The sequence below is a fragment of the Leptolyngbya sp. GB1-A1 genome, from assembly GCF_039962475.1.
Lineage (GTDB): Bacteria > Cyanobacteriota > Cyanobacteriia > Elainellales > Elainellaceae > Leptolyngbya_A.
This window is the reverse complement of sequence record NZ_JAMPLI010000019.1, coordinates 1-57,671: the sequence shown is the minus strand read 5'-3', so window position 1 is coordinate 57,671 and position 57,671 is coordinate 1. Positions and strand designations below refer to the sequence as shown.

Annotated in this window: 37 protein-coding genes (1 of these 37 running past the window's edge); 17 read left to right on the top strand and 20 right to left on the bottom strand. The window is 49.8% G+C overall.

The features are described from left to right. Positions 1-571, bottom strand: the 5' portion of a protein-coding gene (locus NDI45_RS17665; protein ID WP_348248123.1) for a 2OG-Fe dioxygenase family protein. The gene continues 146 nt to the left of window position 1, outside the view; the window shows 571 of its 717 coding nt (coding positions 1-571); the start codon lies at positions 569-571; its stop codon lies beyond the left edge, outside the window. Between the two features lie 536 nt (positions 572-1,107). Continuing rightward, a complete protein-coding gene (locus NDI45_RS17660; protein WP_199296594.1) occupies positions 1,108-1,335 on the bottom strand; it encodes a hypothetical protein in 228 nt (75 codons plus the stop codon). A 151-nt stretch (positions 1,336-1,486) separates the two neighbouring features. Between NDI45_RS17660 and NDI45_RS17655 the strand changes: the two genes are divergently transcribed. The 5 genes from NDI45_RS17655 to NDI45_RS17635 all read left to right on the top strand — a co-directional run bounded on the left by NDI45_RS17655 (position 1,487) and on the right by NDI45_RS17635 (position 11,052). Further along, positions 1,487-2,662 carry an MFS transporter gene (locus NDI45_RS17655; RefSeq protein ID WP_348248122.1) on the top strand — a complete coding sequence of 392 codons (1,176 nt, stop codon included), beginning with the start codon at positions 1,487-1,489 and terminating at the stop codon, positions 2,660-2,662. A gap of 227 nt (positions 2,663-2,889) precedes the next feature. Next, complete coding sequence (locus tag NDI45_RS17650) at positions 2,890-3,183, top strand: helix-turn-helix transcriptional regulator (protein WP_190794643.1); 294 nt, start codon at positions 2,890-2,892, stop codon at positions 3,181-3,183. A 329-nt stretch (positions 3,184-3,512) separates the two neighbouring features. Further along, positions 3,513-3,695, top strand: a complete 183-nt coding sequence (locus NDI45_RS17645; RefSeq protein ID WP_190794642.1) for a hypothetical protein — start codon at positions 3,513-3,515, stop codon at positions 3,693-3,695. A 59-nt stretch (positions 3,696-3,754) separates the two neighbouring features. After that, positions 3,755-7,132 (top strand): GAF domain-containing protein, encoded by a 3,378-nt coding sequence (locus NDI45_RS17640; protein ID WP_348248121.1) that lies wholly within the window; start codon positions 3,755-3,757, stop codon positions 7,130-7,132. Then, entirely contained in the window at positions 7,129-11,052 is a 3,924-nt protein-coding gene (locus tag NDI45_RS17635; RefSeq protein WP_348248120.1) for a PAS domain-containing protein, read from the top strand. The genes NDI45_RS17640 and NDI45_RS17635 overlap by 4 nt, the downstream gene beginning before the upstream one ends. 171 nt (positions 11,053-11,223) lie before the next feature. Here the strand turns inward: NDI45_RS17635 and NDI45_RS17630 are convergent, their stop codons facing one another. Then, the gene (locus tag NDI45_RS17630; protein ID WP_348248119.1) at positions 11,224-15,012 is read right to left on the bottom strand and encodes an NB-ARC domain-containing protein; all 3,789 of its coding nucleotides are present in this window, start codon (positions 15,010-15,012) and stop codon (positions 11,224-11,226) included. A gap of 448 nt (positions 15,013-15,460) precedes the next feature. Here NDI45_RS17630 and NDI45_RS17625 point away from each other — a divergent pair, with 448 nt between their 5' ends. The 4 genes from NDI45_RS17625 (at position 15,461) to NDI45_RS17610 (ending at position 20,011) form a co-directional block, all read left to right on the top strand. Then, positions 15,461-16,630: a calcium-binding protein gene (locus NDI45_RS17625; protein ID WP_190794638.1), complete on the top strand. Its 1,170-nt coding sequence runs from the start codon at positions 15,461-15,463 to the stop codon at positions 16,628-16,630. Positions 16,631-16,762: 132 nt separating this feature from the next. Next, complete coding sequence (locus NDI45_RS17620; RefSeq protein ID WP_348248118.1) at positions 16,763-18,049, top strand: calcium-binding protein; 1,287 nt, start codon at positions 16,763-16,765, stop codon at positions 18,047-18,049. A gap of 75 nt (positions 18,050-18,124) precedes the next feature. Continuing rightward, the gene (locus NDI45_RS17615; protein ID WP_348248117.1) at positions 18,125-19,273 is read left to right on the top strand and encodes an acyl-CoA dehydrogenase family protein; all 1,149 of its coding nucleotides are present in this window, start codon (positions 18,125-18,127) and stop codon (positions 19,271-19,273) included. 411 nt (positions 19,274-19,684) lie between these two features. After that, positions 19,685-20,011 carry a hypothetical protein gene (locus tag NDI45_RS17610; RefSeq protein ID WP_190794635.1) on the top strand — a complete coding sequence of 109 codons (327 nt, stop codon included), beginning with the start codon at positions 19,685-19,687 and terminating at the stop codon, positions 20,009-20,011. A gap of 219 nt (positions 20,012-20,230) precedes the next feature. Here NDI45_RS17610 and NDI45_RS17605 read toward each other — a convergent pair whose 3' ends face one another. Together NDI45_RS17605 and NDI45_RS17600 are read right to left on the bottom strand one after the other, a co-directional pair. Beyond that, complete coding sequence (locus tag NDI45_RS17605) at positions 20,231-24,133, bottom strand: glycerophosphodiester phosphodiesterase family protein (RefSeq protein WP_348248116.1); 3,903 nt, start codon at positions 24,131-24,133, stop codon at positions 20,231-20,233. Positions 24,134-24,933: 800 nt separating this feature from the next. Next, positions 24,934-27,135, bottom strand: a complete 2,202-nt coding sequence (locus NDI45_RS17600; RefSeq protein ID WP_348248115.1) for an esterase-like activity of phytase family protein — start codon at positions 27,133-27,135, stop codon at positions 24,934-24,936. 141 nt (positions 27,136-27,276) lie between these two features. Between NDI45_RS17600 and phnF the strand changes: the two genes are divergently transcribed. The 5 genes from phnF to NDI45_RS17575 all read left to right on the top strand — a co-directional run bounded on the left by phnF (position 27,277) and on the right by NDI45_RS17575 (position 32,214). Beyond that, the gene (phnF, locus tag NDI45_RS17595) at positions 27,277-27,999 is read left to right on the top strand and encodes a phosphonate metabolism transcriptional regulator PhnF (RefSeq protein WP_348248114.1); all 723 of its coding nucleotides are present in this window, start codon (positions 27,277-27,279) and stop codon (positions 27,997-27,999) included. A 356-nt stretch (positions 28,000-28,355) separates the two neighbouring features. After that, complete coding sequence (gene phnC / locus NDI45_RS17590; protein ID WP_348248113.1) at positions 28,356-29,171, top strand: phosphonate ABC transporter ATP-binding protein; 816 nt, start codon at positions 28,356-28,358, stop codon at positions 29,169-29,171. 260 nt (positions 29,172-29,431) lie between these two features. Beyond that, on the top strand, positions 29,432-30,436 hold the full coding sequence (phnD, locus tag NDI45_RS17585; RefSeq protein WP_348248112.1) for a phosphonate ABC transporter substrate-binding protein: 1,005 nt from the start codon (positions 29,432-29,434) through the stop codon (positions 30,434-30,436). 224 nt (positions 30,437-30,660) lie between these two features. Continuing rightward, positions 30,661-31,491: a phosphonate ABC transporter, permease protein PhnE gene (gene phnE / locus NDI45_RS17580; protein WP_348248111.1), complete on the top strand. Its 831-nt coding sequence runs from the start codon at positions 30,661-30,663 to the stop codon at positions 31,489-31,491. A gap of 36 nt (positions 31,492-31,527) precedes the next feature. Continuing rightward, entirely contained in the window at positions 31,528-32,214 is a 687-nt protein-coding gene (locus tag NDI45_RS17575; protein WP_348248110.1) for an O-methyltransferase, read from the top strand. Positions 32,215-32,228: 14 nt separating this feature from the next. On the opposite strand, the gene NDI45_RS17570 is transcribed toward NDI45_RS17575, so the two are convergent. From NDI45_RS17570 to NDI45_RS17505, 14 genes are all read right to left on the bottom strand, one after another. Then, positions 32,229-32,792 carry a phosphonate degradation HD-domain oxygenase gene (locus NDI45_RS17570; protein ID WP_348248109.1) on the bottom strand — a complete coding sequence of 188 codons (564 nt, stop codon included), beginning with the start codon at positions 32,790-32,792 and terminating at the stop codon, positions 32,229-32,231. Positions 32,793-32,853: 61 nt separating this feature from the next. Continuing rightward, entirely contained in the window at positions 32,854-33,381 is a 528-nt protein-coding gene (locus tag NDI45_RS17565; RefSeq protein ID WP_190794113.1) for a hypothetical protein, read from the bottom strand. Continuing rightward, on the bottom strand, positions 33,374-34,009 hold the full coding sequence (locus tag NDI45_RS17560; protein WP_348248108.1) for a methyltransferase domain-containing protein: 636 nt from the start codon (positions 34,007-34,009) through the stop codon (positions 33,374-33,376). The genes NDI45_RS17565 and NDI45_RS17560 overlap by 8 nt, the downstream gene beginning before the upstream one ends. Before the next feature lie 57 nt (positions 34,010-34,066). After that, on the bottom strand, positions 34,067-35,239 hold the full coding sequence (locus tag NDI45_RS17555; RefSeq protein ID WP_348248107.1) for an alpha-D-ribose 1-methylphosphonate 5-triphosphate diphosphatase: 1,173 nt from the start codon (positions 35,237-35,239) through the stop codon (positions 34,067-34,069). Between the two features lie 8 nt (positions 35,240-35,247). Beyond that, positions 35,248-36,384, bottom strand: a complete 1,137-nt coding sequence (gene phnM / locus NDI45_RS17550; RefSeq protein ID WP_348248106.1) for a phosphonate metabolism protein PhnM — start codon at positions 36,382-36,384, stop codon at positions 35,248-35,250. A gap of 3 nt (positions 36,385-36,387) precedes the next feature. Continuing rightward, positions 36,388-37,143 carry a phosphonate C-P lyase system protein PhnL gene (gene phnL, locus NDI45_RS17545; RefSeq protein WP_190794109.1) on the bottom strand — a complete coding sequence of 252 codons (756 nt, stop codon included), beginning with the start codon at positions 37,141-37,143 and terminating at the stop codon, positions 36,388-36,390. Between the two features lie 229 nt (positions 37,144-37,372). Then, entirely contained in the window at positions 37,373-38,143 is a 771-nt protein-coding gene (gene phnK / locus NDI45_RS17540) for a phosphonate C-P lyase system protein PhnK (RefSeq protein ID WP_348248105.1), read from the bottom strand. Between the two features lie 92 nt (positions 38,144-38,235). Next, positions 38,236-39,138 (bottom strand): alpha-D-ribose 1-methylphosphonate 5-phosphate C-P-lyase PhnJ, encoded by a 903-nt coding sequence (locus NDI45_RS17535; protein WP_348248104.1) that lies wholly within the window; start codon positions 39,136-39,138, stop codon positions 38,236-38,238. A 7-nt stretch (positions 39,139-39,145) separates the two neighbouring features. After that, entirely contained in the window at positions 39,146-40,387 is a 1,242-nt protein-coding gene (locus tag NDI45_RS17530; protein WP_348248103.1) for a carbon-phosphorus lyase complex subunit PhnI, read from the bottom strand. 101 nt (positions 40,388-40,488) lie between these two features. After that, positions 40,489-41,061, bottom strand: a complete 573-nt coding sequence (phnH, locus tag NDI45_RS17525; RefSeq protein WP_348248102.1) for a phosphonate C-P lyase system protein PhnH — start codon at positions 41,059-41,061, stop codon at positions 40,489-40,491. Beyond that, positions 41,062-41,517: a phosphonate C-P lyase system protein PhnG gene (phnG, locus tag NDI45_RS17520; RefSeq protein WP_190794488.1), complete on the bottom strand. Its 456-nt coding sequence runs from the start codon at positions 41,515-41,517 to the stop codon at positions 41,062-41,064. Positions 41,518-41,673: 156 nt separating this feature from the next. Further along, complete coding sequence (locus NDI45_RS17515; RefSeq protein WP_190794487.1) at positions 41,674-41,820, bottom strand: hypothetical protein; 147 nt, start codon at positions 41,818-41,820, stop codon at positions 41,674-41,676. 19 nt (positions 41,821-41,839) lie between these two features. After that, positions 41,840-42,151, bottom strand: a complete 312-nt coding sequence (locus NDI45_RS17510; RefSeq protein WP_190794486.1) for a DUF4242 domain-containing protein — start codon at positions 42,149-42,151, stop codon at positions 41,840-41,842. Positions 42,152-42,221: 70 nt separating this feature from the next. Next, entirely contained in the window at positions 42,222-48,698 is a 6,477-nt protein-coding gene (locus NDI45_RS17505; RefSeq protein ID WP_348248101.1) for an AAA family ATPase, read from the bottom strand. A 408-nt stretch (positions 48,699-49,106) separates the two neighbouring features. On the opposite strand from NDI45_RS17505, the gene NDI45_RS17500 reads away from it, so the two are divergent. The 3 genes from NDI45_RS17500 (at position 49,107) to NDI45_RS17490 (ending at position 52,819) form a co-directional block, all read left to right on the top strand. Next, positions 49,107-49,493, top strand: coding sequence for a hypothetical protein (locus tag NDI45_RS17500; protein WP_348248100.1), 387 nt, complete (start codon positions 49,107-49,109; stop codon positions 49,491-49,493). Between the two features lie 288 nt (positions 49,494-49,781). Then, positions 49,782-50,867, top strand: a complete 1,086-nt coding sequence (locus NDI45_RS17495; RefSeq protein WP_190794483.1) for a class I SAM-dependent methyltransferase — start codon at positions 49,782-49,784, stop codon at positions 50,865-50,867. A gap of 596 nt (positions 50,868-51,463) precedes the next feature. Next, positions 51,464-52,819, top strand: a complete 1,356-nt coding sequence (locus NDI45_RS17490) for a calcium-binding protein (protein WP_348248099.1) — start codon at positions 51,464-51,466, stop codon at positions 52,817-52,819. Positions 52,820-53,356: 537 nt separating this feature from the next. On the opposite strand, the gene NDI45_RS17485 is transcribed toward NDI45_RS17490, so the two are convergent. Further along, complete coding sequence (locus NDI45_RS17485) at positions 53,357-57,637, bottom strand: ATP-binding protein (RefSeq protein ID WP_348248098.1); 4,281 nt, start codon at positions 57,635-57,637, stop codon at positions 53,357-53,359. Positions 57,638-57,671 lie beyond the last annotated feature (34 nt).

Sequence of the window (57,671 nt, the reverse complement as noted above, 5' to 3'; positions counted from 1 at the left end):
ATTCTCCCGGATGCAGCACTTTACTAAATACGGGCTGTTTGTCTTGCTTGTTCTGGTAAAGATGAGTTTCACCACCGCGAATATTGTGGCGATCGACCGAGAAAATGCCAACCAGATCCACCCCATCCCGATGAATGCCTTCAGGCGCAGGATTGCCCATCTTTTGAGCCGATGCGACCGTCCGAATCTGATGCACGCCAATCTCTTTGTAGGGCGAGCAAAGCTGGCAGAACTGGTAAAATTCCCAAACTAATCGCTGAAAGACTTCCTGCTGAATCAGTTCATCCTCTAGCTCGGCATACTCTCGAACCACGTCCCCCAGGAGTGGGTTATACTGCCGACTCTGAAATATACGACGATGGGGCTGCTGAATTAAGCGATCGCCGTTCACAATGAAGTGAGAAAGCCGCCGGAACCGATAACCGCCCTCCAGATAGGGGTCAGCAGGCAAATTGGCAAAAGAAGGCTGGAGTGGCTTGACGTCGATCGCCGTTAACATTTCCAGCACATAGCTTGCCAGACAGTTTGCTTCTGGCTTAATAAATTCTTGAGGCTTAGAGAGATTTAACATTGGATTCAACTGCCTTGCTTAAATACAATTGCGGCAGCAAAATGATCTGCCATTGACAAAAGTAGGCGAATACAGTGAATGATTGAAAAATGAATGGAATGATTGAGAAATGAATGAAAAAAAGATAGAACCGATCAAGCTCTAAAGAATTTTTCTCGAAAGGCAACCAATAAGGTTTATAAAGGTTTGTAGCGATCTTGTAGTGGTACCCTAAACAGTTTTGTTTGAATTATTTTGTTCGCATTGAGCCGAACAAGTTGAACGATGCAAGAGGCAACCTTAGCTCTTAATGCCAACTCTTCCTTTGTTGACTCTTCCTTTGTTGACTCTTCCTGATGTCAGCTCTCCCTGATGTTGGCTTTTACTTAAAGAAGAGAGTTTAGCTGTACCAGTCCAATACTGATTATTGTAATTAGATTTCTGTCGATCGTCGATCCCCAATCGGTTAGAGGCCGGTTTTCATCAATTGGTCGTAGTCGGGGTAACGTCAGATTCCAGTGTGACTAAGACAGCCGATTCTGGAAAACGGCATGATTCTAGTTGCCAGAGTTCTTGAGCAGGTCGGCTTCGATCGCTCCCGGTTCGTAGGCTGACCAGTAGCCAAACCAGAATGCGAGTTTGACGAATACAGGCATCACCCCCATTACGCTGGGCGTTTTTTCAATGCCAACCCAGGTTTCACTCAGGCTGGCAACCCAAATTGCCATGTTCACCTCGCGCTTCATAATGAGCGATTCACCCTGGTGAACATGAACAACTTGCACTCATTCTGTGTATAAATTTGATTGATGTAATCGCTGAACGATCTTAGAATAGCGGTTTCATTTTCGTCAAAATGCCGATCGTAGCCTGCTTTCCCGATCGACTCTACTATTCTATCGCTTCCCAGTCTCGTTACCCTCCACGCCTTCCATCATGTTTAACCCAGCCAATCGCACTGTTCTTCTACTTGCTCTTTGTCAGACCCTAGCAATGACAGGCAGTACGATTCTCTTTATCACTTCCGCCCTGATCGGACAATCGATCGCCTCAGACAAATCCCTTGTCACATTGCCACTGGCTCTCCTTCAAATTGCCACCATGATCGGCACGATCCCGGCTTCTCTTTTAATGCAGCGAATTGGTCGGCAAAAGGGATTTATGTTGGGGGTGCTGCTGGGGTTGGCGGGCGCAGGTTTGGGGCTATATGCGATCGTTTCTCGTCAGTTTTTCTTGTACTGCATTGCGACGATCGTGTTTGGCAGCTTCAACAGCTTTGTTGGGTTTTACCGATTTGCGGCTGCCGAAGCGACAAGTGAAGCCAACCGATCGCAGGCGATTTCCTACGTGATTGCGGGAGGCGTCATCGCAGCTGTGGCTGGACCTCAGCTTGCAAACTGGGCAAAAGATTGGCTTCCCAATGCAACCTTTGCTGGCTCCGTTGGAATCCTTATTCTTCTACAAATTGCAGCTTTTATGCTGCTCACGGGGGTCAAGCTGCCCCGCCCCGAACGATCTGAACAGCAAAAGGGACGACCGATCGGGAAAATTATGCGTCAGCCTGTGTTTATGGTGGCGGCAGTGGGCAGTATGTTGGGCTACGGCGTGATGGCGTTTGTGATGACCGCAACTCCCCTGGCAATGGTGGCAGCAAATCATCCATTTCACGATGCGGCAAATGTGATGCAGTGGCACGTTCTGGGAATGTTTGCGCCGTCGTTTTTCACAGGTTCACTGATTGCCCGATTTGGAGTGCTGCAAATGATGGCGACCGGAGCAGTCTTGAGCCTGCTTTGCATTGCCATTAATTTAATCCAGAACGATTTGCTGAGTTTTTCGATCGCCCTCACGCTCCTCGGCATCGGCTGGAATTTCCTGTACATCGGCTCAACTACACTCCTGACCCAGGCATATCAGCCTGAAGAAAAGGCAAAAACCCAGGCAGCCCACGACTTTCTGATGTTTGCCTTTGTCGCAACGGTTACGCTCCTGGCAGGCAGTGTATTTGAGCATCAGGGCTGGAGTGCAGTGAATTGGGGTGGCGTTCCCATGATGCTGCTGGTTTTGGCAGCAGTCTACTGGCTAAAGCGACAGCCGCTCAAACAGGTGTAATTTCTAAAAAACATCCCAATCCCCGATCGTAGGGAATTGAGGTCAAGCCGGGGTCATTCGCTAATTTCAAGATAGACAATTCACCTTTCTTTCTACAACTTCTACAAGACGTAAACCCGATTAATTTAAAAATTCTTCTACCGTAGGGTAGAGACTGGCTACGACCTGGTAGGGAGATAATTCGGCTGTAACATCTGTTATATGCTCCCCATATCTGCTCCCTAATTATGAAAGCTCCCATTCAAACTATTTTGCTGCCGAAAACTTCAATGTTAGAGCAGCCTCAGGTTAGCCAGTTAATTCGAGAACTGCGACAGCTCACGGCTTGGACCCAGGAAGAGCTTGCTGTCGCTTTAGGTGTTGCCTACGGCACGATTAATCGCTGGGAGAACGGACGAGTTCAGCCCTCCATGCTTGCCCTTAAACAAATTTACGCCGTTCTTCAAGACATCAACCAATCTGCAATTCAGGAGGTGCGGGAACAGAGTCAGCAGCTTTTAGAGAAATATTTTGCTGCTTAACTTTAAGAACTCTCTTGCGTAGCGAACTTCTGAGCAGCGTCTATTACTGAGTGCCCAAGATCTGCTTTAAATTTCTCTGGAAGTGTTATCTTTCAGGCGAAAGAAACAGGGTTTGACCGAGCTTTAAGGCACGCCCTTGCAAGAATGTTAGTAAGGATAGAACAATGACCAGTCAGGCGATCGCCTCAACACTGAAAGGTTCTTCTTGCAGTTGGTTCAACCAAAAGCGATTTGTCAGGTTGGAATGCCAGACCTAGATGGTGATAGGTTGCCGCGTCAAGTTCGTAGCCGTGAGGCTTCGCGAAGCAACTTGCGTCCTTTAAATCGACTTGCATCCTTCAAATCGGGGAGGAACAGTTCCAGCGATCGCGTTGACCGCCTATGCTGGAGAAATCGATCAACAGCAAGCCTTTGCGGCTGACTTGCAGCGACACATTACCCAGCTTGGGGAGCCAGAGCCATGGGTGGAAGCGATCGCCTTGGTCGATCCGAAACCTCATCGCCCGACCTGAGCTAAGTAAAACAACCATGCCTCTTCTTGATAGTCCAATTTCTGTCTGCTGACCTTCCCATGACTGAACCCTTCACCACTCCTGCAACCCCCACCCCCCAATCGGTGATACCTCCGGATGAAGCAAAACGATTGGAAGCACTGCGTCGCTACAATATTCTAGACACGCCGCCCGAAGCTGCTTTTGATCGCATCACCTCACTTGCGGCACAGGTGTTTGATGTACCGATCGCCCTGGTTTCATTGATTGACGAGTCGCGGGGATGGTTCAAGTCCTCCTATGGCTTTAAGCTCCAGGAAGTTCAGCGCGATGACACGATTTGCAGTTTGGCACTGTTATCAAATCAGATTCTCGTCATTCCCGATACGCGCCAGGACGATCGCCTTGTTTGCAATCCTTTTGTTCAGAGTGAACCGGGCTTGCGATTTTATGCGGGTGCGCCCTTGATAACCCATGATGGCTTTAATCTGGGAACACTTTGTCTGCTTGATACCAAGCCTCGCGAACCGCTCACGGAAAAGCAGGAGACAATGCTGCTGGACCTTGCAGCAACGGTGATGGATGAACTGGAGCTTCATTTGGCAGTTCGTAAAGTGGCTCAAATCGATGCGGCACTGCTGGAGGTGACTCAGGGGGTTTCTGCAGTGGTGGGGGATGCTTTTTTCTCAGCCCTGGTGCAACATCTGGCGAAAACGTTGGGTTTTGACTATGCCTACATCGGACTGGTCAGCGGCAAGCAGCAGGAAACCATTCGCACGATCGCTGCCTGCACCAAAGAGCAACTGATCGACAATTTTGAATATTTATTAGAAGGAACCCCTTGTTGGGAGGTACTTCAGCAGCGAAAACTATGCTGCCATTCCCACAGCGTTCAAACCTTGTTTCCTGACGCACCGCTTCTAGAACCGCTGGGAATAGAGAGCTACATTGCAGTTCCATTCTTTGATGCAGCAGGCGTTCCGCTCGGCTTGCTGGGCGTGATGGATGGAAAACCGATCGCTAATGTTCAACTGGCAGAATCGCTGCTGACCATCTTTTCGCTCCGAATTACCAGCGAACTAGAGCGACAGCAAATTGAGACAGTCCGACAGGAAACCCAGCAAGATTTAGAACATCTGGTCGAACAGCGAACGATCGAATTGTCTCAGACCAACGAACAGCTTCAGCGAGAAATTACAGAGCGACAGCAGGCACAGCTGGCACTAGAGAAAGAACGGGAAGTTCTCAGGGTGCTGCTGGATACGGTGCAGGCAGGCATTGTCGCCTGTAATGCCGAGGGAGTTTTGACGCTGTTCAATCAGGCAGCGCGAGAATTTCATGGATTGCCCGAAGAGCCCCTACCGCCGGACCAGTGGGCAGTACGCTACAACCTCTATCGACCCGATGGCAAAACGCTGCTGCCCAGAAATGAGATTCCGCTGTTTCGGGCAGTGCAGGGTGAAACGATTCACAATGCTGAAATGGTGATCGCGCCCAAAGGGGGAACCGCACGAACGCTCCTTGCGAGTGGACAGGTCATTATCGATCGCCAGGGCAAGAAACAGGGCGCAGTCGTCGTCATGCACGACATCACCGATCGCAAACAGCAGGAAGCCGAACGCGCCCAACTCCTCCGGCAGCAGGTTCAAGAGCAAACGGCGCGTCTAGAAGCGGAAGCTGATCAGCGCAAAGCTGCATTTCTTTCAGAAGTCAGCACGGTGCTGGCATCTTCTCTGGATTATCAGCAAACCCTACCGCAGGTCGCGAACCTGATCACCCCGTTTTTTGCCGATTGGTGCGCGATCGACTTACTGCAAGACAACTCCGTTCAGCGCGTTGCGGTGGCTCACCGTGACCCAGCAAAAGTGAAATTGGGCTGGCAAATTCATCAGCAGTTTCCCACCCAAATGGATGTTCCCCACGGAGTGGCAAAGGTGCTGCGAACGGGCAAGTTAGAGATGGCGGCTGAAATTCCTGATGCGGCACTGGCGGCTGCCACTCAGAATGCTGAACATTTGCAGATTTTACGCGAACTCGGTTTAAAGTCTTGCATTATCATGCCCCTGATTGCACGAGGACAAATTTTAGGCACAGTTTCTTTTATTACCGCAGAATCCGATCGCCGTTACCAGGAGGCAGATTTGGTTCTGGCAGAAGACATTGCCTATCGGGTGGCGATCGCCATTGATAATGCGAATCTCTATGAGGCAGAGCGCACGGCGAGAAGCACAGCGGAGGCAGCAAATCGCGTCAAGGATGAATTTCTTGCCATTTTGTCCCATGAGCTGCGAACGCCTCTTAATCCCATTATGGGTTGGACGAAGCTGCTGCGGAGCGGTAAATTAGATGCGGCTAAAACGGCTCACGCTCTGGAGACGATCGAGCGCAACGCCCAACTTCAGATCCAATTGATTGAAGACCTGCTCGATGTCTCGCGAATTTTGCAGGACAAACTCAGCTTGAAAATAGCTGCGGTTGATCTCGAATCCATGATCCAGTCTGCGCTGGAAACTGTTCGACTGGCAGCAGAGGCAAAGTCAATTCAGCTGGATACAAAGTTTGATCTGGCGATCGGAGAAGTTTTAGGGGATGCGGTTCGGCTTCAGCAAGTGGTTTGGAATCTGCTCACTAATGCGATTAAATTTACTCCCAGAGGGGGGCGAGTTGAGGTGAAATTATTATTTATTGCTGACAGTTCGTTATCCCTAGAAGGCAAATCACAAACAACAGACGAAGAACAGATCGGTTATGCCCAGATCGAGGTGCAGGATACAGGCAAGGGAATCAGTCCTGACTTTTTACCGCACGTTTTTGAGTATTTCCGGCAAGCTGATTCGTCTACCACGCGCAACTTTGGTGGTTTGGGGCTGGGGCTGGCGATCGTGCGAAATTTAGTGGAATTACACGGCGGGACCATTTCAATCAATAGCCCCGGAGAGGATCAAGGAACAACCTCCACCGTGAGACTACCGCTGAGGAGCAGAGCAAGCAGCAAGACAAAGCCCGAAACTCATTTACCTCCCCTTGCTTTGGACAGTCAGCCTTTGCAGGGAGTTCAGATTTTAGTCGTGGATGATGAACCAGATTCCCGCGCTTTAGCAGTTTCGATTCTGGAAGAAGCAGGCGCAATTCCTACTGCTGCGGGTGATGCGATCGAGGCACTGGCAATCCTTGCCCACAGCAAACCCGATGTGCTAGTCAGCGATATCGGAATGCCAAACATGGATGGCTATACACTGCTGAAGAAAATTAGACAAATGCTGCCAGCACAGATGATTCCAGCAATTGCAATCACCGCTTATGCCGCAGAAATTGACCAGCAACAAGCAATTCGTGCGGGTTTTCAACAGTACATGACAAAGCCGATTGAGCCAGAAGAGTTTGTCAGGGCAATTCGCACACTGTGCAATTCCAAAGAACCCGCAGCATTGGTAAACCGGAGGCAAGAACAGCCATGAGCACGACAGGGGCGACGAGTCTGTCAACAAATGAACAGGACTTTTTAGAATGCTTCGGGGATGGCATGGCTACGCTCGATCGCGAGTGGCGATTGACTTACCTCAATCGTAAACAGGCGGAGTGGTTCGACCTGCCCAAGCAGGAGGTACTGGGCAAAACGATTTGGGAAGTTTGTCCTCAGTGGACTGTTCCTGAGATGCAAGGACAGCTTCAGCAGGCGATGACTCACCAAACCCCGGTTCAGGTTGAGTACTGTTGCCCCAAGCGGCAGGGCTGGTTTGAGCTGCGGGTTTATCCATCCCCGAGCGGAATTACGGTTTTAACGATCGATATTACAGAACGCAAACATAGGGAAGAAGCACTGCGGGAAAGTGAATTGCGGTTTCAGGCATTCATGAACCACTGTCCTGCTTCGGCTTGGATTACCAGCGAATCCGGGCAACTGCTCTACCTCAGTCCGTTTTACTTAGAAACTTTTTCTTGCGACCAGGATGCGGTTGGGAAATACGTCGCTGACCTTTTTCCGCCGGAAACTGCTCAACAATTTTTACAGAATGATCAATACGTTTTTGAGACAGGAGAAGTTCTGCAAACCGTGGAGTATGCTCCTGGTTCTGATGGCAGCGTCAAGAGTTTTTTAGTGAGCAAGTTCCCGATGAAGCATCCATCCGGAGAGAAGCTCCTGGGTGGATTTGCGGTCGATATTACTGAGCAAAAACGCATCGAAGCCGCCCTTCAGGAGCGGGAACAGCACTTGAAGATTGCCCTTCGCACCGCCAAGCTCGGCTCCTGGCAGCATGATTTAATGACCAATACGCTCATCTGTTCTGACCAGTGCAAAGCCAACTTTGGGCTACCGCCCGACGCTGAATTTACCCATGAAATCTTATTCGCTGCGCTGCATCCAGACGATCGCGATCACGTTCAAGCTGCAATTCGGCGATCGATCGAAGAACGGACCGATTACGAAGTGGAAGAACGCTGTTTTCACCCGGATGGTAGCCTGCACTGGCTGATCGCACGGGGCGGATTGATCTGCGATGAGGGTGGAAATCCTATTCGTCTGGTCGGAGTGACGCTTGACATCACAGAGCGCAAACAGTTTGAGGAATCTCTTCAAGAGGCGAATCAAAAAGTTTCTGAGATTCTCGAAAGTATTACCGATGCGTTTATCACATTTGATCAGGACTGGCACTATACCTATGTCAATCAGGAAGCTGCCCGATTATTGGGAAAATTGCCGGAAGAATTGTTAGGCAGACGCTGGCAGGATGTTTTTCCAGATGTCGTGCAACAAAAAACGATCTTTGCTCAGCAGTTTCAGCGAGCGATGGCTGAACGGGTTACAGTCCACTTTGAAGGCTTTTCTGCGGCAGCCAATCGTTGGTTGGAAGCTGCCGTTTTTCCAGCGGCAAACGGAATCGCAGTATTCTTTCGAGACATTGGCGATCGCAAACAAGAAGAACAGCGCAAAGCCCTTCAGTACAGCATTTCTCAAATTCTCGCGGAAGCAACGACCGTAGCGGGTGTTGTTCTAACGCTCTTGCAAACCATCTGCGAGGCATTAGGGTGGCAGGTGGGCATCATTTGGAGCCTTGATCACGCTGACGCTAGTTTGCACTGCATGCATAGCTGGTTTAGTGGAGCTGAACTGGCGGTCAGGGCGAATCCGTTTATCGAAGCCTGTCAGCGTGCCGCGTTTGAGTTTGGGCTTGGACTTCCGGGTCGCATCTGGAAAAGTCGCCAGTCAGCCTGGATTCCTGATTTATCGCGGGACAGTAATTTTCCTAGACTGGCAGCAGCTTCCGACGCAGGATTACAGGCTGGATTTGGCTTCCCAATTTTGCTGGCTGATGATTTTTTTGGAGTGATTGAGTGCTATAGCGATCGGACTCAGGAACCCGACGAAGACTTACTTCAGCTCATGACAGCGATCGGCAGACAAATTGGGCAATTTATGGAGCGTAAGCGGACTGAAGCAGCATTGCGCGAAAGCGAGGAGTTATTCCAGAGCTTTATGAACAATAGCCCGGTTGCTGCATACATTAAAGATGAATCAGGACAGTACGTTTATGTCAATGCGGTGATCGAACGACTGTTTGAACATCCTGCCTCGGAACTGATGGGACGTCGCGATACAGATTGGTTTCCCTCTCAGGCGATCGAGCAGATTCATGCAAATGATGCGGCAGTGTTCGCGCAAAACCAGGCACTCCAGTTTCTTGAAACCGTGCCCTTTGGCGAGCAGGTTCGTCACTTTATGGCATTTAAGTTTCCGCTCCGAGATGCTTCTGGTAAAAGGCTTCTAGGAGGAGTATCAGCAGATATTACCGATCGGGTTCAGGCAGAAGCGTTCCTTCGGCAGCGTGAAGAAGAATTGCGCGTCATTACAAACACGGTTCCGGTATTGATTTCGTTTGTTGATGCGGATCAACGCTACCGCTTTAATAGCCAACGCTATCAGTCTTGGTTGGGACAATCGCCCGCTGAAATTCAGGGTCAATACCTTTGGAACGTGCTGGGTGAAGCAGCGTATACCGCAATCCGTCCTTATGTTGAGCAAGCTCTATCGGGTCAAGCGGTGACGTTTGAAAGTGAGATTTCCTATCAAGACGGCGCAACCCGCTACATCAGTGCCAGCTATATTCCCCAGTTTGACGAGCAGCAAGTCACGGGATTTGTGGCGTTGGTAAGCGATATCAGCGATCGCAGGCAGGCAGAGCAAGAACGTGAACAGCTATTAGCCCGCGAACAAGCAGCACGAGAACAAGCGGAAACGGCAAATCGGCTGAAAGACGAATTTCTCGCCATCCTGTCCCATGAGCTGCGATCGCCCCTCAACCCCATTTTGGGCTGGACAAGGCTTTTGCGATCGCGTGAGTTTGCCCCTGAAGCCCGCGATCGGGCACTGGAAACCATCGAACGAAATGCCAAACTGCAAACTCAACTGATTGAAGACCTGCTAGATGTTTCTCGAATTCTGCGGGGAAAGCTGTTGCTTGATATGCAGCCCGTTAATCTTGCAATGGTGATTGACTCGGCATTAGAAACCGTTCGATTGGCGGCAGAAGCAAAAGGAATCGCCATTCAAAAGCAATTACCAGAAATAACCGTCTGTGTGAGTGGAGATTCGAGCCGTCTACAACAGATTGTCTGGAATTTGATTTCGAATGCGGTCAAATTTACCCCCACTGGTGGACAGGTCAACGCGACGCTAAAACGGCTTGAGAATGAAGCGATCATTCAAGTAAAAGATACAGGAAAAGGCATTGCTGCTGCATTTCTGCCCCATGTGTTTGACTACTTCCGTCAGGAAGACAGTACCACAACTCGTAAATTTGGGGGGTTGGGGTTGGGGCTGGCGATCGTGCGCTACCTGACCGAACTGCATGGCGGCACAGTTGAAGTCGAAAGTGCAGGCGCAAATTTGGGAACCACGTTTACTGTTCGATTGCCGTTACTTGCACACTCAGGCAAGGCGGTCAACTCGCAGCAAAATGGCGACTCAGATTGGACAGAGCGATCGCTTCTGGCAAATCTCCGAATTCTAGCAGTGGATGACGAAGCTGATATGCGAGAGCTCTTAGCCACCATTCTCACGGGCTATGGTGCGGAAGTTGAGGTCGTGAGTTCGGCTCAAGCAGTACTGGCTGCGCTCGATCGCACCGTACCCGACGTTCTCATTAGCGACATTGGAATGCCTGACATCGATGGCTATGCCCTGATACAGCGAATTCGCATGCAACCACCCGAAAAAGGGGGAAATGTTTTAGCTGTTGCCCTGACTGCTTACGCCGGGGAAATCAATGAACAGCAGGCACATCAGGCTGGGTTTCAGCAGCACATTGCGAAGCCCGTGGAACCGGAGGAATTAGGAAAAGCAATTGTCAACTTATTGGCAAGGCAGAGCAATCGCTGAACCGAGACCCGGTTGAGTCACGACGCTGGCACTTACGTAGGCTGACAGCATTAGCAATTTCTTTGTAGGTTTCCCCTTGCCAGAAGCCACTTAAAATCGCAGCTTCAACCGAACTGAACCGCCGCCTTGTTTTGGCAAAAACTAGGCTATTTGCAACTTCAAGCACCTTGTCTACATCCATTCAACAGCTCCTAACTGTTTCAACACGGCTTTTTGCCCGTCACTTAAGCCTGTCGCTCTCCGGATGTTCATGCCTTCATAAAGTCGATCGCTCTTCAAGACTCGCAAACATTCACCAGATTCCACATCCCAGAGGCGAATTGTTTCATCAAAACTGCCGCTGGCAAGCAGCAATCGTCCGGTCGCATCACACCCAAACGCAACTGAAAAGATGATGCCTGTATGACCTTCTAAGACGTTTAAGCATTTTCCAGAATCAACATCCCAGAGGCGAATCGTATTGTCAGCGCTACCGCTAGCAAGGATTTGCGGGCGATTGGAGGTCGGGGGACGGAGGGCAAGCGATCGCACCAGTGCTGTATGCCCTCTCAGGACTTGCAGACATTCACCTGTGGCAATGTCCCACTGCTTAATGCTGTTGTCACTGCCAATGCCGAGCAGCGTTTGCCCATCGGCACAAAACTCTACTTCAAACCCCAATAAATCGTGCTGATCGAAAACCTGCATACAGGTGCCTGCTTCCACCTGCCACAGCCGCACAATTCCATTCTTAGCGATACTGGCTAGCCAGCGTCCGTCGGGGCTAAAGGTGACGTGCCACACCGGAAAGTCATGTCCAACCAGCGTGTGCAGATGAGTTCCGCTATGCAGATCCCAGAGTTTAACCGTAGCATCATTACTGGCACTCGCCAGGATAGATCCATCTGGGCTGATTGCGGTACCAAAGATGCAATTAGCGTGGCAATGCAGCGTGTTGATGCACTGTTGGGTTTGGACATCCCAGAGCTTAACTGTGCCATCGGAACTGCCGCTGACAAAGGTTTTGCCATCGCGGCTAAAGGTCACATCCCACACCCAGTGGGTATGCTCGTTAAAGGTTTTCAGGCAGGTATCCTCCAGAGGGTTCCAGAGCCTAACCAGTAGATCTGTGGCACTGCCGCTGATAATGTGTTGCCCGTCGGGACTAAACGCAACAGACCAGACGCGGCTGAGGTGTCCCTGCCAGGTTTTCAACGCCTGCCCAGTGGTAACGTCCCAAACTTTCTGCATACTATCGGCGCTACCACTTAACAGGGTTTTGCCATCAGGATGAAAGGCGATCGCAGACACACAGGCCCGATGTCCCAGCAATGTCCGGATCGGTTGCTCAGTTTGCAGATCCCATAAGCGAATTGTCCGATCTTGTCCAGCAGTCGCCAGCAGCAAACCATCCGGACTAAAGGACACTGTCCAAACGAGGTCTGTATGTCCCTCAAAGCAGATAGGTTCTCCGGTTGCCAAATGCCATAGTCTCACGGTTTTATCCCAACTGGCACTGGCAACATACTGACCATTGGGGCTAAAGGAGACTGACAACACAGTGTGGCGGTGTCCTTCAAATTGACGCATTTCGCTGAAAGTTGAAAGATCCCAGAGCCGCACAGCACAATCGCCACTTCCACTCACCAACCTTTTGCCATCGGGGCTGAAGGCAACCGAGTGAACAATGTCAGAATGTCCTTCCAGAAATGCCAAACGAATTCCCGTCTCGACATCCCACAGTTCCAAAAATCCCTCTTCTTCACCGATCGCCAGCCATTTACCATCGGGACTGAATCGTACTGCCCAGCTCGTCTTGGCGATTTGAAATGGTTCGCGCAAGAGTTGTCCTGTCTGTACATCCCAGAGCTTGATCAGAGAGTCGTGAGGACTGCCGCTGGCGATCGTTTGACCATCAGGACTAAACGAAAACCCCCAAACAAATTCGTTGTGCGCCTGCCAACTCAGCTTGGGTTGCCCAGAAGCCGTATCCCAGAGGTGAATTCTACCGTCCGAATCGCAGCTTAGCATCAAACGACCATCGGGACTGAAGGCAACATTGACTAAACTGCTGAGGGTTTGAGCAAACACAGATCCCGTAAAATCACACTCGGTGAAATTAACCTGATGCAGTGGGGTATCCGGAAGATACGCCTGCCAGATGGGCAGATGAGAAAAATCCCATCCGTTCAGATCAATGTGGAGGTAATTAAGCAAACTCAGCAGGTTGGTTGCTGCATACCCTGGATAAGTTTCAGGAGTGTTTTTTAATTGTCGCAACTGCTGCTGCAGGTGTTGGCTGAGGGCAACGGTAGAACCAAATGCACTGCATAGCTGAGTTGCGATCGGTTCCAGAATCAGCCGAGTTTGGCTCTCGCGAATATAATCACTGGCGCTGGCTTTGGTGAGAGCATAGTGACTTAACAGGTTGAAAGGCTGTGTTCCCTTAAGTTCGGCAACAGCAGTTTCAATGATGTGTTCTATGACATATTCCATCACCGCTGGCTGTTGGGTAAAACTGGAGGGAATGCGTTCGGCTTTACCGTTCTGCTTTGCATCACCGTTTTGTACACTTTTCCGTTCAATTCGCGTTTGTGCAATAGTTTCTATCAGGCATCGTCGCCCTAATCGTTCCAATACCTCCAACAATCGCGCCTTAGACACCGTAGGGATAACGTCGGCATGAAGCTGATCAATCGTTGTTCCTTCTCGATTGATCGCCAACCAATTCATCACTTGCTGTTCTAACGCTGACAGACGTTCAATTTGCTCATCCAGCAAACGACGCAGCCCGTTAAAAACGATCGTCCCCTGCTCTAAAAATTCTGCAATATCGCCATCAAACAGTTCACGAATAGATGTGGCGACAATCTTCAACGCCAGAGGATTACCCCGGTAATGTTCGATCAGCGTGTTGCGATCGGCATCACTTCCCATTAACCCTTTGGCTTCTAGGATGCTGTTACTGTCTGTTGCCGTGAGTCCGGTTAGTTGCAGCGATCGGACTGGTAGCGCATCGCCTTCCAGAGTTGCGATTTCTGAGGGCTTTTCTCGACTGGTCAACAGCAAACAACTTTGGTGTTCCGTTGCACCCACACGCTGAAACAACTCTCCATACGCTTCATAGCCGGAGCGATAACTACCCACAACCTGTCCACTCTGAAGAATGGACTCCACATTGTCTAACACCAGCAGGCAGCGATCCTGCTTCAGGTATTGAATCAATCGGGTGATTTTTGCGGAAGTGCCTTTCGGCAGGTCAATGTCTTGTTGGCGAGAGAGCAGCGGAATCAGGTCTTCGAGTAGATCGTCTAGGGGTGGAGCATCACGCAGCGATCGCCAGATCACAAATTCAAAAAGGGAATCGGGTTTTGTAGATGATCGATCGCCTTCCTCAGTTCGACTGATAGCAATTTGCTGAGCCAGTTTAATCGATAGAGAGGTTTTGCCAATGCCTCCCATACCCAACAAACAAATCAAACGGCAGCGTGAAGCCTGCGGTACTTCAGAAGGGCTTTGCTTCCCAAAAGGGAATTTGCCTTTAATCCATTGGTGTAAAAGCTCTAGTTCCGGTTGACGACCATAGAAGGTGGAAACATCCACGGCTTCGCCCCAATCAACACAGGGAGAAGCGGTGTCTGCTCTGTGTTCACTGTTGCGTTGTTCAGATGCCTTATTTTTCGGCTCGCTGGCTTCTGCTTGAACCTCTTCACTTTCTCGCTGGTAAAGATGCTCCAACGAAGCCCGAAAGTTGGTCTTGCTGACTGCTTCACCAAGCACATCGGAAAGTAATTGCCAGAGTTTTGGTCCCGCATACCGCTTCAAGTAACTGGCAGCATAATTGGTGCTACTGGCAATCTCTTCGTAGGTTTGCCCCTGCCAGGAGCCGCTTAAAATCGCAACTTCAACCGGACTCAGCCGTCGCCTAGTTTTTGCCAAAACAACGGTATTTGCGACTTCAAGTCCTTTCTCTACGTCCATGAGCTGGCATACCTAGCGGTGACTTGCCTTGCCTAGAAATCTAGCAAATTTCACCAAGTTGCTTTACTTTTAGCAATCTTTCTATAACATTCTGGTCACGCAATATATGAACTTCTATCTATTGACGATTCATCCATTGTTCGATATCGAAATGGTTCATTAGCAAAAGCTACATAGATAGAGGTTCATACCCTTCATATCCCTCATGCGATCGGGTGAAGGGCTTTGAATTGGCAAAGAACTAAAGTCTAAATATCAAAGGCGACGACACATTCAATCAATCCTTTATTCATTGATGAATGTAACTTCTACTTTTGTACTGTTCTTATCTCATTAAGTGTTTTGTGTTCGCGTTATGCACAAAGTTGTTTATTTTAGCGATCGCTTCACTTAATGTCTTTTCGATTGTTTTTCAAGTCAAACCACAATCATCTTAGGAAAAATCAAAATGGCTAATATCCCTGGAAGTGAAAACAATGACACGCTCTACGGCGATATCAATGGTGAAGCTGAGAACGATGTCATTAGGGGACTAGGAGGAGATGACATAATTTGGGGTTTTGGTGGTAACGATATAATCGACGGCGGCGAGGGTAACGATTGGATTCATGCTGGCTCTGATAGCGGTTTCTTTTCTCAGGCTATCTATGGTGGCAACGGTAACGACACGATGTTGGGTGACGGTAGCGAGATCATGGAAGGTGGTGCTGGCGACGACCTTTACTATGTCAATCGTGCAGATGACACCGTTATTGAGGAGCTTAATCAGGGGGTTGATGTTGTACGCGCTAGCATCAGCTATAACTTGTCATCGGGCGGATATGTCGAAAAACTAGTTTTGGAGGGCAATGCCGCCAACGGCACAGGCAACAGTTTGGATAATGAACTCTACGGTAACGCCGCCGACAACCTCCTCTCGGGTGGCGATGGCAATGATGTTCTTCGGGGTGGTGATGGCAATGATGTTCTTCGGGGTGACAACGGAGACGATCACCTGAATGGGGGTTCTGGTAACAACCAATTGACTGGGGGGAGCGGCAACGACGTCTACTATGTCGAGAATGCAACCACCGCTATTTTTGAGGCTGTTTCGGGGGGATATGATGGTGTGCGCTCCACCGTCAGCTATACCCTGACAGCAGAGGTCGAGATCTTAGCCCTGGATGGCTTCAGTGCCATTAACGGGACAGGTAACGGCTTAGATAATAGTATCCACGGTAACGTTGCCAACAACTCCATCTCTGGCGGTGGCGGAAATGACTATTTAGCGGGTCTCGGGGGAAATGACATTATAACGGGTGGCTCAGGGCAAGATGGCTTTCTCATCACTGCTCCACACCAGGGTATTGACACGATCAAGGATTTCAGCGTTGTGGATGACAGTTTCTGTATTGAGCGAACTGGCTTTGGGGCTGGATTAGCAGCAGGAGTTATCACAACCGATCAATTTCGGATTGGGTCGAGTGCTCAAGATGGTAGCGATCGCTTTATCTACAACAAAGGTACTGGAGCAGTGTACTTCGACGCTGATGGCATCGGGGGAACATCTCAGATTCAGATTGCCAAGATATCGACTGGCTTAGCGATGACGAACAGAGACTTCTTTGTAGTCGGCTAACCGCATACGAATTGCCTGCTAGAAGAAATCGCATTCCTAGAGTGCACTGAGAACGATCGTCTATATCACCTCAAATCAGGGCGATCGTTCTCTAGAAAAACACAGAAATTCAGAAATTAGGAGTAAGGTTCAATGTCCACAATTAAAGGGACACGATACAACGACAGTTTGTATGGTACGAGCGATGCCGATACAATTTATGGCTACGGTGGCTACGACAATCTCGTAGGCAAAGGAGGAAATGATTATATCTACGGTGGGGATAACGACGATGACCTCTTTGGAGATGAGGGCGATGATGTTCTCTACGGCGAATACGGCAACGACTACCTCTCTAGTGGCGTTGGCAACGATACCCTGTATGGCGGCGATGGCAACGATTACCTCTATGGTGGCGATGGCGATGACTCCAGTGTGGGCGGCATAGGCGACGATAAGCTCTATGGTGGCGCAGGCAGCGATTCGCTCTATGGCGGCGATGGCAACGATACGATCGATGCGGGCACTGGCAACGATACCCTCGATGGCTGGAATGGTAACGATAAACTCCTCGGTGGTGCGGGTGTCGATTCGCTTTCGGGCGGCGCAGGCAGCGATCTGCTCGACGGCGGAGATGACAACGACTTTCTCGACGGTGCAGATGGCAACGATCGCCTCTATGGAAGCGGGGGTGACGATCAGATGGTTGGCGGCAGGGGCAGCGATATTCTCTATGGCAATGCAGGCACAAACACCCTCTACGGCGGCTATGACGATGATGCCCTCTATGGCGGTCATGAAAACGATACCCTTTACGGCGAAGATGGTAAAGATCGCCTCGAAGGTGGCTTAGGTGACGATCGCCTCGAAGGTGGCTTGGGCGACGATTCGCTCTATGGCAACGACGGCAGCGACAAACTCTACGGTAATGACGGCAGCGACTACTTGGACGGCGGCAGCGGCAACGATTCGCTCACGGGTGGCAACGGGAACGACTCACTCTTTGGCGGTGCAGATAGCGATTATCTGTTTGGCGGTGCAGGCACCGATTATGTCTATGGTCAAGAAGGAACTGATGACCTCTATGGCGGCGATAGCTACGATATCCTTTATGGCGGTGATGGCAACGATCGGTTCATAGGCGGGTTAGGCAGCGATCTCCTGGTTGGGGAAACGGGCGCAGATACATTTAGTTTCTTTTCAGCATCGGAGGGACTTGACACCATCAAAGACTTCGATCGCACTCAGGGCGACAAAATTTGGATCGCCGCTGCCTCGTTTGAAGCAACCTCGCTCGGTCAGTTCAAATACAACGGTACGACAGGGGCTTTGTCCTTTGATGCTTCACCGTTTGATAATGTTGCGCCCGTTCAGTTTGCAATTCTGGAGAATAAGCCTGCTGGCTTCTCGGTGCAAACAGACCTAACTCTTTTTGTATAAATCCAGCAAAGTTTTTTCATTCGGTTGCGCTTACTTGTACTCAAATCCATTTCTATCCATTTAAGGAGAACAATGATGTTGGAATTACATACTCCTACAACTCATCAACCGACTCGATCTTGGGTCGAACAGGCGAAACAGTTAGGATCTCAATTTGCCCAACGCCGCACCAATACCACTGAACCCGATCGCTTTGTGGCTGAAAACTTTGCCGATTTAAGGCAACAGGGTTTTGTCTCAGCAGGTGTTCCCATTGAGCTGGGTGGAGGCGGAGCCAGCTACCTCGAAATGGGTGAAGTGCTGCGTGAACTTGCCCATCATTGCAGTTCAACTGCTCTCGCTTTTGCCATGCACACCCATCAAGTGATGGTTCCTGTTTGGCGACGTCAACATCAAAACGCGCCTGTTGAGGGACTGCTGCGACGAGTGGCAACCGAACAAATCATCCTCCTCAGCAGCGGTGGCTCTGACTGGCTAGATGGCTCTGGTACGGCAATTCGTGTCGAAGGTGGCTTTCGCATCAATGGTTGCAAAGTCTTTGCCAGTGGCGCACCCGCAGGCGATTTGCTAATGACCAGTGCTGTCTATCATGACCCGGAAGTCGGGGCGAGTGTGCTACATTTTGCCGTTCCAGTTCGGGCTGAGGGAGTCAGAATTGATCCGGTTTGGCAGGCAATGGGAATGCAGGGCACAGGTTCTCATAACATTGTACTCTCGGATGTGTTTATCCCAGATTCAGGAATTGCGCTGAAACGTCCTCAAGGAAAGTGGCATCCTCTGTTTCACATCATTTGTATGCTGGCATTTCCATTGATTTACTCGGTCTATGTGGGCGTGGCAGAAGCAGCACGAAACTTGACAGTGCAGTTAATTCAGGAACGCCCAGAAAACAGCCATACTGCCTATCTGGTGGGTGGCATGGAGAATGAGCTGATGGCAGCACAGCTAGCACTCCAGCACATGATGACGATCGCAGAAACCAGCCAGCCCGGACTTGAGACCACGAATCAGATCATGATGGGTCGCACGCTAGCTGCACGTGGTGTCTTGAATGTGGTCGATCTGGCAATGGAAGCAGCGGGGGGCACTGCTTTTTATCGTTCGCTGGGGCTGGAGCAACTGTTCCGTGATGCTCAAGCGGCTCGCTATCATCCTCTACGAGAAGGCGATCAGCGTCGATTGGCAGGACAACTCGTTCTCAATTGGACGGCTGATCATACCTAGTAATACTAATTCTCCAAAGCTAGGCTACAGATGGTAGAACAGAGCGCGCGTGTTGAGAGAGGAGCGATGGCAGGAGTCTAGCTTGGGAGAATCGGTATAAGGCGAAAGCGATAAATGGGGGCAGGTGCAAGCGATAAATGAGGGCAGGTGCATTCGGAGGAATCATCCCACGTGAAACAGGGTTAAATTCTGTATCAGTTTTTACAAATGTTGAATCAACATAACGAACTGAGTCAGAATAAGGGTTAAGAGTGGATAGGGTCGCCTTTAAGTTTGAGTTAAAACTTCCTGCTGCAACCCATTTGTTGAAGGGACATTCGCTTGCTCTATCCGCTCTTACCCAGCAACTAGATAACTTTGAGCAGCAGATTCGGAAAGTTTTAGCTGTGTTTTAACGTAGGGAATAACATAATGGGAAACAAGAAAAAAGATAAGAAAAAAAACAAGAAAAAAGACGGCAAGAAATCAAAGGGTATTGCCGCTGCTGTCGAGTCGGTAGGAAATGCAATTACGAGCGTTCCTTCTGTTCTCACAGAGACAGTTGATACTGCTACTCACACCACTGCTCATGTTGCTGAAGATGCCAGTGGAGAAGCGAGACAGTTTATCGCGGATGCAGCAAAAAACACCGCTGGCACAGCACAAGCTGTAGTTGAAAAATTACACCTTGACCATCACCCGGATGGAAAGGGTAAGAAGAAAGACAAGAAGGATAAAAAGAAGGATAAAAAGAAATAGGTTTTAATCAGGTTCTGAATTATTTAGCCAGAATTAATGTAGTGGTAGTCAGGTAGAATGACTAATCTCAAGATGTTCAACGATAGAAATTACAGACCAGTCCGGGTATCAGGTAAGCGATAGACCAGCTTAGTCCAATTAGCTCACCTATCCGGCAGAATTGCTCCCCCTTTCAGCCCATTCAATGAGCGAAGGGGGGAGTTGATTGACTAGGTCTGCTTAAGCAAGGGGTTTAACCGAGTTGATAGTGACAACCAAGTCGTTGAAGTCGTTGTCATTCAGGTCTTCAAAGCTCCAGACGTTACCCTCCCGCTTAATCCGCACATTACCCAGGGTGGCATCTTCGATCGTTGCCAGACTGGTCGAACTACCGTTGATGAGCAATGCTGGGGCATAGAACCCACCGCCTTTCAGGGGCAGACTAACTTCAGCAGAGGCATGATTGTTCACAAACAGCTCGGCATCAAGCAGATTAGCAGCAACGGCTGCTTCATAACCCGTTTCACCCGGTAGAAGACCGCCGACAGCCCCTCGAGCATCGGTTTCGTAGAACTTCAACACGTTGTTAAAGCTTGCTTCACGAGTGATAGTGACATTCACACCAACCTCATTATCAAATCCGGTCAAATCGACGAGTTCTGCAACGGGTCTTTCAGATAACCCAGCAACACCCAAGCGAGGGTCCAGGTTCAGGGGCTTGTCTAGCTGAATCTGAATGATTTCGTTATTGTCGATATCCGGCCCTCGACCGACAGAGAAGGGATAGTTGTTGTCGTTTGCAACCAGGATTGTGTCTTTATCGAGTACCAGTACGTCTTCGATGGTTTGGAAGGGAAAGTCAAAGGTGGTGCTACCGTCGCCATTGAGATCGTTTGGATCGCTGAGGTTCAGCAGATCAACCACTTCTTCTTTCTCAACGAAGCCTTCGCTATTGAGCTGAGATAAGTCAACTTTGAAGATCTTCTTGAACTCAGCCGCTTCACCCTGGTTGTTATCCCGCTCAATGATGAGGAACTCGTTGTCATTGATGGGAGTGAAGTCTCCGATCGCATGACCAGCCGACTCCAATCGATAGAGACCAGCCAATCCGGTAAAGGAACTGCTAGCGACATCAAATTCATAAATCCGCAGGGAGTTAGCAGGGTCCCCAACCACCATGCCTTCCAGCATTGGATACAGGGTTGTGCGATCGGGGCTGAACGCCATGCCTTCAAAACCGCGAGAGCTAGCTAGATTAGAAACTGCCGGTTCTTCGATGAAGGTGCTCCGAGCCGTAAACCCAGTGCCAGGGAAGTCAGTGAAGAAACCGTCTACCCCTAATTCAATGAACTGCTTGTATTCGTTGAGCGGATTGCCTTCATAACTGTCGGGCAGGAAGAAGCTTTCATCCCGCAGGGTATAAAGGTGAACCAGCAACCCGGCATCATGGGCGTCTTGAATCAAAGTGGTGGGAGTTCCCGTGACGCGATCGCCATCACTAATGGTGTCATCGCCATTCAGGTCATCGGGCTGACCGTTGCCATCCGCATCGACGGTCGATAGGGGCACAATGCGCTGCTTGTTGGGACCAATCCCTTCAGCATATTCAGCGATTTCAGCCAATCCACCTGGAGTAGAGAGATCGGTGTAGGTGCGGGTGTCGCCATTAACAACAAAGTCATAGGGTTGACCCGAACCCCCAAAGAGCTGCACCAGGGGAATATCAATGTTTGCTGCGGGCATGATTGTGTCATTTAGTTCCTTCAGGTTGCTCACCTCAAAGGACTGGATAAACACGCGGCTGGGATCGGTAAACTCCTCTGCTACCAGAGTCTCCACCAGGATTTGACTGGTATTGTAGCCCTGTTGCTGAAAGAACGTAGGGTGCTTGGTTTCGGGATAGATGCCGATTTTGCGCCCGGTCTCCGCCTCAACCTCCTGTACGAGGTTAATCACTTCAGCCAGCGTAGGGACCTTCAACCCATCGTTATTGAATTCAGTGCCACGGATCAGGGGAATCCGCTCAATGGCATTGAGCTGTTTGACTTCTGCCAGGGTAAAGTCTTCGGCAAACCAGCCACCGACCGAGCGACCATCCAGGTTCTTTACGGTTAGGCGATCGGCAAACTCAGGACGCAGGTAAACGTCGGTGCTGGTGTCGGTATTGCTGATCACGGGGTTGCCGTTGGCATCACGCTGAATGGTGCCGTCAGGGTTGAGCGCTACCACTGCCAGCATTGGCTCGTGACGAGCAATTAAAACACCGTCTTTGGTTACCACCAGGTCAGGTTCGATGAAGTCAGCGCCTTGAGCGATCGCTAGCTTATATGCCTCTAGGGTATGTTCTGGTCGCTCACCCGAAGCGCCTCTATGCCCAATCACGATCGGAGCCTTGCCGGTCAGCGTGTCAAACTCAGTAGTTGCTAGCACCTCTGGATTCTGGGGAGAGCGCACAGTGTCGCTGGTAATTTGATCGCGCACCAGATCGCCTGTGCCGGGGAAGTCCGTGAAGTAACCATCCACCCCCAGGTTAATGAACTGTTCGTACTCCTTGTTGGGGTTGCCCTGGTAGTCAGCGGCCAGGAAGCGATCCTCGTTCCGGAAGGTGTAGGCATGGACAAATAGACCTGCTTCATGGGCATTAGGAATCAGGCTAGAGGGAGCAATTGTCGTTTTATCCGCATCGTTGACAGTGCCATCACCATTCACATCATCCGCTGCACCGTCTCCATTGGCATCTACGCCTTCGACAGAAACAATCATCCGCTTCCAGGGACCAATGCCATCCGCGTAGGTTGCAATTTCTGCCAGTCCTTCTGGAGTTTGCAAATCCCCGTAAGTGCGGGTATCACCGCTGACCGCAAAGTCGTAGGGACGCGCATTGACATCCTGATAAATGAGCGATCCATCCAAAGCCACATCGTAGGCATCGAGCAACTGCACCAGGGGAATGTCGGTCTTGGTGTTCAGTTCCTTCAGGTTGGAGACTTCAAAGGACTGGATAAACACACGGCTGGGGTCGGTGAAGTCGGTCTTCTCCAGGGTCGCCAGCAGGGGTTCTTCCAGGGATAGTCCTAGATCGTCGTGGTAGGTGGGGTGCTTGGTTTCGGGATAGATGCCAATCTTCTTACCCGTGTCTTTTTCGACCTGTTTGACCAGGCTGATGATTTCTTCTAGCGTCGGGATCTGGAACACGCCATTGTAAACATCCGTACGGTAGCCCTGGGGCATGATGGCGCGCAGGGTCTTGATTTCCTCCAGGGTAAAGTCGGAGGCAAAGAATTCGTTCTCGTACGTAACGCCATCAATCACTCCGCTGCGTCGGCGGTCGGCAAATTCAGGACGGCTGGCAACATCGGTAGTCGCACCCAGGGTCGGTTCATGACGGGCGATCAACACACCGTCTTTAGTCGATACCAAATCGGGTTCGATGAAGTCAGCACCACGGGCGATCGCCAGGCGGTATGCCTCTAGCGTATGCTCTGGCAATTCCCCACTCGCGCCCCGATGACCAATGACCAATGGGTCTTGTCCGTTCAGAGTGTTGAGGGTGTTGAAATTAGGCGTAGAAATGGGCGCTTCCAGGAGCTTGCCTGTTGCATCGAAGTGAAGCACGTAAGGACCAAATTCATCTCCAATCCAGATGTCACCCTCACCATCGATCACAAAAGACTCAACGTCAAAATCTGTACCGGTTAGCAGTCTTTCGGTCGTGCTTTCATTAACAATGTCAAACGGAATCAGGTTGTCCGGGTCGCTCAGTTGGACAAAGCCTTGAATTTCAACAGCACCATCCCCTTCTTCAGAATCTACAAAGCTCGGATCAACCTGATAAAGACGTAGCAGATAGTCAGCACTGTTCGTTTTAGCGCCAAAACCATTGTCCGAGAGGAACCAGAAAGTCGATCCGTCGCTACCAGGAGCAAACTGGACGCCACTGAAGCCTTGTACGGGTTGACCATCAAAGGGACCAGTACGACCATTCCCTGAAATGGGTTCTCCATTACCGTTATTTGCTCCAGCAGGAGGCCCCTCAGCAAAGGTGTCAGCAGGCAGAGATGCAAACCCTTTTAATTCAGCAGCACGAGTGTCGCTATTCAACGCACTCCCTTGCATCGGTTGGTTTGTGTCAAAGTTTGCCATTCCTTGTCCAGTCCCCTTAAATGTTCAAGATGATGTGAATGAGTAAAAATTCGGAAAATTCTTCATCAGAATAGATGGTTCAATTAGGGCAAATTTCGTTTTCTAGACATGCGAAAATTCAGCACACTGCAACCTATCTAGCAATGCAATGTAATGCACAACACTAAGCAGGTTGCAATATAGCCAAAGCCAAAATCTATACCCTCAAAGACTTTGTCATTGTTAGTTTAAGATGAAGTTAATTTAGCTTTAATAGGTAAATGTCTTGAGGTTAATTTCGCAACTTCATCGTAATTCTTTAATAGTTTCTAAGCAGGGTGAAGAAATCTAATTCTATTGGGTGATGCAAATCCAACACGTTCTTATTCATATCCTCAATTAGCAATAGGTTTTATTGAAAGCTATCTTTTGAATAATATTTTAAGGTTGTATAAATAAGAGTTGTATAAATACAAATTTCTTTGTTTTTCTACTGCTATTGAAGAATATCAAGGAGAAATAAATTTCTTTTGTTAAGGTATCGCCTAGAATTTGTTGTGCAGTAATCCTGAAAGAATTGATGCTGCCGCAGTAGTCAAAAAGTGCCATTTGAATAGGCAAAAGTAAACCCTGGAGAGAGAAAAAGGGAGTTTAGGCTCGCATAACTTACTATTGTTTTTGCGATTGTTTTTTTGTGACTGTTTTGTTTTTTGCGACACAACTCGAAATCCTACCTCTGTACTAAGAATCTCGTGCAACTCAGCAGAGTGGATAGTGGCTCCACTGAGTTACGCAATTCTAATTAAGGCAACCCAAACTTACTATTGTCTTGGCACAAACAGCAGCCTAGTGTAGTTGATGCCACCATCGTTGTCGCTGGCAAACCAATATCCCTGATTCGTTACAGCCAAGCTTTCGATCTTCTCTTCAATCCATCTATAATCCGAGAGTAGATCCAGCACCAGGGTTTTCTCTAGCGTTGCGCCGGGTTCTGCATTCGCCAAGGAAACCCGATAGATGCGCTTGATTCGAGCATTCGCTGCGCCATTTTCACCGCCCTGATTGTCTCGCTCGACAATTAAAAAACTGCCGTCTGTATCGCGAGCAATCTCGCTCAGACCAACCCAGCTATCCTCAACGTTATCAGTATCTAATGGGTAGAAATAGTAGTTCCAGGTTTGATTTTCCAGATCGTATTCGGCAATTCGAACCGTGTTTTCTGGGTCTCCCTCAAACTCCCGCTGAATTGCCACATAGACTTTGGTTCCTTCAGCGTTGGTTGCAACTCCTTCAAAGCCAAAGCGGGTAATTGCGCCTGAAGCTGCTTCGGGTAGGGGAATTTCTTGCTGTACTTCACCCCTGCTGTTGACATGGCTGAGTAAGTTGGGGGCTTCTTGCCCTTCGCGATCGTCTCCTTCACTGACTACCCAAAAGTCACCAGAGGGCTGCAACGCGATACCTTCCAGGTCATACCTAACGGATTCCCCATTTTTGGTCAGGGGCAGGGCACTGACGACAGTAGCGGATGAGCCTTCCATCTCAATACGATAAATTCGAGAAGGCGATACTGCGCTATCGGGCACAGCATAGAAAGCATTGGGATCGTTGGGGACTTGATATAGACCGCTAATCGCGCTGAAAGGTAGATCAGCCCCCGTGCTGGTGATCTGAGGGGCAGTTGGGCTGTAGGCGCTCTCTGCTGGCTCAGTTGAGGCTTGAAAGAAGTCAATTGTGCCATCGTCTTCATTAGAGGTCAGCAGCAGATTGCGTTCTGGAATTGCCAAAACTCCTTCGGGAGCCAGCCCGGTTGGCAGAAAGCTGATTAACTCAGGCTTTTCAACATTGCTGATGTCGTAGGCGACAACAAAGCTGCCCCGCTCGGAAGTGACAAAGGCGATCGGCTGTTCGCCAAATTCGGCAACGGTGCCCCCTTCCATTTCAATGCCACGATCCTCAGAGCGATCGTCCGGGTATTGCCCTCGGGTGACTGCCAGTTCTTCAACGCTGCTGCCGCTGTCATAAACAACGTTGCCCTCCAGGTCAAAAATTGTCCAACTGCGTCCACCTGACCCAATATTGTCGCCAAAGCTTTCTAACTCGGTGTCGCCTTCATTAACCGTGACCAGGTGTTGACCGTCAGGTGTGAAGGCAATCGCATCCGGCTCTCTGCGTCCTTTGAATTCTTCGGTCAGGCTAATTTCGCCATCTTCAGTCCGGTCAGCGAACTGACTAGAGGTGCCAGCCGAAAAGATGCGAATGATTTGCTCAGAGGCAACATCAATCAGGGCGATCGCATTATTCTCCTGGATCGTGACAGCGGCGGTGCTGCCATCGGGACTAAATTTGACAAACTCCGGCTGCGGGTCTTCAACATAGTTCACCCCTTCGATGCCAGCCAGGTCAATGTCTACAGCAGTGACCGTTGATTCACTGGGGTTGTCCTCATTGATGGTGACAAAGTTGATTGAGCCAGGACGAGAGCCGGGAAGGTTATCAGTATCTTCTTCATCCTCGATCGCTACAATCACTTTGCTGCCGTCTGGGGAAATGTCAGCACTGTCAGGACCAATGCCCAAAAGCTGTACCTGCCCGGTGACCTTGCGAGTTGCCAGGTCAATGAAAACAAGAGTGCCGGGCTGCTGGTCAGCAATTGTTTGTCCAGCATCTTCATCGATGAGGAAAAGGACGGTAGCGATCGCATATTTCCCATCGGGTGTAATTGCAACCGAAGTTGGTTCTCCAGCGACCTCAACCGTTCCAAGCGACTGTGGATTTGCAGGATCGGTAATATCGATAAAGCCGATTTGCTGATCGCTTGAGTTCGTAAAAACCAGCGTATTTCCATCGGGGCTTGCATCAATGATTTCCGCTACTGCACCGCCCACTACATAGCGATTGAGGGGCGCAAAACTCCGAACCTGAGCATCAGCAGCGCCAGCAGTACCGAACAGCAAAGCAGTCGAAAAAAGAGAGACAGAAGCAAACCATGTCGGAATAGGAAAATGAACTGGGAACTTCCCCATAAACTCGGCACTCCTCATCAAAATGGTGATGTAACCGTTAATCGCAGTCGATGGGAGTATAAAACGATGCAGATTGTTCCTGGTTTATGGAGAGGTTAAGGTGTTACTGCGAGCCAATTTGGTGTTGTATAACTAATAGCTATGATGGACGACGCGCTGCCCCTTTACATTCAAATTGCGGATAAGCTTCGCCGAGAGATTAATTCTTCGGTTTACCAAAAGGGAGATCAACTGCCAACCGAAGCTGAATTGAGCGTCCGCTTTGGTGTCAATCGTCATACACTTCGACGATCGATCGAGGTTTTGCGAACGGAGGGCTTGGTACGAGTCGATCGGGGGCGAGGGATGTTTGTGGCATCTACTCCAATCACTTATGCGTTGGGTAAGCGAGTTCGCTACAACGATGCCCTTAAGGCTCAGGGATTGCAGATGAGCTATCAAACCCTAGCCATTACCACAATTCCTGCTGATGCAAAAGTTGCCAAGCGGTTAACGTTAGCAATCAATACCCCTGTTGTTTTATTTGAGCGGCTGAGTCTTGCCGATGGGCAGCCAATTAGTGTGTCGAGCAGCTACTTTCCCAGTATTTTGTTTCCCAACCTGTCAGAACGCTGTCAGCAGTATCATTCTATTTCTAAGCTACTGCAACAGGAATACGGCTGTGATCATATTCGTCACAGTACCCGAATCTCAGCGCGAATTGTTCAGCCTAAAGATGCTCGGCTGCTAGAACTCCCTGCTAATGCACCAATTCTTTTAACAGAATCAATTAATGTTGATCAAACCGGAAGAAGGATTGAGTATGGCGTGACGCGATTTCGTGGCGATCGGATGGAGTTAGTAATTGAAAACGATTCAGCATAAGCGTTGTGCTTAGAAGATATATCTAGCTCCCATTAGCTTAAATTGAGCTTGAACAGTTCTTAATCTGGCATTCGCATTTCCTTAAGGACAGGCATCCACAATAAAGCTTGGTACAGTTTTCATCTAGATGTCTATACATCTAAAGAAGAAACTTCTTAGGAACAGGAATCGCAGGAAGGAGCCTATCCATCCTCCTAAGTTAGCGAGCTGCGGATCGCCCATCTTGGTCTGCTATTAAGAGGGCATCGCTGCTGTTCGGCTGTGCTCAAGCATGTTGCTTCTGGATTGGTAAATCTCATTGTTCTGAGACTGTGTTGACTTGAATATTTACTTAAGTTAAAGGATGAAATGCCTGCATGGTTTTGCAGAACTCGCTAGAAGTCACTGCTGTTGAAGTGAAGCACCTGACGAAATCGTTTAATAAAATTGCTGCCCTGCGGAATATTAATTTTTCCGTAGCTGACGGGGAAATGATTGCGCTGGTCGGAGCCTCTGGTTCTGGAAAGTCAACCCTGTTGAGAAACCTGAACGGCTTGCATAAAGCAGACCAAGGCATTGTCGAGATTTATGGAACTCCGATTCAGGTGAACGGCTCCCTCCACTCAAATGTGAGAAAGCTGCGAAGTCAGATGGGCTTCATCTTTCAGCAGTTTAATCTTGTGAATCGATTGACGGTGCTAGAAAATGTGCTGGTTGGTAATTTATCTCGCATCCCTTCCTTGCGTTCCACGCTTCGCTGGTTTACCCAGCAGGAAAAGGAGCAGGCGTTAGCTGCCCTGGAGCGAGTCGGAATTCTACAGCATGCCTACAAGCGAGCTTCTGCCTTATCGGGAGGTCAACAGCAAAGAGTTGCGATCGCCCGGTGTTTAATGCAGGGCGCACACATTATTCTTGCGGATGAACCGATCGCTTCCCTGGACCCGGAATCCGCCCGTAAGGTCATGGAACTGCTGACGGTTCTTAACCAGGAACAAGGAATTACAGTCATCACATCCCTACATCAAGTGCAGATGGTGCGCCACTACTTTAAGCGAGCAGTTGCTTTAAGAGATGGAGAAGTCAGATTTGATGGAGAAGTTGCCGTACTGGATGATTTCAAACTTAACGAGATATACGGCACTGCAACTGAAGAGCTAGTTCTCAAAGGCCATGCGGAAGCATTCACGAGTTAAGCCATAATTTCCGATGAGCGAATCCGACTGCACATCTCCTTTGTTCCTATAGAACTGCCATAGAAGTTGATTGTTTACAGCCTTGTTCAGGCGATTGAAGTACAAAAAATGGGTGCAGGGGCTGTGCCTCTGCGTGCGGGCTTCGCCCCCCGTACCTTACAGGAGTGAAAAACGCTGTATTTCGTTTTTATCATTAGGAGAAACAATTCAAAATGAAAGCACCTGTGTTCAAGAGATTGACATCTCTATTAACGGCGTCTGTGATTAGTGTTGCTACGCTTGCAAGCTGCACTTCAACTCAGTCGAATCAGCAAGCCCAGACCACTGGCAATAGCTCAGCTTCTGGTCAGACCTGTGCGCCGGAAATTGCATCGATCGACTTTGGAATCATCTCGACTGAATCTCAGCAGAATCAAAAGCCTAAATTTGAACCCTTTATCGAGGCAATGTCGCAGACGATCGGTCGTCCTGTAAATGCTTTCTATGCCACAGATTATGCAGCTGTAATTGAGGCAATGGGGGCAAACAAGGTACAGGTTGCTTGGTATGGAGGGAAGTCCTATATCACAGCAGCAGAGCGTTCCAATGCAGAAGCATTTGCTCAAACCGTAAATTCAGATGGCACGCAAGGCTATTACTCGCACCTCATCACAAACAAGGAAAATCCGATCGTTTCCGAAATTGATCTTCAAAAAGGAAATGGCAATGAGTATATTGTAGAGAACGCGAAAGATTTAACCTTTGCGTTTAATGATCCTGAATCAACCTCTGGCTATCTCGTTCCCAGCTATTATGTATTCGCACAAAAGGGAGTGAACGCGAAAGAGGCGTTTAAGCAACTTATTTTTGCAGGAAGCCATGAAGCGACAGCTCAAGCAGTTGCTAATCAACAGGTTGACGTGGCAACGAACAACAGCGAATCTTTGACTGCTCTGAAAGCGTCTGATCCCAAAGCCTTTGAGCAAATTCAGGTGATTTGGACTTCTCCTGTGATTCCGAGTGACCCGATCACCTATCGGAAAGACTTACCCGATTGCTTGAAGGGACAGATTAAGGATTTCTTCTACAGCTACAAAGACACTGCAGTTCTGGAGCCGCTAGGCTGGCAGGCATTTGTCCCAGCAGAAGACAAAACGTGGAATACCATCCGTGAATTGAACATCGGTAAAGATATATTAGAGGTTCAGAACGATAAGAACCTAACCCCTCAGGCAAGGCAGCAAAAGCTGGATGAATTGAATCAAAAGCTCGATGCATTGAAGTAGCTGAAGATTTCCTCTTCCCCTTTTAAGGAAAAACTGACCGATGCAAGCCATTCTTTTGCAGAAGGATTTAGCATCTCAAAGTCTTTCCTTATCAGGGGATTTAGGAAAATCTCAAGCTTTGGAGCTGTATCAGCAGACTCCTCAGACATCCTATGAATGATTCACATTGAACAAGAGTGAATTGTCCATTTGATTCGCCGTACTGTTCCTTTAATATTCGTGATATGAGCGATCGAATTACGCTAGAACCTCGTGGTTCAGCTTCTCAAGCAGTACGAGAGATGCTGGCGCGGGAGAAGAAACTCATTACCCCTAATCGAATCTTCTACCTTGTCGTTGGCATTGCTATTCTTGTCTTTGCTGGCATTCAGAGTGACCTGAGTTTTATTGAACTCGCCCAGGGTGGCGGCAATATGGTGGAATACATCAGCCGCTATTTTCCACCCGATTTTACGGAATGGCGTTCTTACCTGAGCGATACGCTCGAAACGATTTCAATGGCGGTCTGGGGAACAGTGATGGCGGCGATCGTTTCTGTTCCCCTTTCCATTTTCGCTTCAGACAATATCTGCCCTGCCTGGATTGTGTTTCCGATCAGGCGATTGCTTGATGCGATGCGGGCGATCAACGAAGTGGTCTTTGCTCTCATTTTTGTCGTTGCCGTAGGCTTAGGTCCATTTGCGGGTATGCTGGCCCTGTTTGTACATACAACCGGAACGCTAGGCAAACTCTTCTCAGAAGCAGTTGAGTCGATCGATCCGGGTCCGGTAGAAGGCATTCGAGCGACAGGTTCGAGCAAACTGCAAGAAATTCTCTTTGGGGTGCTTCCGCAGGTTCTTCCCTTGTGGACTTCCTACACGCTCTACCGCTTTGAAGCAGATGTTCGCTCCGCCTCGGTTCTGGGAATTGTCGGAGCCGGGGGAATTGGCGTTTCGCTTTATCAAAGTTTTCGCTCGTTCCAGTACCAGCAGGTTTGTGCCATCCTGATCTTTCTGATTGTAGCGGTTGCCTTGATTGATACCCTTTCCTCACGGTTAAGACGAAATTTGATTTAGATCAGTCGATTCGCACAATAAAAATCGGCAGGGCTAATGACTCAAGACAAATGGATTGCCGTCGATCGCTACATCACGGATATGCTTGTGCCTCCCGATGCAGTGTTGGATGCTGTGCTTGAAGCTAGCGCTGCGGCTGGTTTACCACCCCATCACGTTTCACCGAATCAGGGGAAACTGCTAATGCTGTTAGCCTTGATCCATCAAGCACGCAACATTTTAGAGATTGGTACATTGGGTGGTTACAGCACGATTTGGCTTGCACGAGCATTACCTGCTGACGGTCGCTTGATTACCCTTGAATCTGATCCTAAACACGCCAAAGTTGCTCATAGCAACATTGCTTATGCAGGTTTGACTAATACCGTTGAAATTCGTGTTGGCAAAGCAGCAGATACGCTCGCACAATTGGCTACGGAGAATTGCCATCCATTTGACCTGATCTTTATTGATGCAGATAAGCCAAGCAATCCAGATTACCTTTCATGGGCACTGAAGCTTTCTCGCCAAGGCAGTCTGATTATCGCTGACAATGTTGTGCGTGATGGAGCTGTGATTGAGGCAAATAGCACTGATCCTAAAATTCAAGGAGTACGTCGTTTTAACGAAATGCTCGGCTCTGAGCCACGTGTGACTGCAACAGCAATCCAAACGGTGGGTAGCAAAGGATATGATGGCTTTGCGATCGCTCTAGTCACATCTGATGAGCCGCAATATTGCTGAAAAGCAACGTTTGCTTAAAGCGTTCTACAACAGGAACGAAGGATAGGGACAAAATAATCGAGCGTTGGCGTTGTGAGCTGCGGCACTTTTGCACAGTCGTCCCAAATTCTTAGCTGCACCGCATCTTGGGCATAAGGTTGCTGAATAAATTCTTGAGCGGCTTCGGACGAAAAAATACCGCCTTGCAGTTCCAGGCTGCGCTTTGAGACATCCGATAGCGCGTCCCAATAAGTTGAATTCACAGCACACAGATAGCGTTTTGCTTCAACATGGAGCCGAATGGGTTCTGTGACGGCTACCCCAAATTGCGTTTTCAGGAAAGGAATGGCGCGATATTCGTGGCGATCGTCAATTTGCTGTTCCGCAATGGTTTCGGCAGTGTTTTTGCCCAGATTGTGAATCAGATGCCCGATATCATGCAGCAAGCAAGCAGTGATGAGTTCAGAGCTACAATCGCTTGTTTCCGCAAGCGTGGCGCATTGCAGAGCATGTTCAAGCTGGCTCACGGCTTCACCACCGTACTGAGCGTTTCCTTGGGTTGCCAGGAGTTGCAGGATCAGGTCGAGAGTAGGTTGCATCTTTGCTCCTTGGATTCAAATAGGGGATTCAAGTATGGGATTCAAGCATTGAATTCAGACATCATTTAAGTAGCCAGGATTGGTGACAGTTCCAGGTACGATCGGGATATCGTTGATAGAATCGTACTTCCCAGTCAACAGAGGCTTCAGGGCAAATCAATTGCCTTGCAAGATCGGCGAGTTGCTCACCCTGTTCCGACTGAAATTCATAGGCAAAGCTGAGATGGAGCCAGGTTTTGAGCCGCAGATTTTCGCGACGGGTGGGAGCCTGAGCAAGGTTGGCAAAATCATTTATCCGCTGCGTTAACCAATCTGATCGCAGTTCTAAACCGTGCCAGTCAGGGCGAAAAGTCATTTGAACGATCGTGATGACCGGTTGTGGATAGGGCTGTGCCAACGCGCGATCGAGTGCCTGAAGATAGAGAGGAATTGCCGTTTCAACATCGTGAAAAAAGCCTGTGAGCGTGCAGTGCGGCATATAGGCGTGTGCAGCGTTCCTCCCCACCATTCGCTGACTTTGCTCAAAATAATTCTCTATTTGTTCAGCGAGTTTACCGATCGGACAGGCGTACACAATCAATTCACCCATATCTGTTAACTATCTTTTTTGAGGCTTTTGCAGTCATCATGCCCCAGAGCCAATTAATCTTGTACTTTTCAATTGATACTTCCTGTAGTCCTTCAAATCGAAGCATATCCCGACATTCACTTGCGGTATAAGTTTGGAAGTGGGCGCGGTTAAATAACCGTAGAAAAAAGTCACAAACGCGACAGGTCAAATAGTCATGACACCAATCGGTAATTATCAAACGACCATCTGGTTTGAGGATTCTTTTTGCTTCCTGGATGGCTTGAGCAGGATTACGAAAGTAGTGAAAAGCATTCGTTGAAATCACAACATCAAAACTTTCGCTGGGAAACGGAAGATTATCAGCACTGCCTATCCACAGCTCGATCGATTTGGGTAGTTTCTGCTTAGCGATATTGAGCATTTCGATCGAGGGATCTAGCCCAGCAAACTCCGCCTCTGGAACTAAATTAAACATCTGCTGAATCAAAGCTCCCGTACCGCAGCCGATATCTACGACCCGTTCATAGGGCTTGATCTCTAAGCGATTAATTGTCTCCTGAATCGTTGCATTAATATAGAATGACCAGCGACGATCGTACACAGATGCAAGACGGGAATACTCTTCTTGTACGGGATCAGAATACATAGCAATTAATCCTGGCAATCAATCACGACAATTAATCCTGGCAATTAATCACAGCAATCAATCATAGCAGGCAACTTTCTGTCCCTTAATGTAAACAGAAACGATCGCAGAAGGCAGAGCATTCTCAGGCTGAATCAGCAGGAAGTCAGCATCCAAACCTGGTGAGATTGCCCCTTTTCGATCGCCAATCCGCGCTGCCTGGGCTGGGTGGGTCGATACGAGTTTCCAGGCTTGCTCAAACGGCAGCAAACCCATCTGTGCCAGCTTAAACGGAGCATGAAACAGCGAAGGGTAGTGATAATCGGAGCAGAGGCAATCCACGACCCCTGCCTGCACCGCATCAGCAACACTCATATACCCCACATGGGAGCCACCTCGCACCAAATTCGGCGCGCCCATTAACACTGATGCCCCATAAGCCTGAGACTGGGCTGCCAGGGCAATCGAAGCTGGAAATTCTGCGATCGAGACTTGCCGCTTCGCGCTGATTTGCACCATCTCCTCAGATTCATCATCGTGGGAGGCAACCGGAATGCCCCTCTGGTGTGCCCGATCCACAAGCTGTTCAAACTGTTGAAGTCCTTCCGCCTGACGATCGAGCGCCGCCTCAATCAGGACGCGAATTTCAGCCTGGGACAGTTTAATGCGTTGCTGGAGTCCTTTTGTGTAGCGAGCCAGCGTTGCATCGTCGGTGGACGGGGGCAAATGATTGTTGAGTGATAGAAGCTGTATTGTTCCAGTCTCTAGCCAATCACATAACTCGTCATGATTTGCAGTATTTGCCTGTTCATGGCGAATATGAATGCAGCGATTTGCACCTTGCCCGGGTGTATTCTGAACTGCTTCAATCATTTGTCTTGCCGTATCCCGACTCCGTAAACCGGGTTCAAATGAATCGGTAATTGAATAGTAAAAAGTGGTGATGCCATTGGCGAGCAGCGTCCGATCGTTCTCCACAATTGCCATTTCGATCGGAAACGCAACACCAGGGCGCGGACAAATCATGCGCTCAAATGCATCTCCGTGAATGTCTACGATTCCTGGCAAAAGCTGTAGCCCTGTGACATCGATCGAGACAAAACCGCTTGGTTTCAGGGTGTGACCGATCTCGGTAAACTTACCGTCCTCAATCAGCACGGTTGCATCTTGCAGCCATCCCTTTGGAGTCAGGACATCGGCTCCCTGTAGGGCGATTTTGGGAAGAACTTTAGCCTTTTGTTGTTCTTTCATCCGCGACCTCACGCAAATCGTTTTCCTTCTCGGACTACTGCGGTCAACCGGGGCACAATGCCATCATCGTGCACAGTAATCAAATCTGCTCGTTTGCCAACTTCCAAGCTGCCTCGATCGCCGTCTAACCCGATCGCCCTTGCCGGATTCAGGGTAAAGAGGCGCATTATGTCATAGAGGGGCTGTTCAGTCCGACGTACAATCAAAAACATTGCCTGAAGCAGACTTTGAGGAACGTAATCCGAAGAGATAAGATCGACTAACTGCCGCTCGATCAGCTCCATTGCCGAGACATTGCCAGAGTGTGAGCCGCCCAGCACCAGATTTGGCGCACCCATCAAAATCTGGAGTCCCTGTTGGTGTGCCTCTTTTGCCGCATCCAGCGTGGTCGGAAATTCTGCGATCGTGGCTCCGCTTTCGACTGCTTCCTGCACATGTTCGATCGTGGCATCATCGTGACTAGCAAGGAACACCTCCTGAGCCTGAGTGAGTTCTACCAGTAATTTTCGATTTTGTTCGGCATAGCGTTGCTGATCTGCAATGCGTCCCTGAATGAAAGCATCCATTTGAGCCGGGGTAATCCCATGCTTGCCGATGTAGTATTCCCGATACTTCTCAAGGTTGACGAACTGGCGTTGCCCTGGTGTATGATCCATCAGCGAAATCAGCACCAGCAGCGGATGATTCGCATATCGTTCTGCAATTTCGTAGACGTGTTCGTAACCCAACTCGCAGCGCAAATGTAACCGATGATCGGCTGAAAATCTTCCTGCCTGGTGAGCGCGATCGATCGCGTCAATCATCGGAGCAAACTGCGTTAACCGGGCAGAATTAGGCAAGACATCCCCGATCGCAATTGCATCACAAACGGTGGTAATCCCGGCGCTAATCAGTTCGCGATCGTGGTGCAAAGCTGCCATATCGAGGGGCCATTTCACCTTGGGGCGCGGCGTGAGGCACTGTTCCAGATTATCGGTATGCAGTTCGACCAATCCGGGTAGCAGGTAATCTCCCTGTCCGTCCTGACCCTGGCTCACCATTCCCGGCTGAATGTCTGCGATTCTGCCGTTTCGCACCACAAGCGTCCCCAAAATTTCCTGGTCGGGAAGCTGCAAACGGTAGTTCGTGTAAATTTGCTCTTTCATGCTTTAATCATCCTGCCCTAAGGTTAAGCGACGATTACAAACTCGACTGCGGACTTCATCATCATGAAAAATGCCAATCATGGCACAGCCTTCTGCCTTACGCTCTTCGATCAACTGCATCACAACTTCCCGATTCGTCGCATCCAGAGCGGAGGTCGGCTCATCGAGCAGCAAAATGGGATAGGGCACAGACCAAGCACGGGCAATATTGACGCGCTGCTTTTCCCCGCCTGAAAAAGTGGTGGGTGACAGGCTCCAGAGCCGCTCCGGTAGATTGAGCCGGATAAATAACCCTCGAACAATTTCATAGGCGATCTTTGGCGCAGTTCCTAACTCCAGCAACGGTTCAGCCGCCACTTCCAGAGCCGGAACACGCGGAATCACCCGCAGAAATTGGCTAATATAGCCGATCGTTTTTTTTCGCACCTCTAGCAATTCATGGGGTTCTAGCTGCGGTAGATTAACCCATTGCCCCAGATGCTTGACCCAGATTGCACCGCGATCGGTTCGATAGTTACCGTATAGCGATCGAATCAGCGTTGATTTTCCTGCCCCTGATGCACCAGCGAGCGCAACGCATTCACCCGCCTGCAGCTCTAAGGAAACGCCTGCGAGAACGGGTAAACGAATGCCGCCTTGATGATGCAGGGTAAAGCCTTTGTACAATTGCTCCGCTCGGAGAACTAGCGTAGAGTCGCGATCGAGTGGTGCATTAGGAGGGAATGGATGAGGAATGAGCGTATGGTTTGAAACATTCATGATGATGCTCCGATCAAGAGTTGGTTTGATGAGTGTTTCGTGTTCTACATCGCCCCCTAAATGCCCCAATTTATTGGTTGCCGCTCTTAAAGAGCGAGGAGGGACTTTGAACTTCTAAACATTCCGGTCACAAAACATCCCGGTCACAAAAGAAAGTTTTTGAGGTTCGGTTCCCCTCAGAATTGGGGGGCTAGGGGGGCAGGTAATGTGGGTAATTGTCAAACATCCTTTACGGCGTTAAGGTTGCGCTAACTAGCTGCTGAGTATAGGGATGCTGCGGATCGTCTAGCACCTGATCAGTCAGCCCGGATTCAACGACCTGTCCTTGCTGCATGACCATGAGCCGATGTGCTAGAAGCCGCACAACTCCAATATCATGCGTGACCAAAACGACACTCAAATGTAAATTGCGAACCAGAGAGCGAATCAGATCGAGTAGGCGTGCCTGTACTGAAACGTCCAGTCCTCCAGTCGGTTCGTCCATCAACACTAAGCGGGGATAAGTAACGAGAACTCTAGCAAGCTGCAATCGCTGCTGCATGCCACCAGAGAAAGTTCGGGGCAGCATATCCATTCGATCGCCCGGAATTTCTACTTCCGTCATCCAATGCATTGCTTCTGTGCGAATGTTGCCATAGTGCCTTGCGCCAATGGTCATCAGCCGCTCTCCGATATTGGCTCCAGCAGTGACATTCATTCGCAGCCCATCTCTCGGATTCTGCTGCACAAAGCCCCATTCCGATCGCATCAGTCCCCGATGTTTTGCTTCCGGCAATTCCCGCAAATTCAAGATTTCACCCGATCGATTTTGATAAAGCAGTTCACCTTTGTCTACAGGCAACTGTCCAGCGATCGCACTTAACAACGTCGATTTGCCAGAACCAGACTCGCCAATAATCCCAAGCACCTGTCCTGGATAAAGATTAAAGGAAATGCGATCGCAGGCGCAGATTGTGCCGTAGAACTTGGTTAAATTCCGAACAGTCAGAAGGGGTTGCATGATTGAGAATGACCTACAGCGTTTTTCACTCACGTAAGGTGCAGGGGCTGCACCCCATTTTTTGTACTTCAATCGCCTGAACAAGGCTGTAATCAATGATTGGATTGATGCTGATTGCAGTAGTCCGTATCCGAGCAAATCCACATCCGATCGCCGCGATCGTTGATCACAACTTCGTCTAAGTAGCTTGCCGTCGAACCACACAACTCACAGGTTTTATCCCACCGCTCGACCGTAAACGGATGATCTTCAAAGTCGAGACTTTTGACTCGTGTGTAGGGAGGCACGGCATAAATTCGCTTTTCCCGTCCTGCTCCAAAGAGCTGAAGTGCCGGATTCATGTGCATCTTGGGATTATCAAAACGAGGAATGGGGCTGGGGCGCATCATGTAGCGATCGTGAACCATCACGGGATAATCATAGGCAGTGGCAATCTGACCATGCTGGGTGATGTCTTCGTACAGCCGCACATACATTGCCCCATAATCCTCCAGCGCGTGGAGTTTGCGAGTTTCAGACTCAGAAGGTTCAATCCAGCGCAGTGGCTCGGGGATGGGCACTTGATAGACAATGATCTGTCCTGCTTCCAAGGGAGTTTCAGGAATACGGTGACGGGTTTGAATCAGGGTTGCCTCTTCGGTTCGTTCCGTCGTTGCTACACCGCAAACGCGCTTAAAAAAACGGCGAATATTCACGGCGTTTGCTGTATCATCTGCGCCTTGATCAATAACTTTCAAAATATCGCTTTGTCCAATAACTGAAGCCGTCACCTGAATGCCGCCTGTACCCCAGCCATAGGACATCGGCATTTCGCGAGAGCTAAACGGAATTTGGTGTCCTGGAATCGCAACCGCTTTGAGTAATGCTCGCCGAATCGATCGCTTAGTTTGCTCATCCAGATAAGCAAAGTTGAAGTTCGATTCAGGAGCGGATGAGCGTTGAGGAGCAGCAGTCTGGGGAATGACCGCTTGCTCGGGAATTTCTGAATCTATCATGGGTGGCTTACTCCTGTTGCATTGCCGTTAAAGTGGGTTCGGCTTTAGCCCGATCGGTCATCATCGAATTTACAGGTTGATTCGTTGAGTAATCTTCAGATGGATTTTCAGCGAGATGATAGGATGCATCTTCAGCAGCGTTTACTGATGGATTGACTGATGGATTGACCGATTGCCGCATTTGTCGCAGCATGTTTAGCTCTGCCTGAAAATCGATATAGTGAGGAAGCTTGAGATGCTGTACAAACCCCTGCGCCTCTACATTGTCCGAATGAGATAGCACAAACTCTTCGTCTTGTGCAGGTGCGGTAATCTCTTCGCCCAGTTCCTTCGATTGCAGCGATCGATCCATCAGTGCCATTGCCATTGCTTTGCGCTCGTTGTAGCCGAACGTTAACCCATAACCGCGCGTAAACTGGGGTGGCGTTTCTTTGTTGCCCTGAAATTGGTTGACCATCTGCACTTCGGTCACCGTGATGTCGGCAATGCCAATCTCAAACCCCAGCTCTTCGGGGCAGATCACCACTTCAACTTCACCGACTCGAATTTCCCCTGCAAAGGGATGATTTCTGCCGTAGCCCCGCTGGGTTGAATAGGCGAGACTGAGCAAGAATCCTTCATCTGCACGGGCTAAATTTTGCAGTCGTGCCGAGCGATCGGCGGGTAGGGTGAGAGGTTGACGAGTCAAATCAAAGGGCTCTCTTTCCAGCTCAGACGAACCCTGGGCGGCAAGAAAAGCCTTTTCTTCCTGAATCAAACCTTCTTGTCCCAACGTATCGATCACACGCGGAGTCAGTTCATCGACAGGTTCTGCTTCAGGCGCGATCGATGCTTCTCCTTCTGCAAGAAGCTTGAAATCGAGCAGGCGATGCACATAGTCAAATGTAGAACCCAACAGTTGCCCGCCCGGAACATCTTTGAAAATGGCAGAAATTCGTCGATCAAGGTGCATCTGGCTGGTATCAACCGGCTGGCTGTAATAAAAGCGGGGCAGGGTTGTACGGTATGCTCTTAGCAAGAAAATTGCCTCAACCAAATCACCCCAAGATTGCTTGATCGCTAAAGCTGCCAAATCAGTGTCGTACAGGCTACCCTCACACATTACGCGATCGATCGCCAGTTTCATCTGCTGCTGAATCTGCTCTAGCGTCAATTCTGGAACTTCAAGATTACCTCTTCGCCTTGCTTCTAGCAAACTTTCAGCATTTTGAATTGCCTGTTCACCGCCCTTCACCGCAACGTATGCCATTTACTGGTTCCTCCTGCTATACAACGTATTCTCGTTGTCTTTTTGTCATTCTTCAAACCGTGGCTTAGCTCATCCTGCAATTCTGTTTTGAGTATTTCTGTTTAAATGCTCATCGTGCGAGGGAGACCAATAACCGCCGTCTCACTGCATAGAAATACATCAGCTCCCAAAGGATAGGCTTGAACGTTCATCTGCCACTGAGCCCAGAACTGGGAAGGTAAAACAGGCGCGATCGAGCGTTCCCCTAAAATTCCCGGTCCTTGCGCCGTCACCTGCTTGCCCACTCCGTTACTAATTTGAATCAGCAACGTGGTCGAAGACTCTGGATATTCTGCTGTTCCCCAATGAAACGTCGAAAGGTCGGGGAGCAAGCTAGCCTGCCAAATCACTGCAAATTGAGCCTGATCTGGATGGAATGTGAATCGACATCCCGTGTGAAATTGCAACCAAGCTTGGGCTTCAGGCGGCAATCCGGGCTGCAACCAAATGAGAGTATCGACATCAAACAGCGTCAGACAAGCGGCTGCACAAACTGCGTTAAGACCTGTAGGTGGGATAAGCCTTGCTGCGATCGGATAGGGTTCTCCCGGATGAGCCAGCGCGTTGAGCAGCGATCGAAAGGTGTTTTGAGCGTCCTGAACCGGATCGGAAAAACCGGGTAGCTGAGTGATCATTTACTCTCCTCGCACCATGCTGAAAAAGTTAACGCGCGTGGCTTCCGCCTGTCTCCGCTGCTGTTCCTGCTGGGCTTGGGCAGCTTGTTTTAGTGGCTCGATCACCTGTGCCCAGACAGCACTGTGCCAACCAGGATGCTGAAGCAGGGCATCGCACAATGCCGCAAGTTCTGCATGACGCTGCGATCGTCCGGCAACATATCCAAATCCAGCGATTTGAACGTTGTCATTAGAAGATAGCTGTACAACACAGCGAGTCATCGTCATTTCCCCTAAATTAAACGGCTGACCCGTTCCCCCCGCTCGACCGCTGACCATGACAAGCCCAGCTTCCGGACGACGGAGGAACCCATAATCTGGCAAAGATTCCAATCCCGAAATCTGTTGCTCCAGATTGTTAAGCTCTGCCTTCGCCAAGGTTGCTATCCAGAATTGACGCTGTGTTAGGGAGTTCATGAACGGTTTTTAACCCACGCTTAATATTTGTCTAGACATCTAGACGAATTATGAGCTAAGTTATGATTTCTCGCAACTCGCTCAGCTTACTTTTTGCACAATCAGTAAGGGGTAATCGGTAGACGAAGGGGATGGCACGATTCGGGGTGAGTTATTTCAATTGGATTTGGCAGCATCGTCGATCGCAGACAACCGCAGAACAAATTCTGCATGCTGGGGTGATCCCGCAGGGCTGCGGGCATCGGTGCCCGGTCGCGTCCCTTCTTGTACCACAGCTAACACCCGCTCTCTGCGCTCGCGCATTCCTGGTAGGGAGACAAGTTCAATGCCGATCGCAAACCAGCCAGCCTTTTGTGCCGATCGTCCCTGCGTCGTCTATTACAACAGGTTCCAGCACTTCTACCGTCCATATTCGCACAAACGGTAAACCCACTTTGCGAAACGATCGCCGTACTGTTTCTGCGTCAGGAGCTTCAAACTCACAGATCACTTTACTGCGATCGCGGGACATCATCGAGCGAATCCAATGTACATCATGGCTACTGTGACAGGGAATTGCCTTTTTCACATCCTGATTCCATTTTTCTTCTGTGATAGGCGGCTCAAAAACTTTTTCAACTAGAACTCGTACCATCTCTTTCTCCTCATATTCTTGACTGTTCACACAACCGTCTTTGATGTTGATTAGCTAGTCGCCTAAGGACTTAATTCTCTAACTGCTCTGCTAGCTGTTGAATTGCGGTTCGCGCTCGTTCACTGATCAGATATATATTAATTCTCTGCTGTAGATTTTTAAATAATTCGAGTGCAGTTTTATGATCGCCACTGCCAAATTTGCTGCAAACCAGGGTTGCTCCTGCAAGGGCGATTTCACTGGGATGATCCACAATCTGAGCTGCCCTGAAAGCAGCTTCGGCACGAGCGATCGCCAGTTCTGTTCGATGATACTTTAAATCAATCTCTGCGGCGAACGTCAACGTATAAGCCAGCATTCGCTGAGAATCCATTTGTTGCAGGGCGGACAGGGCTTGCTCCAGCATCAGCTCTGCGCCATTTTGTCCGATCGAATAGCGAGCAAGGGCATCGAGGGCGGCAGCAAAGGCTCCTTCACTCCCCTCTCCGCTAATTTTGGCGGCAACGGTTGCTAATTCAGACGAATAGGTGATGGCGGCGATCGGGTTGTTGGCTTCTAGCTCCGTCATTGCCAGATAGGTTAAGCAAGCGCACTCTCGCCAGTGATCTTGCTCTGCTTGCGCCATCTGCCATGCCTGTTGCAGGAGCGATCGAGCCGTCGCATAATCCGCTGCATGACGACGCACACAGCCCATCCCGCAGGGAATATCAATGAGCTCCACGCCAGCTCTGGCAGCTAGAGATTGTGCCTCAAGCAGCAAAGCTTCTGCACGAGACATCTCACGCTCGGTTTCCGCCAGACACCAGCCTGTGTAAGCCAGCATTCGAGCCGTTGTGGTGGAACTCGCAGCCCGACCCCGCTCGATCGCGCGCAGTGAATGTTCCTGAACGCTTGTCAAATTGCCTTGCTCATAATTCAGCGCAATCAACACTTCAAATCCGGTTGCTTCTTCGTCCTGCAAATCCAAAGCACGGGCTTCCTCAATCAGCTGGTGTAATTCGGCTTCGAGTTGGACAGATCGATCTTTGCTCACGCCTGCTAAAACATGCAGCTTGAGTAGCTCAATGCGGCAGCGTACCTGCGTTGAGTGATCCAGATATTGGCAGTGCTCCAGTCCTCGCTGCGTTAACTGTGAAGCTTCGGCATAGGCAAACAGGCGCAAACAGCGTTCCGCCGCGATGATACAAGCAGATGCTGCCAATCCGTGTTCGCCGCCCTGTGAGGCATGGTAAGCAATCTCGCTGGCAAAGGAATCTTCCGTGGCAAAAGAGGTTTTCAATCCCTGAGCAATTTGCCGATGCATTAAACGGCGACGCGGGTTGGAAAGCTGGTGATAGGCAATCTGACGCACAATATCATGCACAAAGTCGTATTGGGTTTCACCTTGAATGATTGCTCCTGGACGGATAATGCCTTCTTGCTCCAGTTCTTCGATCGCCATCAACAGTTTGTTTGGAGAGCAATCGGCAATTTCAGCGATCGTCGTGGGGTTAAAGCTGCGCCCCAGAACTGCCGCCCAGGACAAAAATTCTCTTGTGGATTGGCTGAGCTGCTGAAGTCGATCCTGAATCAGTGCCTCCAGGCTCTCAGAACAAGCTGTTCCGTGTTGAGCAATGGCATGGACAATTTCCAGTGCAAAAAGCGGATTCCCACCACTCTCAGCAAAGATCTGGTTGCCGTCGACCGAGCGATCGACTTGCTGAACAAGTTGTACAATCTGGGCTTGATTCAAAAGCGGCAGTTCCAGGCTTTGCAGCCGATTTTCGCGGCGCAGGGATTGCACCAGTTTGTAAACGGGCTGATTGACTGCTAATTCCCGGGAACGGGCAGCACAGGCAAACCGTACTCTCGTATGACCCAGTAAGCGAGCCGCATAGTGCAGCAGCGCGCTTGAGGCTTCATCGAGCCACTGCATATTATCCAAAATCACGATCGTCGGTTTATTGAGCGCAAGCTGCGACAGCAAACGCACCACCGCATCAAATAATCGCTTTAAATCAGTCGGTTCTTCTGCTTTCGGAGAAGTTTCTGGAAACAGCGATCGAAGTTCTGAGGGCAAGTCTGCCAGGAATGGGGCAGGGAGCGATCGGAGCGCATCCACCCAGGCTCCATAGGGCCGCAGCATTTCTGCTTCAAATCCAAATCCCCACAGCACTTGGCCCTGATGACCTCGCACGGTGGCAGCCAGTTCTTCCAGCAGGCGAGTTTTGCCGATGCCGGGTTCGCCCAATAGCAGCAGGATTTCTGAACTGTGATCCGAGGTTAGCCAACTGTGCAGCAGGCTCCATTCCTGGTCGCGTCCGATTAGTGGGAGGGAGTGGGGCGTAGGAGAGTCGTTTACGGTGCTGTCCCGTTCGACTGCTCCTAATGCTTTTAATGCCGTTCGTTGCGCTTCGGTCAGCCCGATCGCGCCTGCAATATTAGTTCCCTGATAAGGGCGATCGGCTCTCAGGGTGTGCAAACATTTTCCAGTGCGAATATTCCAGAGCTTAATCGTTTCATCCTGGCTGCCGCTGACAAGCGTTTCACCATCGGGACTAAATGCCACCGACCAGATGAGATTCGTGTGTTCCTGAAGCGTATGCAGACAATAACCTGTATCGACTTCCCACAATTTCACCGTTTGGTCACTGCTGACACTGGCAAGCGTTTGACCATCAGGACTAAATGCCACCGACCAAATGCGACTGCTGTGTTCTTCTAGCGATCGCCAAAATTCTCCCGTCATCGTATTCCACAATTTCACAGTATGATCACCGCTACCGCTGGCAAGCGTTTGACCATCAGGACTGAACGCAACCGACCAAACCCAATTTTGATGTCCCTGCAAGGTTTTCAGGCATTCACCTGTATGAACATTCCAGAGCTTGATCGTTTGGTCATAACTGCCGCTCGCGAGCATTTGACCATTGGGACTAAAGGCGATTGAACAGACCCAACTGGTATGTCCCTGCAACGTTTGCAGGCATTGCCCGGTTTGAACATTCCAGAACTTGACGGTATGATCATCGCTGCTGCTTGCTAGAAGCTGAACATCTGGACTAAACGCGACCGACCAGACGCGGCTCGTATGTCCCGATAAGGTGTGCAAACACTGTTTGCTCGAAATGCTCCAGAGCTTGACGGTATGATCATCGCTGCTGCTTGCTAGAAGCTGACCATTTGGACTAAACGCAACACCACAAACCGGATTCGTATGACCTCTCAGCGTATGCAGGCAGTTCCCCGTGCGGCTATCCCAGAGTTTAACGGTGTAATCGTCGTTGCCGCTTGCGAGCAGTGGTTCGGTCGGGCTAAATGCAACGACACGCACTCGATTGGTATAGCCCTGGAGCGTTTTCCAGCATTGTCCGGTGTGGAAGTGCCAAAACTTGACCGTATGGTCGCCGCCGCCGCTCACTAGCGTTTGATTATCGGGACTAAAGGTAACCGATCGCACCCAGCTGGTATGCCCGCGCAAAATTTGGAAATTCTCTCCGGTGTCCACCTGCCACAGCTTCACGGTCTGATCTTCACTGCCACTCGCCAGAAATTGACCGTCGGGGCTAAAGGCGATCGATCGAATCCAGTTCGTATGTCCGCACAGCGTTTTAGTGCATTCGCCAGGCTCAAAGTCCCACAGTTTGATCGTCTGATCGCTGCTGCTGCTTGCCAAGAATTGACCAGCGGGACTAAAGGCAACCGACCAGACTCCCTTTTCGTGTCCCTGCAGAGTTTTGCAGCATTTGCCAGATTTGAGATCCCACAGCTTCACCGTTCCATCTTCACTGCCACTCGCCAGGAGTTGATCGGTAGGGCTGAACGAAACCGATCGCACCCAGTTGGTATGTCCTTCCAGGGTGGCGCAGCATTTCCCTGTTTTCAGATCCCAAAGTTTAACAACAGACGATTCGCTGCCGCTCGCGAGCATTCGACTATCGGGACTGAAGGCAACCGACCAGACCTGATAAGGAGCTTCCTGTAACGTCTGGAGGCACTGCCCGGTCTGTACATCCCACAGCTTGATCGTTTTGTCATCGCTGCCGCTCGCGAGCATTCGACCATCGGGACTGAAGGCAACCGACCAGATCCAGTTTGTATGCCCCTGGCAAATTAGCAAATTTTTGCCGTCCGCCACTCGCCAGATCCGCAGTTCCCGATTCGTGTCGCCCGTTGCCAGCAGTTGACCATCCGGGCTAAACGCGACGGCTAGCGTCAGGCTCAAGGTTTCCGTAAAGACGGTCTTCGACAGATCACTATTTGCCAGATTGACCTGATGTAACCCGACATTCCGCAAATCTGCCTGCCAGAGGGCAAGATCAGCGAGGTTATAGCCCGTCAGGTCGGTTTTCAAATGAATCAACAGGTTCAGCAGATTTCCCGCTGCATATCCCGATCGCTGCGATGCTTCCTGACTTAGGCTAATCAGGATTCGAGTCAACCGTTGCTCAACCTGAGCGCGATTGCCCAGCCGCATCTGAAGTTGATGCAAAATCGGCTGCACAATTTGGCGAATTTGAATCTCCTGAATGTAATCTTTCCCCTGGGCTTTGAGCAGAGCATGGCTATGGAGCAAGGGAACAGCAAACTCAGGTTTGGGCAATCTGGAACAGGCGAATTGCGTCGTCGAATGAGTCGCCGGAGCAAGAGATGACTGTTCCTCGCTAGCTGCCATTTCTTCGATCTCATCACAGATCCATTCAATCAGGCGATCGGTTATGTATTGCATGACGATCGGCGGTTGCGTATAGCCTGCTGCCTGGGTTTCCAGGAGCGATCGCCAGCTTAGCGATTCCAAAGCCTGAAATAAATCGGCACGAGAAGCAGCGGGCACAAAATCAGCAGCCAGTTCTGCAAGCGTTGTTCGCTCCCGATTAATTGCCAGCCAGAACATGACATTTCTTTCAAACCCGGAACTTCTTAAACATTGCTGATCTAAAAGTTGATACAAACCGTGAAAAACGCCTGTATCTTGAGTTAAAAAATCTGCAATGCTGCCGTCAAATAAATCTTGAATGGAAGTAGAAACAATTTTTAACGCTAAGGGATTATCGCTATACCGCTGACACAGCTGCTGTTTCTGCTCCTCAGAACCGATTAATTTCCTGGCTTCCAGGATTGCTGATGCTGCTTCTGGAACTCCGCCCAATTGCAGCGATCGCACGGCTTCTGTTCCTTCCAAAAGCGCAATTTCGGCAGGTTTTTCTCGACTTGTCAACAGCACACAGCTCTGATGCTGCACCTCACCCAACAACCTGAATAAGTCTCCATAGTTTTCATATCCAGGACGATATTGACCAGCTGGACTACTCCGCAGCGGAAACTGCTTCGCATTGCCCTCTAAAAAAATACTTTCCACATTGTCCAGAACAACCAGACAGCGGTGGGACTTGAGCCAGTGAATCAGCCGCCCGGTCTCGGCTTTGTTGTCCTGCTGCTCAGACAAAAATAGAACCAAGTCTGTCAGGAGGGTTTCGAGTAGAGGCGCATTGCGGAGAGATCTCCAAATGACAAACTCGAAAGGGGGATGGGGAGATGAGGAGGTGGGGGAATCGGGGGATGTATCCTTCGCTCCTTCGCTTCCGACAAGTTCCTGCGCCACTTTGACCGCAAGCGAGGTTTTGCCAATGCCACCCATTCCCAGAAGCAGAACCATCCGACATCGGTAATTGACGATCCATTCCTGCAAAGTCGATCGCTCTTTTTCCCGCCCATAAAATACAGAAACATCGATCGCTTCGCCCCAATCCTGCTGAGAGATAGGGGGTGGGAGAGTAGGGGGAACGGTCGGAGGTGTAAGGGAAATAGGGGAATTGTTGGCAGGATGGGGTTCATCCTCGTTGAGGATCTGCTGGTAAAGATCGCGGGTTGCGGCACTGGGATCAACGCCTAACTCCTCCCGCAACATCGTCATGCAGCGGTGGTAAAGTTGCAGGGCATTCGATCGATCGCCGCTCAAATGATGAAGCTGCATCAGCGAGGCATAAGTTGCTTCATTCAGGGGATCAACCCGTAGTAACTGCTGAGCATGGACGATCGCTGTTCGATAGTCCTGCTGGTCTTTCATTAAATTAATGAGCTGTTCTAGAGCGTTCACTCGCATTTGCTGGAGCCGCTCGCGTTCGGGAATAATCCACTCGTCTTCGCAGTTGGGCAGCAAATCCCCTTGATAAAGAGAAACCGCTTGTTCTAACCGCGATCGCTTTGTCCCAGCATCAGCAGTTTGTGCTGCCTTTAATTCATGCTCAAACTGAATGACATCGGCGGTGAATCGAGCCGTTGGCGACCATTGCAGCGTTTTTGAGTCAGTCAGAAGAAATTGGTCAGCTTCGGGTAAATCTCGACGCAGATAGCTCAGCTCTTTGCGAAGATTCGTTCTCGCCTGCGTCTCAGTAGAGTCTGCCCAGAGATGAAAGGCAAGCCGTTGACGAGGTTGGGGCGCATGACGATGGAGAATCAGGTAAGCCAGCAATGCCTGTGATCGCGCTGAGTTGATGCCCGGAACAACGCGATCGCCGTAGGTGATAGACCATTCACCTAACAATCTGACTTGTAAGGTTAGAGGCATTGCTCTTAAATCACCCATTTACCTCTAAATTGTCCATTTTTCCTTGAGCTTACACCCAGTTACAGGATTTTCGGCGGATCTTCCAAATTTCATTACAGAGCTTAATTCAGACCTGAGCAATGTACCCCCGATGTCCTTGTGTTCGCTCAAGCCCTCAACCTCTAAATGCAGCTTTAGAACAGGCTTTGAGACGAGAACGATTTGGGAACGATTTGGGAACGGTTTGGGAACGCTGCGATCGCTAACTTGTATTCATGGGTTGGAAAACAAATCTGCATCTGTAGGACGTGAGAGCAAGTGAAGCACACAAACAACGCTCCCTTCCTGGCTCCTTAGTTCCACTTCAATTCCACTTTTCAGTTCTGTTAACTCACATCAACTCAATTCACAATCGGAGTAAAAAACATCATGAATCGCTTTATCCTTGCAAGTCTATCCGTTTTGGCACTCAGTGCCGTTGCAGCCCCCTCCCTGACCGTGAGCGATCGGTTCGAGCAAGAGCGTCAGGACACATTGAATGCTATGAGCAATCGTTGGGTGCAAGAGCATCAAGACACATTGAATGCAACAAATTCACGGTTTGATCAAGAGCGTCAGGACACATTGAATGCTATGAGCGAGCGTTGGATGCAAGAGCGTCAGGACACATTGAATGCTATGAGCGATCGGTTCGAGCAAGAGCATCAGGACACGTTGAATGCTATGAGCGATCGGTTCGAGCAAGAGCATCAAGAGACGTTGAATGCAACGAATTCACGATTTGATAAGGAGCGTCAGGATACACTGGATGCCTAACTTGCACGACCAGTAACAGTAAAGTTGTTTTTGACCGTGTTACTGAATCAATCGCGACTGCTGCAAACTGAATCGAAAGAAGATCCGAATGTTACAGCTCGCTCTTGTCCCAAGACACTGTCTGAACCACCAGAATCCAAAATTCTAGACAGACTCAGGCAGTGTCTAAAAAACAGGCTTCAAAATATCCCAGCGATGCACAATGCTGTGGAGAAACGCCGCTTTGCTTCACCCCCCAAACTGATCCACCACGATCCATTTATTCCTTAGTTAGTGAAGGAGCTAGCCATGACAACCCAACTGTTCAACCCAACCCAATTCAACCACGCTAAAGCCGAAGCCTTTGCAGGGCGGATGCTGGATATTATTAGCAGTAGTGCGATCGACTTGATGGTCTCGATCGGACATCGTACCGAACTTTTCGACACAATGGCAGAACTGCCGCCCTCCACCAGCCAGCAAATTGCCAACGCGGCTGGACTGAACGAACGCTATGTGCGCGAGTGGCTCAATGCGATGGTGACAGGTCGCATTGTCGAGTATGACCCGATCGCCAAAACCTATGTGCTGCCCACAGAACACGCCGCATTTCTCACCCGTGCTGCGGAACCCAATAATCTTGCCCTGATCGCCCAGTTCCCGCCCATGCTAGCGACCGTCGAAGACCAAGTAATCAACTGCTTCTATCAAGGCGGCGGGGTTCCCTATTCTGCCTTCAAACGCTTTCATACGGTGATGGCAGAAGTGACTAATCAAGGAACGGTTGCGCCATTAATCGATGAGGTGCTGCCGCTCATTTCTGGACTGGGTGAAGCACTCCAGCAAGGCATTGATGTTTTAGATTTGGGCTGCGGCAGTGGAAAAGTACTCAATGTTTTGGCAGCAGCTTTTCCCAATAGTCGATTCACAGGCTACGACTTTTCAGGTGAAACGATCGCAACTGCCAATGCTGAAGCTCAACGGCACAAGCTGAGCAATATCGAGTTCCGGGTTCGGGATGCTGCCACGATCGAGGAGTGCGATCGCTACGATCTCATCACAACCTTTGATGCCATCCATGACCAGGCAAAACCCGATCAGGTCTTGCACAACATCTACCGAGCATTACGTGCTGATGGAATCTACCTGATGCAGGAAATTCGGGGTGCAACGAATGTTGAGGACAACCTAGACAACCCGTTGGCTCCCTACTTCTACACGGTTTCTTGTATGCACTGTATGACTGTTTCGCTTGCTTATGGCGGCATGGGTTTAGGAGCAATGTGGGGACAGGAAACCGCATTGCGAATGCTCGCCGAAGCTGGATTTAAGCAGGTGGAAATCAAACGACTACCGCAGGATATCGTGAACGACTACTACATCATTCACAAGTAAATTCACAAGTAGCAAATTCAGAGAAACGATATGTGCAAACTTTGTGCGATTGCGGCACGGTACACCCTTGCTCGTCAGGATTCGCTTGTCTTTGATCTCAGTCAATTTACAGCTGAGATTACGGGAAAACCATCAATCGATTCGTCTCAAAGTCAACCTGTTACGATCGCTCAGAAAAAATCATTATAAAAAACCAATCTGCAAATTACCAAGAGCTAGAACTTATAGCCGATAAAAATTTGACGAATTAACCAGATCTAGCTTTGCATCAATCTTGAAACAAATTTGGCATGGAATCGTTAACTCGATCGCCGCATTCGAATGAACCCAAAATTTATTCACGCAAAGATAAATTTGGCAATCCTTATTGGGCGATTCACGATCCGCTGCTAGGACGCAGAGTATTCTTTGATTCAGAGACAGAGATTTAGAGACAGAAGTACGGGCATGGCTCGAACAACGCTGTTCCCAATGAATCGACCATCTGACCACCATTTAAGTCAAGCTCAACTCAATCTAACCGTTCCTCTGCTTGAATTCAGCATTAAATCGCTCACCACCCATTTCCAGTATCCCTTTATTCAGAAAACTCAGCGATGGTATTTCTAGACCGTGAACCAAACAATAGTCCAAGCTTTGCAAACAATATTGGAACATTAGCAGGTAGTCTAGTCGTTGAGGGGAACATGGGAGAACTCATTCCAATTGGTTCCTCTGATCTGCGGATTACCGATACCTTTGATATCTATCGCTTCACTACCACTCAGCCCACCAGTTTTGGTGTAGCACTTGCCCCGCAGGTTGCAAATGCAAACTTAGTTTTGATGTCTTCACCCGAAGGCAACCCGATCGCCCACTCCTTTAAACCTGGCACTGCGGTTGATTCGATCAGCTTCAAAAATTTGGCACCCGGTACTTATCTGATTGGCGTAAATGCCCTTGCCACCGCACCTCGTTCCCCTTACGTCTTGAGTATTGCGGCTCTTCCAATTACACGCGCAGAGCTAGGGGTTACGGTTGAACGAATTACGGCGATCGATCGCTTTGATACTCAGGTGGTGTTCTCTTCATCGTTCAAAGCAGATTTCAAAACATCGCTTACGATCAATGGACAAACTCGTAACAGCGGCGTGTTTGACAAAGATAATGATGATGTCAGACCAAACTTCACCTTTATTCAGCCCGTTGATCCATTAAGGGAATCGAACACTTTTGAAATTGCAGTGAAAGATGCTGATCCCGTTGGCGATGATGAAGCAGATATCAGCCCCTCCTCCTCGTCAAAGTTCACCGCCAAATATTTTTCTCAAACGGGTACAGTGGGTGACTTTGATTCTGGCGGCGACTCGACTGGAAAAAGCTTGGTGACTCAAGGCAGAGATGCTTCATTTCGTCCCAGAGGAGCAACCGTCACTTATCGAGTAGACTATAACGTTTTCACGTCATCCGCATCGACATTCACCAGCAAAACTCCGCTGCTGCTGGGCAACAATACCAGCCAACAGATACAGGGCAGCAGCATTGGCGGCATTCTCTGCGGCGAAGGAGGCCATGATGTCCTTTCTGGTAGGGGTGGTAGTGATGTTCTTTGCGGTGGTACAGGCAACGATAACCTCAATAGCGGCACAGGAAACGATATCAGCTTCGGCGGAGCAGGACGCGATACTCACACAGGTGGTTCTGGCAAAGATACTTTCGTGCTGACCCTCGACAGCGGCACAGAGGTCATTCAAGATTTTCAGAACGGTAAAGACAAACTGGGACTGGCGATCGGGTTAAACCCTGAGATTTTCGATATGGTGCAGCGAGGCAAAAACGTTGTCGTCGGGGTAGGGGATCAGCGGCTTGCAGTTCTTTCTAACGTCAAAGCCAATCAGATTACCGCTGCTGATTTCGTCACGGTTGATTTCTCCCGTTTTAAGGGAATTGAAGTGCCCACCTTGGCGGGATAACAGGACGGTTCCATTTAACAGCTTTGTGTGAAACTGTCAGATCTAGATACTCAAATCACAGATTTTTTCATCGTTTTCACCACTGCAAACGCTCTCTTTTCTATTTTCGATTAGATTGTTTGAAATAGCCTCTATAATTCATTCACTCGTTCAACCAATTGTTCCCTTTGCTTTGATAAAGACATGAACCCTACCATTTCCGTTCTCGATCGTAAAAATTGCTGCCCTTCATCAAATGCTTGACAAAATGATTTCGCGCTTTCAATGCTTCAAATTCCGGGCTAGTTTCAGGGGTACGCTTGGGATGCTAAAAGATTGGGGCGTTGCTGAATCGGGATATGAACGGTGCAAATTTAGCTTCTGCATCGCCCCCTAAATCCCCCAATGCTGGGGGACTTTGAATTCTGGTTCCCCTCAACTTTGGGGGGCTAGGGGGGCACGCTTATTCAGCAACGCCAAGATTGGAAATCAGGTCATGGGTGATTCGTGGTGGAGTTGAATGGTGGAGTTGATTCGTGATGGAATATTCATGAGAGATCATGAGAGAAGCGGCAAGCGGACGATAAAAGTTGATCCCTGTCCTTCTCCTGCACTTTCAGCATGAATCGTGCCTTTATGAAGTTCGACAATATGGCAGGCGATCGTTAATCCTAACCCCAATCCTTTCGCTGCATCAGATGCTCTGGCTTGGTGGAAGCGATCGAACACCTGGGGCAGAGACTCAGCCGCGATGCCCATTCCCGTATCCATAACCCGAATTTCGGCATAGGCACGATTCGCAGAATCATAGTTATCAAGCACTGCCAGTTCTACACTAACGCTGCCTGCGACTAGCGTAAATTTAATAGCGTTGGTCAGGAGATTACAAATCACCTGCTGGAGGCGATCGCTATCTCCCATAACGGCAACAGGCTCCGTCCTATTTTCCTGCCAGGTTAAACGAATTCCTTTCTCTGCTGCGGTTTGCGCGACAGTTGCGATCGCGGCTTCAATCACCGATTCCAGTGCAATGGGTTGAGGATTCAAACTCAGTTTGCCTGCGGTAATCCGCGATATATCGAGCAGGTCTTGCACCAACTTGGCTTGTAGTGTTGCATTTCGCTCGATCGTGTCCAGTGCTTTCGTGAGCATAACCGGATTAGGAGGATTGTTCCGCAGTAGGCGCGTCCAGCCCAGAATCGAAACCAGGGGTGTGTTCAGCTCATGGGAAACGGTGGAGATCATTTCGTCCCGGCTGCGAATGATGCGTCTTGCCTCCTGAAGTGCTTCGCCCCGGAGCTGTGCCATCTGAAGGTGGGCATTGACGCGGGAAATGAGTTCTTGCGCTGAGAAAGGTTTGATCAGGTAATCGTCTGCTCCGGCTTTCAGTCCTTCGACGATCGCCTCTTCTCCGGCACGGGCAGAAAGCAGAATGATTGGGACTTCACGGGTACGAGGGTCAGACCGCAATGCCTGGAGTAACTGGAAACCGTCTAATCCTGGCATCATCACATCACTCAAGATTAGATCGGGGACTTGTGCTTGCGCTGCTGCTAGTGCTGATGCTCCATCTGCAACCGCTTGAATTTGAACGTATTCGCTGAGGATACGGCTGAGGTATTGCCGCATATCGGTGTTGTCATCGACGAGGAGGACATGGGCAATCGGGGCGGAGCAGCGGGGAGTGGGAGCATCGGAGATAACGTCTTCCGGTTCTCTTGCTTCCTTGCTCTCTTGCTCCTCTTCCTCTTCGGGTAGCTCCGCTGCAATGTAGGCAGTGGCATTGATTGCGGTAGATACCAGGGTGCGAGTGGGCTGGAGCCGATCGTCTTGATTTTGAAAGGGAATGGCTCCATCGCGCCGTAGGCGATCGTTGGGTAAGTGCCTTGTCCCCAGAGGAAGGGCGATCGTAAAGCAAGTTCCCTTTCCTAGGGTGCTACTCACCTCAATCGTGCCACCCTGCAATCGAACCAGTTCATGCACCAGGGCTAAACCAATGCCTGATCCTTCATAGGTGCGGGCTTGTGTCCCTCGGATTTGATAGAACCGCTCAAACAGATGGGGTAGGTGTTCGGGGGCGATTCCAGTGCCGGTGTCCTGAATCTGAAGGATGGCTTGATTACCTTCGGTGGAATATAACCTAACCGTAATTTCGCCCTCAAAAGTGAACTTAAAGGCATTGGAGAGTAGGTTGAGGATAATTTTTTCCCACATGTCCCGATCGACAAAGACAGATTGAGGTAGGGGTGGGCAATCAACAATCAACTGTAAACCTGCCCGTTCGATCGCCGATCGAAATACACTGGCAAGTTCAGTTGTAAACAGAGCTAAATCAGTCGGTTCGTACACCGCTTCCATGCGTCCGGCTTCAATACGGGAGAAGTCGAGCAGGGTATTGACCAGTTTCAATAGGCGGAGGCTATTGCGATGGGCGAGTTGGAGGTCGTGTTTGAGAGTAGATGGGTGGATGGGTAGATGGGTAGATGGATCAGTATGCTCCCACTCTCCCACATGCTTCAGTGCATCTTGCAGAGGAGCCAGAATCAACGTTAACGGTGTGCGGAGTTCATGGCTAACGTTGCTAAAGAAAAGGGTTTTAGCGCGATCGAGTTCTGCGAGGGTTTCGGCTTGTTGGCGTTCTTCTTCGCGGGCGACTTGTTCTCGAATCCGCTGAATCTCTGATTCGCGCAGAGCAGCTTCGGCACGAGCGCGTTCGATCGCCGCCCAGATGCGTTCGCCAGTTTCCCACGTCAGTTCGATGTCGAGATCTGTCCATTCTCGCGGCTCAGAGTCAGCGACAACGAAGGCTCCTACCAACACACCTTCTTTGATGAGCGGGATCCCCACAACGGCAGCCACCTGAATCGCACCCATTGCATTCTGATCGGACTCAGAAATGAGGTCAGAACTTGCCACGTCTGAGACCATGAGTATCTCACCCCTGTTATAGACCGGCAGCGCCCAACTGTAGTCTGACAATGACAAAACGCCAACGATCGAAAACGAGCCGTCGCCAACATAGTCCTGCTCGATCAACGCCCAGCCCTCGGTCTCATTGATCTCGGTATAGAAGGCCCGATCAATGCTCAACTGCTCGCCTACCAATCGGCACGCTTCTCCCTGGATCGCTGCTGGATCAGAGAGCGATCGCAACGCATCCGATAACGTGACGCGAAAAGCATCGAGTTCGGCAGCGCGGCGCAATTGTACTTCTGTGTGTTTGCGATCGCTGATGTCGTTGAACAAGAGCGCCAGTTGTTTATTCTGGGGGTCGCCGTGTGGATATGCCGACACCCGGTAATACCGATCTAAACCGGCTGAATAATTTTCAAACTCGGTCGGCTCACCTGTTGCCAGAACCCTTTCACAGTTTGTGAAAAACTCGGCTTCTAAATTGGGCACAAGCTCATGGGCAGTTTTGCCGATCGCTTGCGTCACTCCGATTTGTTGTTCAAAGGCTGGATTCGCTTCCAAAAATCGGAAGTTAGTTAGCCGTCCGTCGTCACACAGCAGCTCAATAATGCAAAAGCCATCGTTGATATTCCCGAACAGCGATCGATATTTTGCTTCCGATTTGCGCTGGGCTGCTTCCGACCGCTTGCGCTTGGTGTTATCTACGAAGGCGACAGCGACGCAGTGCGTTGAACCGTCATTCAACGGCGAAACGATAACCTCGAACCAGCGATCAAAAACCTCCGAATGCACTTCCATTCGCTCGGACGCATTCGTTTCAATTACCCGTGCGTAAAGCTCGTTCCAAAATTGCTCAACGCCCGGCATCAGTTCGCTCGCCAGCTTGCCTTCGGGAGCTTCAATGCCGGAATGTGACGAGAATGCTTGATTGGCTTGAATGATTTTGTGATTGTAAGACTTACCGTTTTCGTCATAAAGAACCTCGATGACGGCGAAGCCTTCGTCGATCGACTCAAACAGCGATCGATATTTTGCTTCGGATTCGCGCAGGGCTGCTTCAGCTTTTTTACGTTCAGAGATGTCGTAAGAAGCGGCAAGCACCGCATTAATTTCACCATTTGGCGATCGAAGCGGCGTTCCGTGGGAAACATAGGTGCGATCGTGAGCATTGTGTTCATGCTCAAACGGCTCACCCGCCAGCGCTTTCCGGTACAGCGCCTCGTAAGTCGGTATCAATTCGGGCGGCATTACCTCAAAAATGGTTCGCCCAACGAGATCTTCGGGTTTGAATCCGGCGGCAAGCAACGCTTCTCCTTCCGCCAGCAAATAGCGCAAATCGCGGTCAACGACAAACACCGCCCCACCGGGCAGATTTTCAACCATCACCTGCAAACGTTTTTCCGATTCGCGCAAGGCTTCATGCGATCGCTGACGTTCAACCACCTCCACCTCTAGCTGAGCATTTTTTGCCAGCAGTTCCTGGGTTTGGCGCTGGTTCAAGAGCAAAGCTGCGGCTGCAAAGTCTGCCAGACTCGTCATCACCCGCACGTCTTCTGCATCAAAATGCCGCTGCTCATCGTGCGACATAATCCAGATTGTGCCGAAGATATGACTATCCGCAATGAGAGGCAACACCAAGCCTTCTACGATGGGGGTGTTAGTTGCCTGGAAGTAGGTGAAATACCGTTCGGGATGGGAAAAAAGGACGGGAGTCCCTTGTTCCAGACAAACTCCACAGGGGCTAAAGTTGCGGGATGTAGTGCTACCCCCATAGTGCGCTAAAGTTCCAGCTAATATATTCCAGCGAAAGGTTTCTTCTCCGTCCGCTGTGGTCTCTAGTAAGCTAATAGACTTGTCGGGAAATAAGCAAGAATAGAAGGCAGAAATGGGATAAGCAAATGCTGGATATTGAACGGGTGCTGACACAAGACCGCTTGCTGCGCGCTTTAACTGGCTTGAA

Bases quoted from the DNA above. Each gene is read 5' to 3' on its own strand.
- NDI45_RS17515 (WP_190794487.1), bottom strand. From the start codon at position 41,820: ATGCGCGAGCGCAGAGAGCGGGTGTTAGCTGTGGTACAAGAAGGGACG.
- NDI45_RS17600 (WP_348248115.1), bottom strand. From the start codon at position 27,135: ATGGGGAAGTTCCCAGTTCATTTTCCTATTCCGACATGGTTTGCTTCT.
- NDI45_RS17640 (WP_348248121.1), top strand. From the start codon at position 3,755: ATGACTGAACCCTTCACCACTCCTGCAACCCCCACCCCCCAATCGGTG.
- phnF (WP_348248114.1), top strand. From the start codon at position 27,277: ATGATGGACGACGCGCTGCCCCTTTACATTCAAATTGCGGATAAGCTT.
- NDI45_RS17535 (WP_348248104.1), bottom strand. From the start codon at position 39,138: ATGATAGATTCAGAAATTCCCGAGCAAGCGGTCATTCCCCAGACTGCT.
- phnH (WP_348248102.1), bottom strand. From the start codon at position 41,061: ATGATCACTCAGCTACCCGGTTTTTCCGATCCGGTTCAGGACGCTCAA.
- NDI45_RS17575 (WP_348248110.1), top strand. From the start codon at position 31,528: ATGACTCAAGACAAATGGATTGCCGTCGATCGCTACATCACGGATATG.
- NDI45_RS17555 (WP_348248107.1), bottom strand. From the start codon at position 35,239: ATGAAAGAACAACAAAAGGCTAAAGTTCTTCCCAAAATCGCCCTACAG.
- NDI45_RS17565 (WP_190794113.1), bottom strand. From the start codon at position 33,381: ATGGGTGAATTGATTGTGTACGCCTGTCCGATCGGTAAACTCGCTGAA.
- phnE (WP_348248111.1), top strand. From the start codon at position 30,661: ATGAGCGATCGAATTACGCTAGAACCTCGTGGTTCAGCTTCTCAAGCA.
- NDI45_RS17510 (WP_190794486.1), bottom strand. From the start codon at position 42,151: ATGGTACGAGTTCTAGTTGAAAAAGTTTTTGAGCCGCCTATCACAGAA.
- NDI45_RS17630 (WP_348248119.1), bottom strand. From the start codon at position 15,012: ATGGACGTAGAGAAAGGACTTGAAGTCGCAAATACCGTTGTTTTGGCA.
- NDI45_RS17490 (WP_348248099.1), top strand. From the start codon at position 51,464: ATGGTATTTCTAGACCGTGAACCAAACAATAGTCCAAGCTTTGCAAAC.
- NDI45_RS17505 (WP_348248101.1), bottom strand. From the start codon at position 48,698: ATGCCTCTAACCTTACAAGTCAGATTGTTAGGTGAATGGTCTATCACC.
- NDI45_RS17650 (WP_190794643.1), top strand. From the start codon at position 2,890: ATGAAAGCTCCCATTCAAACTATTTTGCTGCCGAAAACTTCAATGTTA.
- NDI45_RS17500 (WP_348248100.1), top strand. From the start codon at position 49,107: ATGAATCGCTTTATCCTTGCAAGTCTATCCGTTTTGGCACTCAGTGCC.
- NDI45_RS17635 (WP_348248120.1), top strand. From the start codon at position 7,129: ATGAGCACGACAGGGGCGACGAGTCTGTCAACAAATGAACAGGACTTT.
- phnM (WP_348248106.1), bottom strand. From the start codon at position 36,384: ATGAAAGAGCAAATTTACACGAACTACCGTTTGCAGCTTCCCGACCAG.
- NDI45_RS17655 (WP_348248122.1), top strand. From the start codon at position 1,487: ATGTTTAACCCAGCCAATCGCACTGTTCTTCTACTTGCTCTTTGTCAG.
- NDI45_RS17495 (WP_190794483.1), top strand. From the start codon at position 49,782: ATGACAACCCAACTGTTCAACCCAACCCAATTCAACCACGCTAAAGCC.
- NDI45_RS17570 (WP_348248109.1), bottom strand. From the start codon at position 32,792: ATGCAACCTACTCTCGACCTGATCCTGCAACTCCTGGCAACCCAAGGA.
- NDI45_RS17610 (WP_190794635.1), top strand. From the start codon at position 19,685: ATGGGAAACAAGAAAAAAGATAAGAAAAAAAACAAGAAAAAAGACGGC.
- phnL (WP_190794109.1), bottom strand. From the start codon at position 37,143: ATGAATGTTTCAAACCATACGCTCATTCCTCATCCATTCCCTCCTAAT.
- NDI45_RS17605 (WP_348248116.1), bottom strand. From the start codon at position 24,133: ATGGCAAACTTTGACACAAACCAACCGATGCAAGGGAGTGCGTTGAAT.
- NDI45_RS17530 (WP_348248103.1), bottom strand. From the start codon at position 40,387: ATGGCATACGTTGCGGTGAAGGGCGGTGAACAGGCAATTCAAAATGCT.
- NDI45_RS17620 (WP_348248118.1), top strand. From the start codon at position 16,763: ATGTCCACAATTAAAGGGACACGATACAACGACAGTTTGTATGGTACG.
- phnG (WP_190794488.1), bottom strand. From the start codon at position 41,517: ATGAACTCCCTAACACAGCGTCAATTCTGGATAGCAACCTTGGCGAAG.
- NDI45_RS17560 (WP_348248108.1), bottom strand. From the start codon at position 34,009: ATGTATTCTGATCCCGTACAAGAAGAGTATTCCCGTCTTGCATCTGTG.
- NDI45_RS17625 (WP_190794638.1), top strand. From the start codon at position 15,461: ATGGCTAATATCCCTGGAAGTGAAAACAATGACACGCTCTACGGCGAT.
- phnK (WP_348248105.1), bottom strand. From the start codon at position 38,143: ATGCAACCCCTTCTGACTGTTCGGAATTTAACCAAGTTCTACGGCACA.
- NDI45_RS17615 (WP_348248117.1), top strand. From the start codon at position 18,125: ATGTTGGAATTACATACTCCTACAACTCATCAACCGACTCGATCTTGG.
- phnC (WP_348248113.1), top strand. From the start codon at position 28,356: ATGGTTTTGCAGAACTCGCTAGAAGTCACTGCTGTTGAAGTGAAGCAC.